Genomic DNA, 55,243 nt, shown 5'->3' with positions numbered 1-55,243 from the left:
ACGACATACTCCGTGCCCGTGCCGGCGGCGTTCTTGATCGGCCAGACTTCGATGTACAGCTTGAGGCCGCTCCAGGTGCCTTCGGAACGCTTGGCGAGGACGGGGCCGAAGTAACGGGAATCTTCCAGGTTGTCCGTGCCCCAGTCGTTGTTCAGCCAGTCGTTGAACTTGTCCGGCGCGTTGTTGACCATCAGGCTGCGGGCGTCGCCGATCGACGGCAGGTCCATGCCGCTGTAGCCGGATTTGCTGCCGCTCTTCGTGCGGGTGATGCTGAGCGTCTTCTTCTGGTAGCCCCACTCGACCTGCGCCTCGTAGTTGTCGTCGCCGCTGTCGAAGCCGTCGTTGTTCGCTTGCGTCAACGCGGCGTTGATGTCGTTGTTCGCGATCGTGTAGCGCTTCTTGTAGCTGAGCTCGAAATCGTCCTCGCCTTCCGTCTTGCGGATGCGCGGGCTCCAGCCGTTGTTGTAGATCTCCTTGCTGTCCGTGTCGAGGAACGCGACGTTCATCTTCGTGACCGTGGTCGGCATCGCGAACGTGCTGAGGACGGTGCTCGTCAGCTTGAAGTCCGAATCGAGCACGGCGCTCGGATTCAGCAGCAGCTTCACCTCGTAGTCCGGCACCATGTTGCTTGCCGCGTGCGCGGGCGTCGGGGCGACGCCGGCTTCCGTGACGAGCGATGCGCCCAGGGCGACGATGACGGCGGCCGTACCTAACATGCGTTTGAACATAAATTCATCTCCTCTATCGATTGTTGGCCCTTTCAAGGCCCGTTATGATCGTAGGGCAGTTTTGTTAACGGATTTTCTATGGAAGATATAGGAATTGTAAAGGTTTTCAGATGGTCGAAAAGGCGGCCGCGATGCGCGCGTCCCCCCGAATGCGGTATAATGCTGCTAAGGACAAGATAGGAAAGGCGGATTGAATGAGTTGAATTCCATCGTATCGTTAAAATGGCTGCTGGCCCGCATGTATGAAGCCGACATCGTGATCGTTGACTGCCGGTTCCAGCTCGGCAAGCCGGCCTCCGGCCGCGAGGCCTACGAAGAATCGCATATCCCGGGGGCCGTGTACCTGGACCTCGAGAAGGACCTGTCGGCGCCGATCGAGGCGCACGGCGGACGTCATCCGCTGCCGGACATCGCGCAGCTGACGGGCACGTTCAGCCGGGCCGGCATCGGCAACGACAAGCGCGTCGTCGCGTACGACGATCAGGGCGGCGCGATGGCATCGCGGCTCTGGTGGCTGCTCAAGTACCTCGGACACGAGGAGGTCTATGTGCTCGACGAGGGATTCACGGCGTGGAAGAATGCCGGATTCCCGGTCAACGCCGAGCAGCGGACGCTTATCCCTTCGCCGTTCTTCGCGACGGTGCAGCATAACCTGCTCGTGGAAATGGACGAGGTGCGGGAGAAGCTGGGCCATGCCGACGTGACGCTCATCGACTCGCGCGAAGCGCCGCGCTACCGCGGCGAGGTCGAGCCGCTCGACCGCAAGGCCGGCCATATCCCGGGCGCGCGCAACCGCTTCTGGGCCGAGGGCCGCGGCGCCGACGGCAAGTGGAAGGACGCCGAAGCGCAGGCGGCGCGGTTCGAAGGGCTGGACAAGGACCGCGAGACGATCGTGTACTGCGGCTCGGGCGTGACGGCGTGCCCGAACGTGCTGGCGCTGCGGGAAGCGGGCTTTACGAACGTGCGGTTGTACGCGGGGAGCTGGAGCGATTGGATTACGTATGAGGGGAATCCGGTTGCGACGGGTGAAGTGGATCCAAAAGACGAATAGCAGTACTTTTTAATGACGAATACACCGCCATTGTGCCCAAAGGCTCTGGCGGTGTATTTTTATGCCCCGAAGTCAACATGAGTCAACAATGCGGGCTTGAAGATGATTGCGCGGATTCTTGCCATAAGTGACGGCGAAAAACAGGTGGTATGTATTACAACACAACACTAAACATATAAGCGGTGCTGGGTTTATCGAATCCATCGAGGAACACTTCTGCAATCCAGTATTTGTCCGGGTATGGAATACCAACGCCTTGACCCAGTATGATATTGCGGGTGACATCGTACATTCTGCCGCCATCAGTGCCTTCATCATCGTGCATAGCATCGATATCGCCGGAGAAAGTGGCAAATGCGAATTTGGAAAGATACGGTGGACCGGGTTTATCCGCATATTCAGACGTAAAGTCAACATGCATAAAACCTTCCGGCACCGGGGTGTCAGCCTTCATAAACCGCCCCCAAAAACCATGCCAAGGCTCAACATCGACCCCTCGTCCGTAATGATGTCCAAGCAAAACATCATGGTCAAAGCCGGATTTATACGGAGTCAAAGCATGGAGTGTGCTTATTACATTCTTGAGGCTTGCTTTCTTCTTCTCGTGATATTCTTCGTCAGTATCGCTGTGAAATAGGCGATCATCCACGCCAATAAAGCGCATTGCCGGCATTTGCTTGTATTCGAAATTATCAACCTTGAAACCAGCTTGTTGACGTTTTACCATATCGGGCATGAACAAGCACCATTGTACTTGGGCATCACAGTTTTTCAGATGATTGATATACCCGTATACATCAACGCTATCCGTGCCAGTTTGCCCTGTCTTGCCGCCTGCTACTTGTTCCCGCACATTGCGTTCGCGCATTGTGGTAAAATCGGTGAACATTCTTGTAACCTCTTGGGAAAGCCGCGCATCCAAACGTACGCCGGATAATTCCCTGTCAAAATCGTCCAACGCCTTAAACACAGGCGCATTGACCACGCCGGATGGTTCAAGCTCCTTTAAATACAGGCGAAGTCGGGCATTTTGTTCTTGGAATCGCGCTAAGACGCCCTGCACTAAGATTTGCTCGTTTTCAGCCAGCTTTTCTTCCGTCCATTCCGAATCATCCATTAACCATCCTGTAAGCTCATCAAATACGCCCGGATTCTTCCCTCTTGCTTTTCCAGCCCAGCCAACAATCCGGTTATACTTATCGGCGGCAGTTAATTGTTCATCCTGTTGCTTGTCGATGTCGTTCCAATCCATCCAAATAAATTCGTCAACAAGCCGATATGGCATGCTAAATCCCCCCTTGTATGGTGAAATTAATAGACAGCGGATGAAAGTTACGCTAGACGTCTGCTCTTAAAAAGGTTTCTACCTATGAATTTGCATCAACAAGATAAGGAAGTCAATTCCTAAATATAAAATGAATGGAAAAAATTTTGCTATTGGAGCGCCCTTTTTGGATTTTTCGTTCAAAGCTAATATACTCCGCGGTCCCCGACATTTTATCCCGCCCCATCGGCGGTCAATCATGTTACTATGGAATAGGTTTCGAGAAGCGAGAAGGGGGTTACATTCTGAAAGCAAACCGGATGGAGGCCTTCAGCGACGGCGTGTTGGCCATCATTATCACGATTATGGTGCTGGAATTCAAAGTGCCGGAAGGCCATAATTGGCAGGCGCTCATCGCGTTAGGACCGAAAATCGTCAGCTATATTTTCAGTTTCGTCTACGTCGGCATCTACTGGAACAATCATCATCATCTGCTGCACATGGTTCGCAGAATGAACGGGCAATTAATGTGGCTGAATCTGCTGCTGCTCTTCTGGCTGTCCCTGGTGCCGTTCACGACCGCGTGGATGGGGGAAAGCCGGTTTGCCGCTACGCCTACGGCGCTCTACGGGATGATTCTGCTGTTCTCGGCCGTCTCGTACCGGTTTCTTCATCTGGCGATCTTGAAGCAGCATGACGCTTCGTTCGCCGCGGCGATCGGCAATGGCTGGAAGGTGAAATTATCCCCGCTGTTCTACTTGGCCTCGGTGGGGACGGCGTACATCAGTACGTGGATATCCGGCTTCTTGATTATCCTCGTGGCCGTCATGTGGCTTGTGCCGGATAAGCGAATTGAGCATGCTTTGGGAGACGGCAAATAAGCAAGGCCCTCCTTTCGGCTAGAAGTGCATCGCCCCTGCGGCGTTGTGCTTCTTTGCGTTGCATGCCCGGCGGCTTGGATGAATAACGAGAGCCAATCGGTATTCTAAAGCCTTGCTCGCGCGTTCCCGCGGCGACGGCGAAGAGGCCGGGAGGCCCGCCGTAATGGCGAGCCTCCCGGCCTTGTTGCGTGCGCGGACCGATTATCGCAGCAAACGCTTGCAATTAGAAGCTTCCGCGCGAATAGCGGCGCTGCGCCGAACGGCGTCCGGGACGCTTGCTTGGGCGGAACCGGAACTCGGCTCCGAGAGACCGACGCGGCGTAAAGGATCAAGCGGCTAAATGGTTAATGGCGCGAACCGCTGCAGGGGCAGTAAATTTCTGGGAGGCGAAACAGGATTCCAGCGCCTTCGCGTTGAATTATTTAAACTTTGATGCGCGCGACGACCGATTATCGTTGGAAACGAACTTATTTCGTGGGAGGCGGCGGCAAGCATGATTCAATTTCCGAAACCGGACGTGGAGCAGTTTTTCCAAACGTATGTCATTCGCGACTTTGCGGTGGCGAAGGACGAGAAACGGCTGATTTTCAGCAGCAATCTGAACGGCCAGCCCAATCTGTGGGCGATGGATCTGCCGGATGCGTACCCTTATCCGCTGACGTACAACAACCAGAACGCGAACGCGATCGAGATCGACCCGCGGGGGCGCTTCCTGCTTGCCGGCTTCGACCGGGACGGGGACGAAAACTACCATATCTACGCGCTGCCGGCGGAAGGCGGGAATCCGCTCGAGCTGATCGAGGGCACGCCGCAGGAGAAGTTTTATGCCGTGAAGCTTTCGAAGGACGGCGAACGTCTCTATTACGTCACCTCGAAGGACAACCCCAACTTCCTGAATGCGCGCGTGCGCCATCTGGCCGCCGGAGAAGACAAGCTGGTGTACGAAGGCCGCGAACAGCCGACGTTTCTGGAGGCGGTCAGTCCGGACGAGGACAAGTTCGTCGTGGCCAAAACGTTCGCCAACACGCATCAGCTCGGCATCGTCTTGGCCGGCGGCGAAGAGACGGTCGTATCCCCGAGCCCGGAGCGGGTGCAGGTCAGTCATGATTTCCTCTTCACGGATAACGACACGCTGGTGTACGTCACCGACGTGAACCGCGACTTTGCCTACGTGTTGGCCTATAATCTGGCCACCCGCGCGTATGAGACGGTGTGCGAATTCGACGGCGAAGCGGTATCCGGCATTAAGTGGCACCAGGCGTCCGGGATGCTGTACGTCTGGACGGAGCGGGGCACGGAGCATCGCATGTACGCGAAACCCTTGGCAGGCGGGGAAGCCGTGCCGATTCCGCTCCCGGTGGACGTCGTGGAGAAGGCCGTCGTCGCCGACTCCGGCGCGGTGTACATCCTGGGACGAGGCGCCGTGCAGCCGTTCAACCTCTACCGCTACGCGGACGGGGAGTGGACGCGGCTGACGCAGAACCGGGTCACCGGCCTCGCCGAGGAGAATCTGGTCTATCCCGACGTCGTGCGGTATCCGTCCTTCGACGGACTCGAGATCGAAGCGCTGCTCTTCAAGGCGAAGGCCGACGTCGCGAACGGGTATACCATCTTCTGGCCGCACGGCGGGCCGCAGGCATCGGAAGGGAAGTTCTTCCGGGCGATGTTCCAATTCATGCTGGCCTACGGCTACAACATCTTCGCGCCGAATTTCCGGGGCAGCACGGGCTACGGTTCCGCGTTCGTCAAGCTCGTCGAAGGCGATTGGGGCGAAGGGCCGCGGCTCGACTGCGTGGCGGGGATGGAGTGGCTGTTCGAGCAGGGCATCTCGAGCCGGGACAAGCTGTTCGTCGTGGGCGGCAGCTTCGGCGGGTACATGACGCTGCTGCTGGCCGGGCGGCATGCGGATTATTTCCGGGCGGCGGTCGATATCTTCGGGCCGAGCAACCTGTTCACCTTCATGGATTCCGTGCCGGAGGACTGGAAGCCGCTCATGGAACGCTGGCTCGGTCATCCGGAGCGGGATCGGGAGCGGCTGACGAAGGATTCGCCGATTACGTATTTGCGGCAGATGGTCAAGCCGATGCTGGTCATCCAAGGCGCGAACGACCCGCGGGTCGTGAAGGCCGAGTCGGACCAGATCGTCGCGGCCCTGCAGGCGCAGGGGACGGAGGTCGAGTACATGGTGCTGGACGACGAAGGGCACGGCTTCTCGAAGCGCGTCAACGAAATCGCCGTGTACCGGCGGATGCTGGCGTTCCTGAACAAGCATCGGGCTTGACTCGCTCGGCGAATCGGCCAGACGCCGCGCGCCATCCGCGCGTCCGCGCAAAAGAAGAGACCGGGATGCCCGCAGCGGCGGCGTCCCGGTCTTTTTTATCAATCGCTTCAGCCCGTTACGCCCGACGCGCGCTTAACGCCGCCAGCGCGTGCGGGTTGAAGCCTTTGGCGATCAGCCAGACGGCCAAGGCCATCTCGTTCGCCGCCACGGGCAGGCACAGCAGACCGCCCCACACGGAGAGCTGCGGGATGACGCCGAACATCTCGAGCAGGGCGGCGAGGAACACGAGCGCCGCGCCCGTCAGGCCCAACGCGGGAATGAAGCGGGGAACGAGCCGGGACCGCCAGAAAATATAACTGTACAGCATGGTGTTGAGGCCGAGCATGAAGTTGGGGCCGAGCAGGAAGGTCCAGTCGTGGACGGCTTTCAGCAGCGTGCCGGACGCTTGGTAGGAAGCGGCGTCCGCGGCGCCTCCGGCGACGTAGGCTTTGCTCAGCGTGAGCAGCGACAGGACGCTGACGACGCCGACCGTAATGAGCGCGGCCTCCATGAACCGGAAGCATACGTGGCCGAGCGCGAGGCTTTCGTTATACCGGCGCAGGTACGGAAACATGAATACCGCGGTGCCGACCGCCGAAGCGACGAGAATCAATTCCAGCAGCGCGCCCAGGATGACTTGGTTGGCGTGGGCGGCGCCGTTCGTCAAGTAATCCGATCCGTTCAGGATCGGGTCGTACAGAACAAGGCCGATAACCGAAGCGACGGCGGCGAGGATAAAACAGATCCCGACGATGCGGGCCGCGCGGACGGGCGATGGCATGATTCGTTCCCTCCATTTGATTAATCGCGTGTACCGTGTTCCCCGTAATAGAACACCTCTTCCAGCGGCAAGCCGAAGGCGAGGGCGATGCGAAAAGCAAGCTCGAGCGAAGGGGAGTAATTGCCCTTTTCCAGCGCCACGATCGTTTGCCGCGTGACGCCGACCTTGTCAGCCAATTGCTGCTGCGTCATTTCGCCGTGATCGAACCGTAATCTGCGGATGTGGTTGCCGACAAGATGTTTGCCCATCTTACACTCCTTTCCGGTAGTGATACAGCTTGGTCGCGGAGCCGGTCACGTCGGAGACGAACCCCGCCGCGATCAGAATGACGAACATCGTCTGAATCGGACGTTCGGCGGCCAGCGAGCCCATGGCGAGCAGGAAGCCGAGGATGAACACGACGAAGCCGTTCCGGTGCGCCTTCAGCTCGATCAGCTTATCCAGTTCGTCCGCGAACGCCGGTTCCTTCTCCCCGGTCGTGGCCCGGAAGACGATATTGAACGCGATGCCGATCACGATGTGCGCGACGATGGACACGACCATCAGGACGAGCACGAACATGCCCCAATACCGGTACGCCTCCGCCGGCCGAAACCCTTCGGCCGGATACCTCGCCGCCTTGTACGCGCAGTAAACCCCGAAAATAAGGATCGCGCTGATGATCGACACGATGCTCTTCTTCTCTTGATACGTCATCTTGCTTTGCACCTCCCTGCTGATCGAAGTCAAGTTCCTTGAACAAAATGTATAATAAACCAATCTCGGTGTCAAGTTTATTTTACATAATGGGCGGCGAAATGGGCGGCGGGCATCCGAGCGACCGGCTTGACGAAGACGCGGACGGCTTCGGCCAACCTCCGCCGGAAGGATTTCGGCTTCCCGCGCAGAACATATCCCTTATCTGACAGCTGCGAATGCGCATACGTGATCACGATTCTCGCGACGGGAGATGGCCACGATGACCGTAAGGGAGCAGTCGATTTTACAGGTAACCGGCAATACCCTCCGAACCGCGGGCCGCGCCATTCCGATCCTCGGCAAGATTAGCGAACCGCTGATCTTGATCTTGGAGCACGTCTTAAGCCACGCGGAGTGCGATGCCCTGATCGGCTTGGCCCGGGACCGCATGCGGCGGGCGAGGACCGGCCGGTCCCGCGCCCTCAGCGACGTCCGCACGGGCAGCGGCGCGTTCCTCGAGGAGAACGAAAACGAATGGGTGCGCGCGATCGAGCTCCGGCTCGCCGGCCTGATGGGCGTGCCCGCCGCGCATGCCGAGCCGCTGCAGATCCTGCATTACCGGCCCGGCGAGGAATACCGGCCGCACCTGGATTATTTTATGGCGGAGCAGGTCGCGAACAATCGGATCAGCACCTTGGTTATGTACCTAAACGATGTGGAGGAAGGCGGGGAGACGGTGTTTCCTTCGCTGCGCCTCGCGGTGACCCCGAAGAAGGGCAACGCCGTGTACTTTGAATATTTTTATGGGGATCCGCGGCTGAACGAGCTGACGCTGCACGGGGGCAGTCCCGTGGCGGCGGGCGAGAAGTGGATCGCCACCCAGTGGATGCGGCGGCAGCGGTACCGGGAGCTGTAGCGGCGGAACGAAGGTCCGGTCGGATAGCCGACGATCCCCTTATGCCGTCATAACGCCGCGGGTTTCTTTCGGAGAGACCGTGCGCGCCTTTCACCACGCCACAAGGAGCGTCGAGCATGAAGAAGATCCCGCATGACGGACTGCAGGTCACGGGGATTATCCTCAGCCTGCCCGGGCTCGGGACGGTCGTCAGGCCGCCGCTGATCGAAGCCGTCTTCGGCAAGCCGTTAACCTACCGCTTCCTCGGTCTGCTGCCCGAAGGCTGGCCTGCCTTCGCCGCTTGGGCGGCGATTCTGGCGGTCGGCCTCGCGCTGGTGTCCGTGACGAACCCGCTGAAGCCGGAGAAGGACAAACGGAAGGCCGAGCCTAAGAACGAACCTGAAGATGAGCCTAAAGACGAGCCTAAAGCCGGGAAGTAGCTCGGCAAGAACGTCAGGGGGGCGGCGAGGCCAATCCCATGGAAAAGCTTATCATGCCCTCCCGCGCCAAGAAAACCACTCCATGCATGGGGTGGTTTTCTTCATTGGATGTTTGGGGTACGCCCGGATGCCGTCCTACTCCGCGGCCGGCCCTTCTTCCTCGGCCAGCGTCAGCTCGACGACGGTGTTCCGTTCGTCGGGGAGCGGGTACGTGAAATGCTCCGGCCGGGCGAAGTTGAAGAATGCGTCCTGCTCGTACAGGGCGGCGTTCCACGGGCGCGCCACGAACACCTCCGAGCCGTCGGCGAGCAGCCGCGCCTGCTTGATCCGTCCCGCCAGGCCGGCGAGGTTGACGGGGCCGATGCTCTCCTCGAACAAATGCGCGTACAGCTTGTCGCCGTTTTGCGTATAGCGGCCCCATTCCGGCTTCGGCAGGTCGGCCGGGCCGCAGCCGTAGATGCTGTCCCCGTTCCGGCGCATCCAGCGGCCGACCTCTTCGAGCACGTCCAGCGACGGCTGCGGGATTTCGCCCTTCGCGTCGGGCCCGACGTTCAGCAGCAGGTTGCCGTTCTTGCTCACGCATTCCACGAGCTTGCGGATGACCGTCTTGGCGGACTTATAGACATGATCGGCCGCGCTGTAGCCCCAATTGTTGTTCAGCGTGATGCACGCCTCCCACGGAATGGAGCGGCCGGCTTGGTCCGTCACGCCGCGCGGCGGAATGATCTGCTCCGGCGAGGCGAAGTCGCCCGCGTACGGCGTCGGGTTGTCCGAATAGATCGAGCCGCCTTCCTCGCCGCTCGCGTCCAGCCGGTTGTCCACGATGAGATGCGGCTGCACGGCGCGGATCGTCTCCATCAGCTCGCTCGCGCGCCACGCCTCGCCCCGCAGCTCGCCGTAGGAGAAATCGAACCACATGATGTCGAGCTTGCCGTAGTTCGTCAGCAGCTCGCGGACTTGGCCGTGCATGTAATCGAGGTACCGGTCGAAGCCGCCCGGCTCGCGCTTGTACGCTTCGTTGTCGCGCATCGGGTGGATGCGGTCGCCGTAGGCCGGATAATCCGGGTGGTGCCAGTCCAGCAGCGAGTAGTAGAGCCCGACCTTCAGCCCCTCCGCGCGGAAGGCGTCCAGGAACTCGCGGACGAGGTCGCGCCCGGCCTTCGTGCGGGTCGACTTGTAGTCCGTCAGCGCGCTGTCGAACAGGCAGAAGCCGTCGTGGTGCTTGGCCGTCAGCACCGCGTACTTCATGCCGGCCGCCTTCGCCGTACGGGCCCATGCCTTGGGATCGTAGCGGTCGGGGTTGAAGCCGTCGAAATACGCCTGGTAATCCTCGTTGCTGATCCGCTCCGCGTTGCGCACCCATTCCCCGCGCGCCGGGATCGCGTACAGGCCCCAATGAATGAACATGCCGAAGCGGTCGTGCAGAAACCATCTCGTCCGTTCCGTTCGCTGCTCGATGTACGATTGCGTCGTCATTCGCCTCATGCCTCCTAGGATTCATGGTCTTGATACGTCCAGTCTACCAACGGCGGTCCCGGGGCGTACAGGCACGAAGCTAAGGTCTATGGGGATGAAACGAACGCGTTCGGCCCGCCTAGCCGTTCCCGGTTTCTTTCGACCGCGACCCGATCAGATAGCCGATGATCGTCGATTCCACGGGGATGACGATGAGCGTCCACATGTCCTTCAGGCCCAGGTCGGGCGAGCGGTACCGGTCGGGCGTAAGCGTGTAGACAAGGGCGATGAGCAGCACGCCGAGCGCGATCGTGCCCACGATGTACAGGCGGACGTTCTCTCCCGAGCCGAAGAACCGGCCGAGGAAGCCGAGCTCCGCTTTGCGCTTGTCGTTCTCCGCGTTGGCCGCGATGATCTTGCTCGCGACTTTGGGATCCTGAAGCTCGATCTTGTTCATGGGCCGTCGACCCCCTCGCCCGAATAGAACGTGAACGCCAGCGCCCACGACGTCGCGTCGTAGCCGATCGTCGCCTCGTAGCGCAGCGAGAGCTTGCGGTTGTTCAGCACGCCGAGATGGATCATGTCCGGGGCGCCGGTCGGCTTGCCTCGCGGAAAATTGACGCACGCGATGCGCACTTCGTTATACCGGACCAGCCGGATGTCCGTCATGAAGTCGTCGCGTTCCGGGTCCTGCTCGATGCAGAAGACGAAGGTCAGCGGATCGTTCTCCTCCGACAGCACGACCTCGATGGGGTTCATGCCGTACGCGAACACCCTGCCGTGGTAGGCGACCTCGAAGCCGCCGGACGTTATTTTCATCAGCGATCCCTCCGTAACGGTCAGTCGTACGAGCTTCCTGCTATCATTGTACGAGCGCAGAGCGGGGTTCATGTCAACGGAAGGGAAGCGCGGGCGAAAAACGGCCGCGGGCCGCGGCTTCGGGCACGGCGAAACTTTTTTTGCGCGGACGGCGGAAAATCGCCAACGGTTCGCGAATACCATCGTTATCCTGATTGTAAGCCATTAACCGAATGGAGGCGTTTGGGAATGAGCGAAGCTGTTCAAGGGTTGACGATCGAAAACTTGGGGGTGCTCGATTTGACCGGAAAGACGGCGGAGGGATTGGCGGGCATCTCGCTGATCCATAACGTGGGGCTCATCATCGTGCCGAGTTCGCTGGCCGATGCCGTGATGCGGATTCCGCAGAAGAACGTGGGCTCCACGCTGCAGCTCCCGGACGAGACGGGCAGCGGCAAGCTGAAGGTATTCACCGGGCAAATCTCGCTCAGCGGGGAATCGCTGGCGAACGCGGGCGGATCGCCCGACGATATCCTCGTCGTGGCGGGGCAGGCGCTCATCACGTCCCACGTCGACGCGGTCGGGTATCGCGAGCTGATCGTCATGGGCCAGCTGATGGCGCCCAAGTCGTCGGAATCGGCGCTGTCCGGCGCCCTGACGCGGATGATGGGCCAGGTGTTTTACTACAAAGGCGACGTGCCGCGCGTCATACTCGGCAGCGAGTCGTATTCCCGCGCGTTCCTGGAGCTGCTCGACAAGCCGATCTCGCTGGTCGTCCTCGGCGATTGCGAATTCGAAGCCGACGTGGACGTCGCGCTGATGAAAGCGAAGGTCGGCGAGCTGGTCGTCCTCGGCACGATCCGGGCGCCCAAGCGGCTGATTCCGCTGGTGCAGCTGCTGGCCGAGACGAAGCTCGGCGATATCGTCGCCACGGACGACCACGCCGGCGCGCAAGGAGCGTAGCCCGTGGACCGGGCGCTCTTCCGCGAGCTGTACGCCGCGCACGCCAAGCCGATCTTCGCGTTCCTGCTTGCCCGGACGAACGATCGGGAGCTGGCGGCCGACCTGCTGCAGGACGTGTTCCTGAAGACGTGGAACCGGATCGAGGCCGTCGCGGCGGTGCCGGCGGACGAACGGCTGTACTGGCTGTTCGCCGTCGCCGCGAACCGGCTGAAGGATCAATACCGGCGCAGCGCGAACCGGAAGCGGGCGGAGGAGCGGCTGGAGGCCGGGCCGGGCGCGGGGCCCGGCGACCTGTCCGGCGTGCTGGCGGGCCGGGAACGGATGCGCGAGCTGGAAGCGCAGATCGCCCGGCTCCCGGAGGAGCTGCGCGGCCTGCTGCTGATGAAGGTGCTCGGCGGGCTGAGCAGCGTGCAGATCGGCGCCGCGACGGGGCTGCCGGCGGGCACGGTGCGCTACAAAATTTCGCAGGCAAGGAAGCTGCTCGCCGAAGGGCTGCGGCTGACCGAGACGGCGCCGGCCGGCGCGGAGAGGGAGGTCAAGGAGCATGCATGACGACGAACGACGGCTGGACCCCGCCGCGGAGCTGGCCCTCGACGGGCTGCTGGGCGAATGGGCGGAGGGGCTCTGGGCCGAGCTCGGGCTGACGGAGCCCGCGCTGCCGGAGGAGCCGGTGGTCTTGTCCGGGGACTTGGATTACGCGTGGTGGCGCGCGTTCCACGAGCGCGTGCCGTATCATAACGGTACCGTGCCGCACCCGGCGTGGCCGAAGGCGGTGTAGCGGCCGCGGCCGGAGCGGCGGCGGGCTCGCCGGGCGAAACGGCGCCCGCGGCGCGAGGCAAGGCCGCGCCGGTAAAGGCGCCGAACGCGGCCGAAGCCGGCACGCCGGGGCAACGCAGGGCGGATCGCCGCTCTGCTTTTTATGCGTTCCCCGCCAAACTAATAGTTGCAATGCCATTCTATTTCGCATATACTGCAGATAGTTGCAATAACATCCTATCCCTCTACTCCCTAATTAGTTGCAATACCATTCTACTTGAAAGGCAGGCGAACCGAATGGACACGGATTGGCGAGCGGACGCCGGCCCGCTGGAGTCGCACGGCAAGTACATCTCGGCGATCTACCGCCACATGCAGATGCTGATCGCCGCGGAGCTGGCGCCATACCGGATCGGCAGCGGCCAGTACATCTTCCTGATGGCCATCGCCGGCGGGAAGAAGACGACGCAGAAGGCGCTGAGCGAGGAGCTGCTCATCGACAAGACGACGACCGCGAAGGCGATCGCGAAGCTCGAGGCCGAAGGCTACGTGCGCCGGGAGCCGGATCCCGCGGACAACCGCTACCACCTGCTCGAGCTGACGGACGCCGGCCGGGCGGTCGTGCCGAAGGTGCAGGAAGGGCTGAACCGCGTCCGGGACATTGCCCGGGAAGGCATCGCGGACGACGAGTACGCGCGCATGGTCGGATTGTTGAAGAAAGTGCTTCGCAACGTAAGCCGATAACAAGGAGGCGAAGGGGCATGGATTCGAACGGGACGTTAGCCGACGTGCTGCTGGCATGGGAAGGGGTCACGTCGCGGCCGCATCGGTTCGGCGGGATCGAATTTCGGGTCGCGGGGAAGGAAATCGGGCATCTGCACGGCGACCGGCTCTTCGACGCGCCGCTGCCGCGGGCGGAGCGGGACGCCTGGATCGCCGCCGGCAAGGCCGAGCCGCATCACATCTATCCGGATTCCGGCTGGGTATCGGTCTACCTGAGGACGAAGGAAGACGAGGCGCACGCCGCCGAAATCGCGCGCGCCAATTATGAACGCCTGCGGGCAAGGGGGATGGAAGCATGATCATGGAGGCGCATCCGTTTATCGCGGTGGACCATTGCAAAGAGGCAATCGAATTTTACCGGGACGTGCTCGGCGGGGAGATTACGATTCTGCGCCGAGCGGGGGCCGATGTCTTCAACGCGGACCTGCGCGTGGACGGCTGCACGCTCAAGTTCGCCGACACGAAGGCGGCCAGGCCGGCGCAGCGGGGCGATTACGTGCGGGTCTTCCTGAAGCTCGCGGGCGAAGACGACTTCCGCCGCGTATATGGCCGGTTCGAGGACGGCGGCCGCGTGCTGACGAAGCCGTACGAGGCGCCGTTCAACGGCCTGCTCGGCGTCGTCGCCGACCGGAACGGCGTGTGCTGGGTGCTGTCCTATTACCGCGAATAGCGGCGTGCGGGACCCCCGATATCCGAACAAGAGCCGGCAGGCCGCTCGTAATCGAGGGGCTTGCCGGCTCTTCGGCGTCGCGCGGGACGGATTAGCTTCTCGCGGGGAAGGGCAGCTCCGGCCGCTCGAGCGTACCATTGTCGAACGTCATGGCGCCGGGCTCTTCCCCGGCCCGGGCATGCACATGATGCAGTCCGCGCGAAACCAGCAGGGTGAGCGCGAGATAGATGACGTGCGTCGCGAACGAGACCAGACTGTAGGCGAACATCAACGCGCCGGGAACGTCCTCGGTGCCTGACATAGCCCGGTTCAGGGGGACGGTGACAAGCTCCAGCAGGATGAGCGGGACGGCGAGGCCGCTGATCCGCCCGCCGGCCTTCCGAAGCGCGGGCGTACGCTGATATCGGCTTCCAATATGCAGGAACGTCGAAGGAAGGCCGTAGAAGTTGAATATCGGAATGATTACACAAAGCAGCGCTACGATCGGTTTCCGCGCATACTGCAGGAACAGCCGGTTTAAATCCGCGTGCACGCGGTAGATCCAAATCAAGAAGACGATCAAGATGACGGCGAGCAGGATACCCGAGATCGACTCGACGAAGTCTGAAGCAGGATACAAATGATCGTTGAACAGGTCATAGTCGATCATGTAGATCGCCGAAAAGCATAAGTCGGCGGCGGACAACGCCACGAGCGCGGACAGCAGAATTTTGAGCACGAAGGAGAATAGGTCCGATTTTAAAGCAATCATGGTTGCGTCACGCTCCGGTATGGGTTAGGGGATGGTCTTCAGGCAGGCGAGGGCCTCCTGCAGCGTGGACACCGGCACGACGTGCAGGCGCAGGTGCAGCTCTTCGGCCGTTCGCCGGGCTTCTTCCTCGTTGCTGGGCCCGATATACGGGAAATTGGCCTCGTCCTTGGGCACGAAGAAGAAATCGGCGCCTTCGGCTTCCGCCGTCCGCAGCTTGTCGCGAATGGCGCCGACCGAGCCGACCGTCCGGTCCGCCTCGAGCGTGCCCGTGCCGGCGATCGTATATTGGCCGTCGCGGGAGAAGTCCAGGCCGTGCGACTCCTCGTACAGCCCGATGCCGAGCATCAGGCCGATGGAATCGCCGTAATACTGCGCGGTCTGCCCGATCAGCGACTGCAGCCGGCTTTCGCGCTGGTCCGGCGTGCTCGGCTTGGCGGACAGCTCCGCCGCCGAGTCCACCGCGTGCTTGATCGTGTCGTTCTTCATGTCCTGCTCGACGTCGAGCAGGTCGCCGTACGCGTCCTCGGCGGATGCGTCGACGCGCGTGAACTCCGCATCGGGAAAGGATCGCACGAGCGCGTATTTCTCGTAGCGGTTGCGGGCGATGCCCTCCCGGACGTAGACGAAGTGCACGCTGCCCTTCACGCCGATGTCCCGGACGGACACGATGTCCCCCGGCGCCGTGAAGCTGTAATAGCGGGGCAAATAGAAAAACAGGCCGACCGCCATGGGAAGGAGGAGCAGCGTCAGGGCCACGATCCAATGGCTGGCCGGGGTCCGTTTGCGCTTGAGCGGTCTGATAGGCAATGATTCCAGGGCGATCATCCGTTCCTTGATAAAATGAGAAGCGAGAGCAAGAGCGCGAAAAATGTCCGATTTTGGGATAACATTCGCCGGCCTAGGCTGAACCTCCTGCTTGAAGAGTTCGTAAACGCGCGGAAGGGCTTGCCATGCCTGCTATAATGGAGGTACTTTGACACGCGGGAGGATGGCCCATGTTCGGTAACAAGAAGGACGCTTCCTTTACCCAGCCGGAGCAGGCCCGGGTCGTGCCGGTCTATACGGTGCATACGCTGCCCCGGCCGTACGAGGTGCTGTGCACGGTCTATTCCGGCAAGGTGGGCAACGGCGCGCCGCTGAACGTCCTGCAGCAGCTCGGCCGCGCCGGGGGCGCGATCCCGGAGTGCGACGCGGTGATCGGCATCCTGGTCACGCCCGCCGCGACGCTCGCGGTCGTGCACGCCTACGGGACGGCGATCCGGTATACCGGCTGACGTCCGGGCGGGGAGAAGCGGCAGAAGGAAGCGGAGCGCGGCATCGGCCGTGCTCCCTTTTTTCTGCCGCTTTTTTCGTGCGCGGGAAGCCTTGGGCGGCAGCTGTCGAAATGACAGGTTTCGGCGCGCATTATTTTTCCGCGACGGCAATGGCGCCAGGGCGGCGGGACTGTCAAGGATCTCCTTTCCAGTTTCCGATTGGGATTTTTAATCGCGCGGACAAAAAATTTGAATTGGCATTTTCGATCCCGATTCTCTATCATTCCTTGATAATAAGTGCAAACAATATGACGATTAGTGCAAATCAGATCCATCAAGGAGGCCATTTATGTCAACCGCAGTTCGCCAAGACTCGCAAGCGGCACGCTACGTGCAGTCGATTTACGAGACGGTCGTCCGCCGCAACCCGAACGAGAGCGAGTTTCATCAAGCCGTGAAAGAAATTCTGGATTCCCTGATTCCGGTCGTCGAGAAGCGTCCGCAGCTCGCCGAGCAGGGCATCCTGGAGCGGATCGTCGAGCCGGAGCGCATGGTGACGTTCCGCGTGCCCTGGGTCGACGACCGGGGCAAGGTGCAGGTCAACCGCGGCTTCCGCGTGCAGTTCAACAGCGCCATCGGCCCGTACAAGGGCGGCCTGCGCTTCCATCCGTCCGTCAACGCCAGCATCGTCAAGTTTCTCGGCTTCGAGCAGATTTTCAAGAACGCGCTGACCGGTCAGGCCATCGGCGGCGGCAAGGGCGGCTCCGACTTCGACCCGAAGGGCAGGTCCGACGGCGAGATCATGCGCTTCGCCCAAAGCTTCATGACGGAGCTGTACAAGTACGTCGGCCAGGACACCGACGTGCCGGCCGGGGACATCGGCGTCGGCGCGCGGGAGATCGGCTACCTGTTCGGGCAGTACAAGCGGCTGCGCGGCGCCTACGAGGCGGGCGTCCTGACGGGCAAGGGCATCGGCTACGGCGGCAGCCTGGCGCGGAAGGAAGCGACCGGCTACGGCTGCGTCTACTTCGCCAACGAAATGCTGCAATCCAAGGGGCTGAGCTTCGAAGGGAAGAAAGTCGTCGTCTCCGGCTCCGGCAACGTCTCGATCTATGCCATGGAGAAAGCCGTGCAGTTCGGCGCGAAGGTCATCGCGTGCAGCGATTCGAACGGCTACGTCTACGATCCGCACGGCATCGACGTGAACACGGTGAAGCGCCTGAAGGAAGTCGAGCGCAGACGGATCCGCGATTACATCGAGGAACACCCGAACGCCGAGTACGTCGAGGACTGCTCCGGCATCTGGACGCTCAAGTGCGACATCGCGCTGCCGTGCGCGACCCAGAACGAGATCGACGAGGAAGCGGCGGAGCGGCTCGTCGCAAACGGCGTCGTCGCCGTCAGCGAAGGCGCCAACATGCCGTCGACGCTGGACGCCATCGACGTCTTCCACCGGCACGGCGTGCTGTTCGGGCCGGCCAAGGCGGCCAACGCGGGCGGCGTCGCCGTCTCCGCGCTGGAGATGGCGCAGAACGGCATGCGCACCTCCTGGAGCTTCGAAGAGGTCGACGGGAAGCTGCACGAGATCATGCGGAACATTTACAGGGCCAGCGTGCGCGCGGCCGAAGTGCACGGCCATCCCGGCAATCTCCTCGCGGGCGCCAACATCGCCGGCTTCCTGCGCGTGGCCGACGCCATGCTGGCCCAAGGCGTCGTCTGAAGCGGCTCCGCTCGCGAACCGGCGCGTAACGCAAAAAACCTTGCCATCCCCTCAGGGGGGGGGGCGGCAAGGTTTTTTCGCGTTTGGCCGGCGGGGCGAAGCTCGCGACGCCGCCGGCTTCAACGGCGAATGCCGCCGTCAAGGCCGGCGTCCATGCCGCCGCCGACGCCGGCGCGGCGGCAGGCTCGTCCTACAGCAGCTCGCGGCGGAGCTGCTCCGGCGATTTCGGGGACAGGTAGCCGAGCGGGAGATCGAATACCGTCTTGGCGCCGACGGCGCCTTCGCCGCGCAGGCGGACGGCCGCTCTGGCGCAGGCCACCAGCACGCTGGCGGTGAATTCCGGGTTGCTCTCGAGCTTCAGGCCGAATTCGACGATCTGCTTCGTGCCTTCTCCGGTGATGCCGCTGCGGATGACGAAGCCGCCGTGCGGCATGCCCTGATGCTCGCTTTGCAGCTGTTCTTCCGTGATGAACGTCACGGTCGTGTCGTAATCCGCGAAGTAGTTGGGCATGTTCGCGATCGTTTCGCGGATCGCGTCTTGGTCCGCGCCTTCCTCCGCCACGACGTAGCATTCGCGCAGATGCTTCTCGCGCGTGGACAGCGCCGGCGTCTCGCCCGCGCGGATGCGGTCGATGACGGCTTGCACGGGCACGGTGTACTGCACGCCGCCCTTCACGCCGGGCACGCGGCGGATGGCGTCGGAGTGGCCCTGGCTTACGCCTTTGCCCCAGAACGTATAGTCCGTGCCCTGCGGCAGAATCGCCTCGGCGAGCAGCCGGTTGAGCGAGAACAGGCCGGGATCCCAGCCGGTGGAGATGACGCTCAGCGTGTCCGCTTTGCGCGCGACGGCGTCGACCGCCTCGAAGAACTCGGGGATTTTGGCATGGGTGTCGAAGCTGTCGACCGTGTTGAACAGGCTCGCGAGCTGCGGCGTTTGTTCCGGCAGGTCCGTCGCGGAGCCGCCGCACAGAATCATGACGTCGATGATGCCCTTGTACCGCTCGGCCGCGGAGATGTGTTCGAACTTCACGCCCGCGTTGCCGCCCTCGAGCTCGGACGGCGTCCGGCGCGTGAAGACCGCGACCAGCTCCATGTCCGGATTTTGGCCGATGGCTTTGCGGACGCCCTTTCCTAAGTTCCCGTAACCGACGATGCCCAGCTTGATCGTGTGCTGCATGAATAGATCCTCCTCGATAAGTGCGAATCTGGCTTCTCATGGGGATGAAACCGCTATAAACCAGTATATAGATATCACATGAGATGTAAACTATGTAGTTGGCGCGGGGCCCTTCCGGAGAGCTGTAATTATCCCGAATTCCCCCGTTGTTCATCCTGTCCGCGCCTTTATCCGCCGATCCGCCGCGGCTTAAGCTTCGCCGCCTCGCCCCCCGGCCGCTTGCGCAGCGAGAGCCGGATCAGCATCGGTCCGGCCATGCTGCCGGCCATGGCCCAGAGGACCGAATGCAGCGGAAACTTGATGAGGTAATAGAGCGCGGTCCCGCCGACGATGTCGATGGCGACGATCTTCTTGATTTCCGACAGCGGCACGACCACGACTACGAATTCCTGCTTGCTTCCCACGTTAACCCCGCCTTTGCGTCCGTTTCTCTTGCAAGTGTATGGTCGAGCCGGTTCGTCCGATGCCAACCGTTCCTTAACGGCAAAAAAACCGGCAGGCTTCGGCCTCGGGGGCGCGGAAGCTGCCGGAGTCGGGCAGGACGGGACGGGTCAGACGCACGTGAACGAGTCGACGCGCGACAGATCGAAGCCGGAGAACATCCAGAAGAAGCCGTTCCAGCGGTAGCCGGAGACGGACGTGCGGCCCACGAACACCGGGTAGAACCAGAAGCCCGGGCCGCTGCGCGGCCAAATGTACGTGTAGCGGAACCGGCAGCGGGCGATGGCGCCGGGATCGACGGCCAAGAGACCTGCGGACATCGGCTTCGGGGGAACCGCCTGCGGCGGCGGCGCGGTCGGAGGCTGCGAGCCGGCTTGCGGACCGCCTGGACCGCCTGGGCCGCCTGGACCCCCCGGAGGGCCCGGAGGGCCTGGCGGCGGGCCGAATGGAGGCATGAATGCCATACGAATCACTCCTTGTCGGACGGATGGCGCGACGCGCGCTTAAAGCAGGGAAATCGTCAGCAGGTTGAACAGCACGAGCGGCAGCACGAACCGGTTGTAGTACGGGTACGGGAACGGGGCGCCCGGGAAGAAGGCGCGATGGGACCCCTCGTCGTTCAGGCAGATGTAGACGACGCCCTTGTGGCAGTGGACGATGTGGCCTTCGAAGACGTCGCCTTCCATCGTTTCCATCTTGACCAGCCGATGCGTATGGTCGCAGCAGAGCCGATGCAGATGGTCGTGGACCGCCTTCAGCGTTTGATGCACCTTGGAATCGCATTGATAGAGCGGCGACAGCTCCTGCGGTGCCGTTTTTTGCGAACTCATGGTTGGCAGACCTCCGTTATCAAGCATGGAATATTCTATGCAAGCGCCCAGTTCGGGGTTACAGCCCATGGCGGGGGCGGCGGGCAAAAAAAAGCCGCCCATCGGGAGACGGGCGGCTTTTGCCGCGAAACGGAGGTCCTGCCGCGAACGCGGCTGACCCTTACTTCGATTCGCCGTTCAGGTAGTTATAGAACGGGACGTCGGTCCAAAAGTTGTACGTCTCGACCTTCACGTTCGGATCGACCTGCTTGAACCCGTCGACGACGGCCTTGGACTGCTCCTTGAGCGAGAAGGATTGCGCGTAATAGCGGCCGAGCTGGATCTTGTTGTTCGTGATTTCGTTGTAATCCGCGAGCGGCGTCAACGAATAGTAGAGCGGCTGCCACCAAGAGCCGGCGATGAGGCCCGCCTGGTTCTCCTCGTTCTTCTTGGCGTACGCGCCGATGATGCCGTTGAAGCGATCCTTGTCGGCGGCGGTGGCGAATTCGAAGGCGATGTCGTACTCCTTGGCGTACTCGATGTAGTTGCCGTTCGCGATCTGCTTCACCTCGTACTGCTCCGAAACGCCGGGCTCGCCCCATTCCTTCAGGTAGACGAACGCGGACGTCTTCGGCTCGAATTGCACCTTCGCGTCGATGCCTTCGCCGCGCAGCAGGCCGATCAGCTGCAGGGCGTGATTCAAGTCGGAATGCCCGTAGACGAGCGTCAGCGATTCGACGAAGTTCGGCTCGAAGCGGCTGTCCTTCAGGTTGTAGCCCGTGACCAGCCCTTTCTCGAGCGCGGCGTCGACGATCTTCTGCAGCTCCTCGTCTTGGATAATCTTGGATTCCGCGTACGCGTCCGACAGCTGCGCGTAAATGTCCGAGTCGCTGACGTAGCCGATGTAGTGCTTGAACTGCCCTTTGAAGACGAGCACCTTGCCGATCAGCACGTTCGCGAGGTCCGCCGAGACGGCCGCGCCCGGCTTCAGCTGGCCGTAGTAAGCGGCCGGCAGCAGGCCGGTATCGATGGCGGCGGCGAGCTCCTGCACGGTTTTCGCGTCCAGCGAGGCGGCGCGGATCGGCAGCTTGGCGACGGCCGCCTCCGCCTTGGCCTTCGGATATGTATAGGCCAATTCCTTGAGCCCGGCGGCGCGGACCGCGGCTTGCACGGCGTTGACGGCGATGAGCGCGTTCGGGGCGTTCACGGTGTCCGTGGCCAGCACGCCGGTCTGATACAGCGCGCGGGCGGCGTCGTAATACGGGCTCGTCGCGGGCAGATCCTTGAACGCGACCGCGTCTTCGGCAGGCGCCAGCTGCGCCGCGCGGGCCAGGTCGAGGAAAAATTCGCCGCGGTTCATGCCGGCGGAGAGCGTAATGCCGAACTTGTCCTTCAGGAACGCCGCGTATTCCGAGGCGGCGATCTCTTTGGCCGCGGCCGTCGCCGGGGCGGCGATCGGAGCGGCGATCGGGACGGCGGCGGGCGCGTCCGCCGGCGCGGCGGCGAACGCCGCGGCCGGGCCGCCGGCGAGCAGCGTCGCGGCGAGCGCGGAAGCGAGCAGCGTTTTGGTGCGGGTCGAGTAGGTAACGGTCATGATTATTCCCCCTGCATCGAATAATGTGGATAAATCACAGTGATTTAGTAGGAATATACTACCATTCGCAATCGCGTGTCAATCGCGGATTTACAAGCTTTTCATAATGGGTGCCAGGGGGCCGGCGTACATGATGGGATACCCGGGGCCGCCGTTCACGCGTCGCTTGCCCCCGGCGTCAGTCGCTTCCGCGCCCGCTCGTCCGCGAGCAGCCGCAGCAGCTCCGCCCGGGCGGCGCGCGAGCGCGCGTCCGCGAAGGCGGGATGCGCGAGATTGCGCAGCTCCATCGGATCCTCCGCGACGTTGTACAGCTCGTATTCGTCCGGCACGGGCGCCCGCCCGCCGCCCGGCTCGGCGGGCGAGCTGTCGAAATAGCGGCTCAGCTTCCACAGCTGCTTCCGTCCGTCCGCGCCGACGGCCGCGATGACCGTCTCGACGCCGTTCGGCTGCACGACCGCGGGGTACGGGCGGCCGAACGGACTGACCTGATGCTGCCCCTTCGTCGGATCGTCCATCGTGAGGAAATAGACCGGGGCGTCCGGGATCGCGGGCGGGCGCCCGCCGCCGACGTACGGGGCGAGATTCCGCCCGGCGAGCGGCCGCGCCTCGCTGAACCGTCCCCGCAGCCGCTGCCGGACGGCTTCGGGGTCGGCGCCCGCAAGCCCGAGCAGCGTCGGCAGCAGGTCGACGTGGCTGGTGGGCGCATGGCTGTGCGCCGGCCGCGGGAACAGGCGCGGACTGTGGATGAGCAGCGGCACGCGGAGCGCCTCCTCGTAGGCGCAGTGCCACTTCTGATGCAGGCCGCCGTGGGATCCGAGCAGCTCGCCGTGGTCCGACGTGAAGACGACGATCGTATCCTCGTAGAACGGCGAGCGCTTCAGCGCGTCCAGCACGGCGGCCATCTGCCGGTCGACGTTCTCCTGCAGCCGATAATACAGCCGGCGGTAGAACGGCTCGTCGCCGATCGGCTGGAGCGCGAGCGGGTAGATGTCCCGGTAGCTCGCCTGGCAGCGCGGCTTCGTCCGGAGCGTCTCGTCCGCCGACGGAGCAGGGGGAATGTCCGGGACCGACGGTCCGGTCTCGAACCGGAACCGGTGGCGCATCCGCGCGGTGACGGCGCCGTACAGCACGATGTCGTGCGGATTGACGAAGGACGCGACGACGAGCCACGGCTCGGCATGCGCGCCGCCGCGCCGCGCCCGGCCGAGCGCTTCGAGCAGCCGGACGGTCTCGGCGGCGTAGACCGCGTCCCGGCCGGGAAGGCCGGCCGCCGCGGAGGAGCCGGAGTTGCGCGGATCCCGCCCGTGCGGCTCGGGGCCGATCCAGCCGGCGAAGCCGTAGCGGCCGAGGCGGTCGGCGCGGGCGTACAGGTCGTCTTTCGCGGGGACCGGCACGCCCGTGACGGGATCGTAGCTCGGCACGCTCCGGTGCGTGCCGGGGACGACGATATCCTCGAAGGAGACATGCCACTTGCCTTTATAATACGTCCGGTAGCCGGCCGCGCGGAAATAATCGCCCATCGTCGGCACCGTGTTGGCGTCCAGCCAGAACATGTCGGAGTCGAACGGCTCCTTCGCGATCCCGGTCGTCTGCGTGACGCCGTGCAGGGACGGATAGTGGCCGGTCAGCAGGGTGGCGCGGCTCGGCGAGCACGCGGAGCTGCCGATGTAGTGCCGGTGGAATTCAAGCGCGTGGCCGCGCAGCATCCGCCGGGCCGCCAGATGCCGCGAGCGCCATTCCCGGGCGGCCGGCGTCTCGTAGACGGGCGGGTAACGCTCCTCGTCGACGAGCAGCACGAGGATATTCGGCCTGGCACGATCCATGCGATCGCCTCCGTAAGCAACGTTCTTCCCTAAGCGTATGCGGCGGCGGCATGGAATACGCGGAATCGCCCCGGCGGTGGTATAATCGAGCGAGACCGGCGGAAGCGGGAAAGGGGAACGACATGAGCGTCATACGATTGGAGAACGTGACGAAGAAATACGGGGACGCGCTGATTTTTCGCGAGATCTATTTTCGCTTGAGCCAAGGGGAGCGCATCGCCCTCATCGGCCGCAACGGCGCGGGCAAATCGACGGTATTCAAGCTGATCCTGGGGCAGGAGGAGCCGACGTCCGGCAAAGTGGAGGTCGATCCCGGGGCGCGGATCGGCTACTTCTCGCAATTCTCGGAGCTGCACGGGCGTTTGTCCGCCCAGCAGGAGCTCGAGCTGTGCTTCGAGGAAGCCGCGCGGATCGAACGGGAGCTGCAGGAGCTCGCGGAGCGGCTCGGCACGGTGGCGGACGACGGCGAGATGGAGACGCTGCTCGCGCGGCAGGCGGAGCTGTTCGAGCACATGGAGCATATCGACGGCTGGAACGTGCCGGTGGAGATCGACACGGTGCTGACGAAGCTCGGCTTCGACGAACGGTCGCGGCATCAGCCCGTCGACGAGCTGTCCGGCGGCTGGCGCAACCGCGCGGCGCTGGCCAAGATGCTCGTCCAGCGGCCCGACGTCGTGCTGCTCGACGAGCCGACGAACTACCTCGACATCGAAGGCATCGCGTGGCTCGAGCAGTGGCTGCACCGGTTCGGCGGGGCGATGATCCTGATCTCCCACGACCGCGATTTCATCGACAAGGCCGCGACGCAAATCGTCGAGATCGAGAATTACCATTTTCATCTGTACGAGGGGAACTACACCGACTACATCCGCAAGAAGAAGCTGCGGCGGAAGGAGCTCGTCCGCCAGTTCGAATGGGAGGAAGAGCTGCTGCTCATGGAAGCGGAGGGCATCGAGGACCGCGCGAGCCGCAAATCCGCGAAGGACCGGCTGTACCGCAAGCTGGCCGACAGCAAGAAGCGCGTCGAGCCGCATCCGGTCAACGTGCTCATCACCGACATTTACGAGCGGCTGCGCTTCCCGGACAAGCTGTGCGAGGTCAAGGCCATCGGGCAGCGCTACGAGGGCCGGGAGATTTTCAAGGGCGTGAGCTTCGACATTCAGAAGGAGGACCGGCTCGTCGTCGCGGGGCCGAACGGAAGCGGGAAGTCCACGCTGATCAAGGCGCTGACGGGCGAGGAGAAGCCGGAGACCGGCGAGGTGGTCTGGGAGCGGGGCGTCGAATTCGCGTCCTTCAACCGGATGTGGGCGGAACTCGACCCGAAGGACACCGTGAGCCACGCGGTCAACACGTACGGCCTCGGGCTGGACGCGCCGCGCAAGAAGGTGAACAAATTCCTGTCCATGCTGCAATTCTCGGAGGCGGATTTGAGCAAGCCCATCGGCAGTCTCTCCGGCGGGCAGAAGACCCGGGTCGCGCTCGCGAAATGCCTGCTCTCCGGCGCCGCGGTCGTCATCCTGGACGAGCCGACCAACCACCTCGATCTGACGAGCATCCAGGTCATGGAGCAGGCGTTGATCCATTTTCCCGGCGCGGTCGTGACGGTCAGCCATGACCGGTTTTTCATCGACAAGATCGGCACGAAAATGCTCGCGTTCGATCCGGAGACGGGCGTCAGCGAACGCCGTTTATAAGGAGTCGTCGTCAAAAAAGCGAGGCGCGCTTTCGGCCTGCGCTTTTTTTGATTAATCTTTCGTAAAGGCGGAATGTCAGACAGGAATATGCATGAAATGCAGCGAATTTTAGCAATTATAGTTAAATTTTGATGCATTTGGGGGAACGACATGCCGGCTTTGTTAAAGAAATGGGTAATAAGCACGTTATTATTGCCGCTTGCGATGGCGATCGCGGGTCCCGGAATTTGGCGGGGGACGTCCGCTTACGCCGACGCCGCGCCTTCGGCGCTTCAGCCGTCGGCGACGCTTGTATCCGACGTCACGGATTGGATTTACGACGCGAACACCGATCTGATTTACGCGATTTCGAGCGAGTCGAACACGCTGTTGTTCATCAACGCGGAGGACCTCAGCATCGAAAAGGAGCTGCAGGTGGGATCCGCGCCGAAGGACATCGAACAAAACGGCGATCGGCTGTACGTCGCGCTGTCGGGCGCGACATTCATTCAGGCCGTGGACATCCCGTCGCGATCGCTCGGAGAACTCCTTCCGACGACGGGGCAGCCGATTGCGCTGACGGTCACGTCCGACGCGATTTTCTACGCTTCGGAGGGAATCGGTTCGGCGAATTTGTTCCGGTTGGAGCTCGCTTCGGGAGCAAGCGTCAAAATCAATGCGCGCTATATTAGCGATCCCGTGCTGAAGGCGGATGAAAGCAATCATTTACTGTTTATCGGCGAAACCGGGTCCACGGGCTCCGACTTTTTCGCATACGACTACTTGACCGGTCAGATCGGCAGCGACAGCACCTATGACGGCAATTACGGGTTCGGTTTTCCATACGGCAAAATCATGGTGGACGGCACGGACGCGTTCTTTGGCGGCTCCCGAATGAACGAGCATAATCTGGCCGAGATTCGCGGCGCGTATCCTCGTTTAGGGGACTACTCCTACCTGGACGGAGCCCTGCTGGATCTGAGCGGAAGCTACGTCGCGACCGACCAAGGCTTGTTCGACAAAGACCGGTATGTCCAAATCGCGCCGTTCCCGTACGAAGTCAAGAACGCGCTCATCGGCAGGAACGGCCGCGTTTTTCTTCAAAAAGACGAGTATAACAACAAGACCATCGAAGCGTACGATTTGGATGTGACCGCGCCGCTGCCTACGCTCGGCTTTGCGCCGGGCATGGGGGATTCGGTCGTCAGCAGCTACAAGATCGACAGCTGGACGACCGAAGAAGGGTCTCCTTATATCTACTTGGTCTCGTCCGATACGAACGAGCTGGCCGTGCTTCGCAAAGACGACCTGTCGCTCGTCTCCAAGCGGTTCGTCGGCTCCAGGCCGGTTCACGTTGCCTTGCGGGCCGGCAAGCTGTACATTGCGCTGCGTGGCGAAACCTATATCGGGGTCCTGGACGCGAACGATATCGATTCGAGTCTTCAGCGGATCTTGATTCCGTCCAATCCGGATCGGGTCATGCCGTCCGGCAAAAATATCTTCTACTGGGGCCAGGATACGTTCTATAACCTGCACGCCGTCGACGGGTCGACCGACCGGCGCGTAGTGAACGCCGACGGCCAAGGCTTTGGCGCGGCGGATTACGATGCGTCGACTAATACGCTCTTTGCCGGTTCGAACGGCGTCATCTATAAGTTCAATGCCGATACGCTGGCCCAGATTTCGAAGGAGACCGCTTCGGACTTCTGGACGACGGGGAACGTGCGAATCGATGGCGACAGCCTGTACTACGGCTTGAAAAGGATGAATAAAAACGCCGTGACCTCTATATTGGGCACGTATCCGTCGCAGGTCCTTCGGGCCTACGGCAAGCTTGTATTCGGAGAAACCGCGATTTACGACCGGGACTCCTATTCGAAAGCGGCGGATCTTCCCTTTGCCGTTACGGACGCGTACGTCTCGGCCGACCAGGCCATTTATGTCTCGACTGCGAATCAACTTTACAAATTCGCGGACATGGACGCCATACGCGGCGTATTCGAAGGCAGAACGACGCCCAAGAACGTGGTTTTGGTGGATACGGGCTTAATGCCGGATCAGCTCTCGGGCTATCTCGTCTTCGAGCCGGCGGAGGATCAGAATCGGGTCAACAACTACGCGTTCGAGTTTCTGGATGCGGCCGGCAAAAAATTGGGGCCTGTCAATGCGACGTGGGATAAACGGCTGGAGGACGGACGCTGGATGTTCGACGTTCCGCAAACGGCCGTTCCGTCGGGCGCGCAATACGTGAACGTCACGGCGACCTCGACCGAAGGAAGCTTGGGCTCGGCAAAAACGCTGATTTGGGACGTACCGGCCTACTTTGCGGATCGCTATGCATTCTCCGACCAGAATGCAGACGCCGGTTTTATCCAAGGCCGGGCAAGCTGGACCGCGGGGAACGAATACGCGGATGTGGCGTACAACTTGTTCTTCTTGGGCGAAGACGGCATCATCGGAGAGCCGCTTGCGCGCGTTGAGGGCGGGAAGACATCGTACGCGTACGATATCCCCAAAACCGAAATACCGGAAGGCGCGTTCGGGCTGGCATTGGTTCAGGAACGGGAGCAATCCCTGGCATCCGTGTACCAGTATTACGTGTTTGCGGAATTCATCACGCCCGACGTGGCTTCGGGGGACATCGTCGTGGTCAAGAACCGCTATACCGACGATGCGGTCACGGTCGGCCGGGTGGAGCCCGGCGACGTCGTCAAGGTGTATTCGAACCGCGGCTTGATCGGCTCCGCCACGGTGGGCGCCGGGAAGACGACGGTCACCCTTACAATCGAAAACGTCGGCAATTCCGGCGAGCAATTGTTGATTACCCGCACTATGCCGGGGCGGATGGAAAGCGACGGCACGCTTGTGACGATTCCGTCCGTTGACGGCGGCATAGGCGGAGGCGGAGGCGGCCCAATCGGACCGATTGGGCCGGGAGCTCCCGGTCAAACGGTGCCGCCTTCCAATGGCGACGATGCCTCCGAGCCCGGCGGGGATTTGAAAGCGACGGTCGAGAAGGACGGCGGCGGCAAATCCTACGCGAAGGTCGAAGTCCCGAGCGATTACGTTCAGGCTGCGTTAAGCGGCGAGAACTTCCGTAAGACCGGAACGGTCACGCTTTCCAGCGCCAGCGATGAAGCGAAAATCGTATTTCGCGTGCTGGTCTCGGATATCCGAAGCATCGCGAAGGAAGCGGGCGGAGGGATGATCGAAGTGTCCGTACCGGAGGGCTCCATGACGGTTAGCGCGCAATCGCTCCTGGACGCGATCGGCGGCGGCTCCGAAGGCCGGACTGTCGAGATGACGCTCGAACAAGCCGACGATGCCCTCACGGGCAGTCTGAAGCAGCGCCTGGCGAAGGGAAGCCAGCTTCTCGGAAAGCCGATGAATTTCGAGCTTGCGGTTACGAGCGGCGGGGTCGTCTGGAAGATCGAGAGCTTCTCCCGATACGTCAACCATACGATATTGATCGATACCGCGAATGTGCCGCTGAACGAACTGGCGGGGCTGATGTATGATTCCGCTTCGGGCGTCTTCGTGCCCGTTCCGGTGAAATTCTCCTATCGCGACGGCAAATTGACGGCTTCGTTATACCGGAAGGGCAACTCGGTCTACGCCGTCGTCAGAAACAACGCGAACTTCAAGGACATGCCGGCTGTTCCCGCCTATGCGGAGGGCATTCAAGCGCTCGCGAACCGAACGGTCGTCAACGGGTTTCCGGACGGCACGTTCAAGCCGGGCAATAGCGTTACCAGGGCCGAATTCGCGGCCATGCTGGTCAAGGCGCTCGGCATCGCGGCGCCGGCAGTCAGCGGAACGCCCGCTTTCAAGGACGTGCCGGCCAATGCGTGGTACGCCGCGTCCGTGAAGGCGGCCGTCGGAGCCGGGATCATCGCCGGCTACGAAGACGGCAGCTATAGGCCGAGCCAGACGATCAGCCATCAAGAGGCCATCGCCATGCTGGTGAAAGCTTTGCGCTACGCCGGTTACGCAGCTTCGGCATCGGGCTCGCAAAGTCCCGGATCGGCGGGCGTGCCGGCTTGGGCGAAGCCGTATTACGACGAGGCGATGCAGGCGGGGTTGATCGGGCGCGCGAACGATCCGTTCCAGTTCAAGACGAACGCGGCGGCGACGAGGAAGGACTGCGCGCTGCTCTTGTACCGCGTCGTTAACGACTTGCTGTTCCAATAAACGGATGGATACGCGGTGCCCGACCGCCGCGATCATCGCCAAGACAAACGAAGTGCCTCCGAGGTTGCGGCCTGGGAGGCACTTCGTTTTTTTCGCGTCGAACGGCCTGATTCGTACGACTGAGGCTAAGGCGCGCTACGCCGCTTACGTCAACGCGAACGCCGCGTGCGCCCACGAATAGTCCGGGTCCGGCTGCCGGCCGTCCTTGTACGTGGAGATGAGCGCCCAGCGGTCGGCGCCGGAGACGTTCGGGTACGACGCGTGCAGCAGCAGGTCGTGGAACACGAGCGCGTCCCCTTTGGCCGCGGGAAAGTCGACGATCCGCGACGCGTCGATGCTCGCCTCGTCGAGCCGGTAGACGAAGCCCTTGTCGTCGGGCGCTTCGCCGTCGTGGGTAACGGTCTCGTTGTGCGAGCCGGGAACGAGCCGCAGGCAGCCGTTCTCCGGCGTCGCGTCGTCGAGGGCGATCCAGACGGACAGCTTGTGGCTGCCGTGCCAATACGAGTAATCCTGATGCCACGGCGAACCGAAATCGGTGCTCGCGTTCTTGAACACGATCTTGTCGCTCAGGAACACGACGTCGTCGCCGAGTATCGCCTTCAGCGCCCGGGACAGGCGGGGCGCGGCGGCGGCTTCCTTGAACAGCGGGCTGGCGGCGGTCAGGCCGAGGTAGACGCCGCTCCCGTCGACGGCATTCCGCGACAGGATGTCCTTGGCTTCCGTTTTCAGCCGGTCGATCTCTTCCTCCGAAAACAACCGCTTGACGATGACGTACCCTTGCGTGTCGAACATGTCCTTGATCGAGTCGGTCATGGGTATTCCTCCTTGTCGGAATCGGGTCGGGCTTACGAAAGATATTCGCCGGCCAGCGGCGGAATCATTCTTTTCCGGCGCGGCGGCGGGCCGATTTTTTGCCTGGACAGGATTGAGCCTCGACTTTATATTGATAATTCCGGCCGTGCGGAACGGGCGCGTCACCGTCATGTACAGCCGCTGGAATTTCGACGACCCCGTGACGCGGGAGCGGCTGCAGGACGAGGGTCATGGCGGAGAAGGCGGAGTAGCCGGCGAGGGGGGCTAGCGGTCGGTGTTGGAACGGATCCCGCTTTCAAGGGTATACTGATGAGCGGCAAGGACTAGCAACCCCCGAGAGGGAAAGGAGCCGCGAACCATGTCCGATACGTTGATCGCCGTCGCCCTGTATCGCCCGCATCCCGGCAAGGAAAGCGAGCTGCGCGGCATCGTGCTGGAACACGAGCCGGCGCTCCGCGCGGAAGGGCTCATCACGGAGCATCCGCTGCTTCGGATGGAGGCGGAGGACGGCACCGTCATGGAGATTTTCGAGTGGAAGTCGGAGGAAGCGAAGGACCAGGCGCATCGCTCGCCCGTCGTCTGGCCGCTCTGGGAACGGATGATGGCCGCGGCCGAGATGACGAATCTCGCTTCGCTGAAAGAAGCGCAGAAGCCGTTTCCGGCGTTCAAGCGGCTGTAAGCCGCGCAGGCGGCAGAACCGGAAGAGATGTGCCCGCAACGGCTGTAGGCGTGCGGCAACGCAAGAGTAGCAAGAACGCAAGAACGCATGAACGCATGAACGCATGAACGCATGAACGCAAGAAGAGCCATGCTCCCCCGAGGAGCATGGCTCTTCTTCATGATGGGCGACCTGCCCGCACAAGGCGCGTACGGATGCATGCGGGCGGCCGATTCTATCGGCACCCTCGCTCCGCTCCCCGCATGCGGCGCGGCGGCGCGTGAAGACTGTCAACTTCACGCGCCCCGATCGGCCAGCCGCCTCGCGTCGCCTTCGGCGCCGGCTTAGCCGCCGTTCAGCTGCTTGAAGATCTCGTCGCGCTCCGCGCGCGAGGCCCTTCATCGCTTCGTCCGCGAACAGCGCGAGCGGGATCCCGTCGCCGTTGGATCCCGGGATGTCGAGATCGGTGTCCGTGTGCGGCGGGCAGATCTCGAGCACCTCGATGCCTTGCGGCTCCAGCTGCTTGCGCAGCGTCAGCGTGAACGCATGCAGCGCCGCCTTCGTCGCGCTGTAGACGGGTGCCGCCGCGAGCGGGACGTGGGCGAGCCCGGACGTGACGTTCATCACCGCCGCGTTCGGCTTGCCCGCCAGATGCGGGGCGAACAGCATCGCCAGGTGAATCGGCGCGGCGAGGTTCGCGGCGAGCTCGCCTTCCGCTTCCCGCCATGCCTCCGGGCCGTCCAGCCTCAAATAGCGCATCACGCCGGCGTTGTTCAGCAGGACGTTGACGTCCGGATGCGCCGCCGTGACGCGTTCGTACAGCGCGACGCGGCTCTCTTCTTTCGAGACGTCGGCTTCATAGGCATGCAAACCCGGCAGGGCCGCTTGCGCCTCGGCCAGCTTGTCCGCCCGCCGTCCGCAGACGATGACGGTATTGCCCGCCGCGATCAGCCGCTCGGCCAGCGCAAGGCCGATGCCGGTCGCGCCGCCGGTGATGAGAATCGTGTTTCCGTTCATATTCATACGCAGGTTGCTCCTTCTCGCGTAAATTGATTTCTTGGGCCGCTTCCCATAAGCTAGTGTATAGCGGAATAAAAGCGGCAAGAAGGCGGCTGGTTATACGGGTATAATCACTCCCCCCCCCCTTGCGCGCGAGAGGAGCGGCGAGACGATGGACAAAACGGCGGACGCCGGGCCTTCGCCGGGGCGAAGTCGCCCAGCTGGCGGGGGTCAGCCTGGAATGGTACACCTTCCTCGAGCAGGGGCGGCCGATTCAGGCGTCCGCGGAGGTGCTCGAGAGTCTGGCGGTCGCGCTGCGGATGGATGCCGCGGAAAGGCGGCATATGTTTCTGCTCGCGCACAAGCAGCCGCCGCCGAAGAAGCCGGCGCCGCAAAGCGAGGTCGGTTCCGCCGTGCGGCTGCTGTTGGACGAGCTGGAGACGAGTCCCGCCTGCGCGATGGACGCCCGAATGAACATCGTGGCCTGGAACGCCGCCATGCGGGTGCTGCACGGCGATCTCGACCGGACGACCGGGCGGGAGCGCAACCTGCTTTGGTACACGTTCCTGTCCGCCGACTTTCGGCGCTTGAAGGGCGACGAATGGGAGGAGCACGCGAGGCGGACGGTCGCCCAGTTCCGCGCGGAGATGGCCCGCCATCCCGGCGACCCGTGGTGGAACGGGCACGTCGCGGCCGTGTCCGGAGCCAGCGCCGAGTTCCGGGACCTCTGGGAACGGCACGACGTGCTGGACTACTCGAACGCCCGCAAAATCATGCATCATCCCGTCGCCGGACCGCTCGCGTTCGAATACGTGGCTTTCCGGCCGCTCGACGCGCCCGATCTGCAAGTCGGCATCCATGTTCCGCTGGACGAAGAGACGAAACGCAAGATTCGCAAGCTGCTCGCGCTTTAACCATCTTCGATTGGCCAAGGAGGAATGCCCCATGACAACGATGCTTTGCCTGTACCCGCTCGCCCCGGAGCAGGAAGCGGCCGTGCGCGCCGCCGCGCCGGGCGTATCGATCACGTTCGGACGCCCGGGCGGACAGGACGACGAGGCGTACCGCGAGGCGGAAATCATTTTCGGTTGGGACGCGAAGGTGAAGGAGGTCGCCCTGCAAGAGGGGACCAAGCTGCGCTGGATCCAGAGCTGGTCCTCGGGCATCGACAGCCTGCCGCTCGACCGGCTGGAGGCGCGCGGCGTGCGGCTCACCGACGCGAGCGGCGTGCACGCCCGCTCGGTGTCGGAGACGGCCGTCGCCATGATGCTCGGCCTGTCGCGCGGCATCGCGGCCGCCGTCCGCAACCAGCGGACCGGCGCCTGGGAGAGCCCGGAGACGCTGGCCGAGATGAACGGCGGCACCGTCGCGATCGTCGGCGCCGGCGAGATCGGCCGCGAGGTGGCCCGGATCGCGCGCGCGTTCGACATGCGCGTGCTGGCCGTCCGCCGCTCGGGCGGCGCCGTGCCGGAGGCGGACGCGGCGTACGCGGCCGATCGTCTGGACGAAGCGCTGCGGGAAGCCGACTACGTCGTGAACATTTTGCCGCTGACGAACGAGACGGCGCATCTGTTCCAGGCGGAACGGTTCGCCGCGATGAAGCGCGGCGCGTACTTCATCAACGTCGGGCGCGGCGGGACGGTGCGGACGGAGGACCTCGTCGCGGCGCTCGAGCAGGGCGTCATCGCGGGCGCGGGACTCGACGTGTTCGAGCAGGAGCCGCTGCCCGCGGACCATCCGCTCTGGGCGCTGCCGAACGTCATTCTCACGCCGCATAACGCCGGCGGCTTGACCGCGCGCAACGTGGAGCGGCTCGTCCGGCTGTTCGCCGCCAACCTGGGCATCTACTTGTCCGGCGAGCCGGGGAAGCTGCGCAATCTCGTGGATTACGGCAAGAAATATTGAGCGGTTGCACTTATACGTTGATTGCGGAGGCGTCCGGGCCAAGCTCGGGCGCCTTTGCCGCGTTCGGGACTTGAAGCGGCGCGTCCGAAGAAAGAGTTTGACACCTCCTAATTGATAATGATAAACCTTATCAATAACAGACGATTCCAGAAATTCCGCTCGTTCGGCAGTTGTCTGCGGCGCCGGCGGCACGGATCGCGCTGCATTTGATCGTCCTACCTGGCGGGAGGGTTACCGCGTTCAAGAGAAACCGATTGACCGGCATCGTTCCGATGCTGCTGCTCGTCCTGCTGCTGGCGGCATGCGGCAACGCGAACAACGCGCCGGAGAACGCCGCGGCGCAAGCCGGAGAAGAAACGTCCGCACAGGCGAATGAAGCTTCCGCATCCGAAGGCGGCGGCGCGTCCGGGGGATGCCGAGACGCGCGTCTTCAAGCACGCGCTGGGCGAAACCGTCATTCCCGCTCGTCCGGAGCGGGTCGTGACGCTGCAATACGTCAGCCAGATGCTGTCCGTCGGCGTGAAGCCGATCGGGGCGCTCGATTATTTGCTCGACGGCAAGGATCCGGCCTTCCAGGGCATCGAAGAGGTCGGCAGCTCCGAATCGGTCGACTACGAGAAGATTTTGTCGCTGAAGCCGCCTTGACGGCGTGCGGCCCGCATCACGCGAACAAGGACAACCCGGCATCCGGGTTGTCCTTGTTTTGATTTGGCCGTCCGCAGGCTTACGCCAGCGCGGCGGCTTGGCCGCGGATCGTCAGCACCTTGTCCGGGTCCCAGCCGACGTTCGCCGCGAACGTCAGCTCGAGCGCGTCGCCGTCCAGCCGGCAGGCGAGCGCGTACGTGAACGGCGTCTCCACGAGCATCAGCCGGATGTCGAGCGTATCGTCGTTCCGCCACGCGAAGCTCCCTTCGACGCGCTGCTCGGCGCCCTGCTTCACGTCTCCGAAGCGCAGGCGGCTCGCTTCCCACGCGCCGCGTCCGAGCTTCGCCGTCTGCTCGCCGAGCTCGTCGTTGCCGATCGCGAGCTCCGCGCCGTGCTCCGAGAAGCGCACCGCGAGCGAATCGAGGCGCAGCTCGTTCGGCTCGAGGCGGAAGACCCTCCCGTCCAGCCGCGCTTCGGCCGGCGAGGACGCTTCGGCCTGCGGCGGGTCGAGCCGCAGCGCCGCGAGCCGTTCCTCCAGCGCCGCTTGCGCCGCGGCGTCCGGCACGGGAGCGGCGTCCGCCGACAGCGCCGGCAGCAGCTCGGCCCAGACGGCGTCCAGCACGGCCTGCATGTCGGCGACGCCGGACGTGATCGCGAGCACCGCCTCCTGCTCCGGCAGGACGACGCAGAATTGGCCGAACGCGCCGTCGCCGCGGTACGCGCCGTGGCGGCAGCGCCAGAATTGGTAGCCGTAGCCCTGCGTCCAGTCGTTGGCCCGGCCGTCGTCGTTGTCGATCTGGAAGCTCGTCGCCTCGTCGATCCACGCCGCCGGCAGGATTTGCTCGCCTTCCCAGACGCCGCGCTGCAGGTACAGCTGGCCGAACTTGGCGATGTCCTCGGTCGTGACGTTCAGGCCCCAGCCGCCGACCGCGATGCCGCGCGGACACGTCTCCCACGTGCCCTCGGTCAGCCCGAGCGGCGCGAACAGGCGCGGCTTCAGGTACGCGAGCAGCGATTGGCCCGTGACCTTGCGCAGGATGGCGGACAGCATGTACGTCGCCGCGCTGTTGTACGCGAAATGCGTGCCCGGTTCGTGATCGACCGGTTCCGCCAGGAACCCGCGGACCCAGTTCTCGTCCTTGCGCAGGCTTCCGGTCACGTCCGCGGCATGGCCCGTGCCCATCATGAGCAGATGCCGGATCTGCATCGCGGCGAGGTTGTCCGATACCGTTTCCGGCGCCTCGTCCGGAAAGAAGCCGACGACCGGGTCGTTCACCGTCAACAGCCCCTCCGCGGCCGCGAAGCCGATCGCCGTCGACGTGAAGCTTTTGCTCAGCGAGAACAGCATATGCGGGTATTCCGGCTTGTACGGCGCCCACCAGCCTTCGGCGGCGACTTGTCCGCGGCGAAGCAGCATGAAGCTATGCAGCTCCAGCTTCCGGTCCCGAATGGCGTCCAGGAAGCCGAGGATCGCTTGCGGCGCGATGCCCGCCGCCTCCGGCGTCGATCTTGGCAGACGTGTTTGGTGTTCCATGGTCCGATTCCTCCCAAAACGAATAGTGTCGAGCGGGTCAAACGGCATGAATGCGGTTGCATAAAGCAGGTGCGACGGTCGGCAGTACGCGCGAGAACGGTGAGGGGACGGTTCGTTTGCGGTTTCTAGCAAGAATGTTATCGTAATAGGGTAAACGTGTAAAGCGGACTTCGGGAGGGATTTGGGGATATGCGATTGTATCGGGTGACGGCCGGGCAAGAGGGAAGCCGCGGGCTGCCGGATTTTCTGAATAGCCATTACGTCAGCTGCGGCCTGCCCGGCTTAGGCGATCTGGGGCTGGTCGGCCGGTCGGAGCTGCAGGCGAAGCTGCGGCAGGCGCACGGCTTGGACGGGCGCGAGCTGGAGCGCCGGCTGGAGGAGCACTGGAATTTCGCGCATGCGCTCGAGGACGGGGATTACGTCGTGGCCGGCGACGGGGAACGGCTGTATCTCGGCGACCTCGGCGACTACTATTACCTTGAGGAATTCGATAATGCCGAGGAGCGGAGCGGGCACCGGCGCGGCGTGACGTGGCTGCGCCGGCTGGAGCGCGGCCAGCTGCATCCGGAGCTGGCGGCATTCCTCGGCGAGGACGGGGAGACCGGGCTCTTCGGGCGTTCCGTCGCCCGCGAGGAGCTGGAGCGGCTGCTGTCGCCTCCGTCCGCGGCGGAGGGCTCGCCGCTCGTCGACGAAGCGACGCTGCGCGAAGCGCTGGACGTGCTGAAGGCGGCGCTGCGCAGCGACGATCCGGAGCGGCGGGAACGGGCGGCGGCGGCGATCGTGCGGGCGGCGACGCTGCGGGTATAGCGGCGGGACCGGCGCTTCCCGGTCCGCGGTCCGGCGGCTTTGCCCGCGCCCGCGTGCTATAATGGGAGAAAAACCAAGCGGAACGGAGCTGACGCATGAACTGGAAATTCGCCGGTTACATTGTCGTGGCGCTGATCGTCATTCATCTGCCGTTCGTCGGCCTTTTCTTCAAAATCGCCAACACGCTCGTGCACGAGTCGGCCCATGCCCTGACGTCGCTGGCGATGAAAGGACAGGTCGGCCAGATCCAGCTGTACGCCAATACCGAAGGCGTCACGTACACGGCGCTGCCGAGCAAGCTGGCCTCCGTGGTGACGAGTCTCGCGGGCTACGTCGGCTCGTCCTTGTTCGCCCTGCTGCTCGCCGTGCTTTGCGCGAGGCGCAAGCATGCCGTCATCCTGTGGCTCTTCCTCGTCCTCGCGGTCGTCAACGCGCTGCTCTGGGTGCGCAATCCGTTCGGCATCGGCTGGCTGCTCGTCTTCACCGTCCTGCTGGCCTTCGCGCTCTGGCGGAGAGGCAGCTGGACTACCGCTTTGGCGATCGGTCTGTTCGTGTTCGTGCTGGCCGAATCCGTGTCGAGCAGCTTCGCGATTTTGTGGCTCAGCCTGTACGCGCCGGCGGGCGCCGGAGACGCGGCGAACCTGGGCAGGGACACGGTGCTGCCGACCGCGTTTTGGGGCTTCTTCTTCCTGGTCCAGGCCTGCGCGTTCGGCTTCGTCAGCGCCCGGACGGTGCTCTGGCGCGGCAGAGGCAAAGGCGGGGGCGCCGCGTTCCCGCGGCAGCTGTCCTCCTAGCCTGGCCCGGTATTTTCGCTTTCTCCCACATCGACTTAAAGGAGCGTGAACATTCATGAAGATGAACGAAATCGGCCGTTCCGGGCTGCTCGTCGGCGAGATCGGCCTCGGCTGCATGTCGCTCGGCACGGAGGAGCGGACGGCGGCCGCCATCCTTCACGAGGCGCTCGAGCGGGGCGTCAACCTGCTCGACACCGCCGATCTCTACGACGGCGGGCGCAACGAGGAGCTCGTCGGCAAGGCGATCCGCGGCCGCCGCGACCGGGTCGTGCTGGCGACGAAGGTCGGCAACCGGCGCGTGCCGGGTCAGGACGGCTGGGCATGGGACCCGTCGAAGGCGTATATTTTGGCGGCGGCGAAGGACAGCCTGCGCCGGCTCGGCACGGACTACATCGATCTGTACCAGCTGCACGGGGGCACGATCGACGATCCGATCGACGAGACGATCGAAGCGTTCGAGCAGCTGAAGGCGGAAGGCGTCATCCGGGCGTACGGCATCTCGTCGATCCGTCCGAACGTCATTCGCGAATATGCCGCGCGGTCCGGCATCGCCAGCGTGATGAACCCGTACAGCATCGTCGACCGGCGGGGCGAAGAGACGGTCTTCCCGCTGCTGGCGGAGAAGGGCATCGGCGTCATCGCGCGCGGACCGCTCGCGAGCGGCGCGCTGGCGGCCGGCCGGCAGCCGTCCAAGGGCGTGCCCGACTACGAGCCGGCGGAGCTGGAAGCGCTCCGCGCCGGGCTCGGGACGCTGGAGGCGGAGGGCCGCGGTCTGACGCAGCTGGCGATCCGCTTCACGCTTGGCCAGCCGGTCGTGGCGGCCGCCGTGCCGGGCGCCAGCTCGCGCGAGCAGCTGCTGCAGAACCTGGCCGCGGCGGACGCGCCTCCGCTGACGGAAGCGGAAGCGGAGGCGATCCGCGGCATGAGCAAGGCGAACCGGTACCGCCTGCACCGCTAGGGCGGGGCTGCGGGGGTTCGCGTTTCGCCGGGACGGAAGGTCCGGGCGGCTGCGGCGCAAGGAGAACGGGCGCGGGCTAGGCGGAACGAATACGCGGGCAGGGGGCTGATACAGCGAGGGCATGCGGGCTGTGCGGCCCCTTTTATGCGCGGCAGGGAAACAGGAGGGAGAGGAGCGGGACGATGAATTTCAAGCTGGAGGAAGCGGTCGAGGTGCTGGAGCGCACCCCGCGCACGCTGGAGGCGTGGCTGTCCGGGCTGTCGGAGGGCTGGCTGAGGAGCAACGAGGGCGAGGGCACGTGGAGCCCCGCGGAGGTGGTCGACCATCTCATCGAGGGCGAGCGCACGAATTGGCTGCCGCGGCTGGCGTTTCTGCTGGAGGAGGGAGAAAGCAAGCCGTTTCCGCCCTTCGACCGGTTCGCCCATCTGGGCCGGGGCGAGCAGTCGCTGGCGCGGAAGCTGGCGGAATTTCAGGCGGCGCGCGCGGAGAACCTCGCCAAGCTGAGGACGCTGCTCGACCCCGAACGCGACTTGGAGCGGACGGGGCGGCATCCGTCGTTCGGCGCGGTGAAGGCGCGGGAGCTGCTGTCGGCGTGGGTCGTGCACGATCTGACGCATATCGCCCAAATCGTCCGGGTCATGGCCGAGCGGTACCGCGCGGACGTCGGGCCGTGGACGGCGTTTCTGGGGATTTTGAAGAAATAAAGGACGCTCCCGTCCGCGACCCGTCACGATCGGGCAAGGAATGTCGGATGGCCGCGGACGAAGCCTGTTAATCTGGGAAGGAAGGAGGCGGCAGGGTGGAGCAGCCGATGAACATGAACGGCGCGCTGCGCTACATCGAGGAGCGCCTGGCGGACGAGATCGACGTGAAGGAAGCGGCGCGGCGGGCGTACTGCTCGGAGTACCAGTTTCTGCGGATGTTCTCGTTCCTGGCGGGCCTTCCGCTGTCGGAATACATTCGCCGGAGACGCTTGACGCTGGCGGCGTTCGAGCTGCGGGGCGGCGGCGTGAAGGTCATCGACGTGGCGCTCAAGTACGGGTACGGCTCGCCGGACGCGTTCGCGCGGGCGTTCCAGCAGTTGCACGGCGTCACGCCGTCGGAGGCGCGGGGCGGCGCCGGCACGGTGAAGGCTTACTCGCCGATTTCCTTCCAGTTAACGGTGCGGGGAGGCAGCGAAATGAATTATCGGATCGTGGAAAAGGACGCATTCCGCATCGTGGGCATCATGAAGCGGGTGGCGGTCGTGTTCGAAGGGGTCAATCCGGACATCGCGGCGATGTGGCAAAGCTTGGACATGGCGACGATCTCGGCGCTGAAGGCCGTGTCGAACGTCGAGCCGCGGGGGTTGATCAGCGCGTCGGCGAATTTTTCGGAGGACCGGATGGAGGAGCGCGGCGGCCTGGATCACTATATCGGCGCCGCGACCACGGAGCCGGCGCCGGACGGCATGGCGCGGCTGGAGGTGGCCGCTTCGGACTGGGCGGTATTCGAGGCCGTCGGGAAGTTTCCGGAGACGCTTCAGGAGGTCTGGGGGCGCATCTATTCGGAATGGCTGCCGTCGGCGGCGTACGAGCTGGTGCCGGGACCGGAGATGCTGTGGAACGAAGGGAAGGACACGACGTCGCCGGCGTACCGGAGCGAAATATGGATTCCGGTGCGGAAGAAGCAGGCGCCGCAAGCATGAAACAAGGAAGAGCATCCAGGGGCGGCCGACGCTTCGGATGCTCTTCTTTTGCGCGTATGGCGATTCGGCCCGACATCCATGGACGTCAGTCCTCTCTGGGCAGCCGCGCGGCGTGGGTGGCGCGGTTCCGCCCGGCGCTCTTGGACGCGTAGAGCGCGACGTCGGCTTTCCGGACGAGGGTGCGGTCCGTGTCCTCCGGCAAGCCGGTCGCCGCGCCGACGCTGACCGTGATCCGGTAGCCGTCCATTGTTGCCGCGGCCGCCGCGGCGCGGTACGCCTCCGCGGCCAGGACGGCCTGCGCTTCGCCGGCGCCCGGCAGCAGCGCGACGAATTCCTCGCCGCCGAACCGGGCGATGACGTCGCCTTCCCGCGAGAGCGACCGCAGCAGCTCGGCCAGCTTCGTCAGGATCAAGTCCCCGACGGGATGCCCGTGCGTATCGTTCACGCGCTTGAAGCGGTCGATGTCGAGGAGCAGCAGCGAGAACGTTCGGCCGCTGTCCCGGCAGGCGTCCAGCTCCGCCTGCAGGCGGTCTTGGAAGAACCGCCGGTTCTTCAGTCCCGTCAGCGGATCGGTCGACGCCATCGCCTCCAGCCGCTCGTTGACCTGCAGCAGCTCCCGCTGCTTGCGTTCGTATTCCGCCTGCAGCCGCTCGAGCTCCCGGTTCGCCTCGTACGTTGCCCGGTACAGCTCCTCGAGCCGGGTTTTCGTCCGCAGCATGTCCCGCTCGTATTCGATCCGCTTGCGCATCGGGACGAGGACGCAGTCGATGAACGCCTCCCCGCCGCGCTCCTGGCGCGCGCCGTTCAGCAGCACGGGGATGTCCTCGCCGCCGCTCGCGCGAAGCGATAGGTACATCTCGTCGACCTGTCCGTACAGCCGGATGTACGGGTAGAAATACGTATGAAAGAACAGCTTGTTCGTGACCGACATCGCGGTTTCGATATGGCGGCCGGCCAAGTCGCCGCGCTCGAGGCTAAGCATGTCCAGCAGGGTTTGATTGATCGATTGAATGATGCCCTTGTCGGAGAGCGAGACGTATCCGCAAGGGGCGCGGTCCAGTTGGCGATCCATGGCGCTCGTGACTTCCTCCCGTTCTCTAGGCGCTGGCCAGGTAGGCTTTGATCAGGCGGGTCGTTTCCTCGGGATGGCTGAGATGCGGGTAGTGCCCCCGCGCGGCCATGTGCGTGAGCCGGCTGTTCTTCAGGCGCGCGTGCAAATAATCGCCGACCTCGGCCGGCGCGATGCTGTCGTCGGCGCACTGCAGGTTGAGCGTTCGGCAAATTTCGCCATGATTTGGCATGCCGCTTATCTCGTATTTTAGCGGAAAATCCGCGTTTGGCGAGCGAATCCATCGTTCGCCGCGAGAGTCGCCTTCGCCAGCAAGCGAGACGGCCCGGCATGCCGCGCCGATCTCCTTCGCACGCCGGAATCGTCCGTTTTGCGCGGCCGCCCGTCCGTTGCCGATAGCGGGAGCCTTTGCTACGATGGGAAAAACGGAAGAGCGGGGGAACCGAAATGATCGATATTCATTGTCATATACTGCCCGGCGTGGACGACGGCGCGAAGGATCTGGCGGAGGCGGTCGCGATGGCCCGCATCGCGTACGAGGACGGCATCCGGGACATCGTCGTCACCCCGCATTTCAACAGCGTCTACATGACGACGGCGGACACGATGCGGCGGAAGCTGGACGAGCTGCAGGCGGAGCTGGACCGGCAGCGCGTCGCGATCCGTCTGCATCCGGGGAACGAGCTGCGGATCGAGAGCAAGGCGTTCGTCGAGCGGCACGCCGCCCGGGGCAGCTTCGCTTATTTGGGCGGGCCGGCGAAATTCCTGCTCATGGAGGAGCGCTGGACGGATTACGATCCGGACACGCCGGCGATTATCGCGCGGCTGCTGGACGCGGGCGTGACGCCGGTGCTCGCGCACCCGGAGCGGCATTTCTTCTTCCGCGAGAATCCGGAGCTGCTGCCGGCGCTGATCGAGCAGGGCATCTGGACGCAGGTGTCCGCGGACAGCCTGGTCGGCAACTTCGGCGCGGAGGCGCGGGAGTACGGCCGCAAGCTGATCCTGGACGGCCGCGCGCACACGCTCGCGACCGACGCCCATAACGTGACCCGGAAGCCGAACTTGAGCGCGGGCATGGCGGTGTTCGAGGAGCTGGCCGGCGCGGGGGCGCGGGCCGAGCTGGAGGCGCGGATGCGGAGCATTCTCGAAGCGTAAGCGCGGGAGCGCGAAGAAAGGCCGAGAGCGAGGAACGAAAGAAAGGCCGGGAGAACGGCGCGCATGCGCGCCGTTCTCCCGGCCTTTCCCGCTTTTACGGCGCCGGCGCGGAGCCGCCGGCCGCTTCCGCCTCCGGCCGTTCCGGCGCGGAAGCTTCGGCCCCCGCCGCGCGCCCGGCCGCGGTCCGGCGGCGCGGAATCATCATGCGCCCGCCCTTGATCCGCAGCGAGACGAGCGGCTCCGGCACGGCGTCGCCCTGTCCCGGCGCGGAGGCGAATTCGAAGCGTTCCGCCAGCGCGGCGAGAATCAGCACCGCCTCCATCAGCGCGAACTGCGAGCCGATGCAGCCGCGCGAGCCGCCCCCGAACGGGAAGTAGGCGAAGCGCGCCCAGCTCGACGCACCTCCGTCCGCGAACCGGTCCGGCCGGAACGCCGCGGCGTCGCCGAACACCGCGTCGTTGCGGTGAATCGCGTACGGGCTGATCAGGAAGCTGCTTCGGGTCGGGAACCGGTCGCCCAGCATCTCGAGCCCGCGATCCGCTTCGCGCAGGATCGCCCACGCCGGCGGATACAGCCGGAGCGTCTCCTGGATGACGTGCCGCGCATTCGGCAGCTCCCGGTACAGCTCGCCCGCCGGCAGAGCCGCGCCGCGCTCGCGCTCGCGGAGGCGCACCGCGTCCAGCTCGCGGCGCAGCGCGGCGGCGGCCTCGGGCGCGCGCTCCAGCGCGTACCAAGCCCAGACGAGCGCGTTGGCCGTCGTCTCGTGGCCGGCGAGCAGCATCGTCATCATTTGGTCGCGGATCTCCTCGTCCGCGATCGGTTCGCCGTCCTCGTCCTTCGTATCGAGCAGCAGGCCGAGCAGGCTGTCCGCGTACGCGTCCGGCGAGCGCCGGGCGGCGGCGATGGCGCCGTAGATCATCGTTTCGAGCGTGCGGATCGCGCGGCGATGGGCCAGGTTGCCCGGCGTCGGCCAGCCGAACGGGAGAATGACCGGCGAGAAGATCGTGGCGGCCGTGCGCCGGATCGTCACGTCGACGGCGTCCGCGAGCGCGGCTTTGTCCGCCTCCACTTCGGTGCGGAACATCGTCTTCGCGATGACTTCGAGCGTCAGCTGCATCATGACGTCGTGCATCGGCACCGGCACGCCTTCGCGCAGCGACTCCGCGGCCTTCCGAGTCTCGGCGAGGACGGTCTCGGCGTAGGCGTTGATCCGCTCCTTGTAGAACACCGGCGTCAAATACCGCTTCTGCCGGCGGTGCGCGGTCCGGTCCGCGGTCAGGAGGCCGTCGCCGATCGTGCGCCGCAGCACGCCGGCGCTCCGGCCCTTGCGCAGCTTGTCCTCCTGGTGCACGAGGAGCTCCTGGACGAATGCCGGCGCATTGACGATGAACGTCGGCTGGAACGAGCTGGTCCGCAGCGACACGACGTCGCCGAGCGGCAGGGCGTCGACCAGGAAGCCGAGCGGGTCCCGCTGGAACCGGAAAAAATTCGATACGCGGGACGAGGGAATATCGACGACGCGCGTCATATGGGGTAACGCCTCCTTCGGGCGGCCGCTTCTCTCGAACGGCGGTTCTTGTCCCCTGAGTCTAGCACGTTTGGCGAAGCGGCTTCAAACGGCGGCCGCCGTTTGCCGCTAAAGAGGCGCATAATCGGGAAGAATGGAAGCATAGGCTACATTAAACGCTTGTCCGGGAAAGAGTGATCCGATACATGACGGCCATTACGTTCAAAGCCTACGCGGTCGCGAACGAGATCGACTTGAACAAAATCGCCATCCACTGCGGCATCCCGAAGAAATACACCTGGGAGCAGCCGCTCGTGCTGAAAGGGGAGACCCTGCAGCAGATCGTGCGGAAGAAGACGGACGACGCGCAGCAGGTGCTCGTGTTCTCCTTCGGGAGCGTCGTCTTCGTCAATCGGGCGCACCCGGGCGACATCGCGCGGTTCCTCGCGTACGTGCGCACCTTCGAGCCCGAGATCGACATCGAGCAGCGGGACCGGTATGCCGACGATTACAGCCTGCATACCGGCGAAGCCGACCATTTCGAGCTGACGGACGAATACGTCGTCGTGCCGGAATACGAGGCGTTCCACCCGGAGCTGATCGCCACCGTGCTCGCCAAGTCGGTCGCCCTCGAGAAGATCGAGGAGCAGCTCGGCAAGATCCACGACCGGCTCGAAACCATGATCGACCGGCTGGAGAAGGGCCGGCTGCGGATCGGCAACAAGGAGCTGGCCCGCACGACCGCCAACATCATCCGCCACGAGTACAACACGCTCGCGTACATCATGATTTTGGATAAGCCCGACATTACGTGGGCAAGCAGCAGCGCCGGGGAATTCTACGACCGGATGCTGGAGTTCTTCGAGCTGAACGACCGGTACAAGATCATGAAAAGCAAGACGGAGGTGCTCTATCACCTCATGGAGGGCTTCTCGACGATCAGCCATTCGATCCGGGGCCTCTTCGTGGAGTGGATCGTGGTCGCGCTGATCGTGATCGAGGTCATCCTCTCGGTCCTGCAGATCGTGGGCGTGCTGCCGTAGGCTCGGCCGGGCGTTCAGCCGATAGGCTTCGGCCGGACGGGCCCTGCCGGCATGACGAAGAAGCCCGGAATGCCGCAAGCGGCGCTCCGGGCTTTCTCCGTTTCTTCCCCGCGGACGGAATTAGTCCTGCGGCCGCGGCCCCGCGTCCAGTCCCGTCGATTCGACGGTCTTGATCAGCTTGACCGTCAAGTCGCCGTGCACGCGGATTTGGCAGGACAGGCGGATCGCCGGATCCGTGATGCCCTTGTTGCCGCGAACCGTCGCTTCCGCTTCGCCGATCTCGCCGGCGCTGCCGTCGACGACCTCGACCGCGCACGTCGTGCAGCGAGCATTGCCGCCGCAGCGGTGCAGCACGTCGACGCCGCCGTCCTCCAGCGCCAGGACGAGCTTTTGGCCGTCCGCGGCCGTTACGGCCTCGCGGCCTTCGATTTGTACCGTTGGCATGAGTGATTCCTCCTCGATTTGGCTTGTTCTCATTGTCACTATTCACCGGATTGCTTGTCCATTAAACCATGCCCGCGCATAGTTCCTCAAGAGGCGGAACACACTAGTGGCGATATTGGCACGACATGCCAACAAACGGACAAGCGGAGGGAGCAGGCGGTATGGCGGAAAGATCGGTATTCGCGTATTTCAACACGCCCGATCAGGCGAAGGAAGCGGTGGAGCGGCTGAAGCCGCTGAAGCTGGTCGATTACGCGATCGAGCGGATCGACGGCTACGCGGGCCCGGGCTACCAGAGCCTGGACCGGCTCGGCGGGACGATAACCGGCGATTTCAAGGGGCTCGGCAATTTGACGCTCGGCGGCGACTTCGACAGCCTCGACGCGGGCATTCTCGCGGCGGCCAGCGTCAGCGCGAGCGGCTACGGCTCGGGCGGGCCGGACAACCGGGTCACCGGCCGGGACATCATGCTCGTGGCGATCGTGGAGGAAGCGGACTACGAAGAGGCGGACCGCATCGTGCGGGAGTCGGGGGCGATGTAAGGCGGCCGCGCCAGGCTCGTTACGGCCGGATGGCTTGAGCCCGGCGCGGAAGCCGGATACGACGGGGCGATGCGAGGCGACGGGCGATTTGAGTATACGGAAGAAACGGAACGCCGGGCGGCCCCAAGCCGCCGAACGAAGCGGGCCGCGGCCGAATGGCCGCGGTCTCTTTTGCCATGCGCCGCGGCTAATTTCCAGCCGAACAACAACTTTTTCAATTCCTGGGCGTCTAAGATGGGGAATTTAGAGAATCGGGAGTTGAAGCAAGTGCCTAGCAAGCAAGCGAGCATCAAGCAAGCGAACATCAAGCAATCGAGCATCAAGCAAGCGGCGACCGGCATGGCCGCGGGGATTCTGGGCGCAGTCTTCCTGTGGGCGGGGAGCGCCGGCGCGGAGGAGCGGTTCTCCGATCTGCGGCATGCGCAGTGGGCGGCGGACAGCATCGCCTACTTGGCGGACCGGGGGACGGTGGCCGGCTACGGCGGCGGGCAATTCAAGCCGGACGGGGCGGTGACCCGCGCGCAGGCGGTGGCGTTCATGGCGCGGGAGCTCTATTCGGACGAAGTGCCGGAGAAGGATCCGGCCTACGCGGACGTACCGCCGACGCACCCGTTCTACCGCGAAATCGCCGTCGCCTCGGCCAAGGGGCTGGCCGGCGGATTCCCGGACGGCTCCTTCCGCCCCGACGCGCCGGTCAGCCGCGCGGAGACCGCGGCCTTCCTTGCCCGGGCCTATGCGCTTCAGCCGGGCGAGGGCACGGCCGAGCCATCGGATACCGGGTCGCACTGGGCGGCGGCGCCGATTCGCGCCTTAAGCTCCAATGGCCTCATCGGCGGCTATGCGGACGGCACGTACCGCCCCGACCGGCCGGTGACGCGCGCGGAATACGCGGTCTTCCTGACCCGGGTGATCCGGTTCGAGCGGGAGGCGGCGATCCGGGCGAAGGATTGGGACAAGCTGATTTCCTACATGACCGTCAGGGAGCAGGCCGGCCAGATGCTGATGCCGGATATCCGGATGCGGAACGGCCAACCGACCACGACCGTGCACGACGGTCTGAAGGCGATCGTTCGCGAGCAGTCGCCGGGCGGATTCATTCTGTTCGATAAAAACATCGTCAATGCGGAGCAGGTCGCGACCTTCGCGCATCAGCTGCAGGCGGAGGCGGGGGACATTCCGCTGTTCCTCGGCGCGGACCAGGAAGGCGGCGTGATCAAGCGGATTCCCGGCGGCACGAATCTCCCCGGGCAGATGGCTCTGGGCGCGACGGGCGACGCGGCGCTGGCGGAGGCGGCGGGCAAGCTGACGGGCGAGGAGCTGAGGGCGCTCGGGCTGCAGCTGAACTTCGCCCCGGACCTGGACGTGAACCGCAACCCGGATAATCCGATCATCGGCATGCGGTCGTTCGGGTCGGACCCGGACCTGGTGGCGCGCCTCGGTCTCGCGTCGATCAAAGGGCTGCGGGAAGCGGGGGTCGTCGCGGCGGTGAAGCATTTTCCGGGGCATGGCGACACGGCGGTCGATTCCCACCTGAGCTTGCCGGTGCTGCCGTACGGCCGCGACCGGCTGGAAGCGGTCGAGCTTAAGCCGTTCCGGGCCGCGATCGAGGGCGGCGTAGAGATGATCATGACCGCGCACATCGCGTTCCCGGCCATCGACGACGAGCGGGTCGTCTCCGCGAAGGACGGAACCGAGGTTCCCGTACCGGCGACGCTATCGAAGAAAGTGCTGACCGGGCTGCTGCGGGAGGAGCTCGGCTTCAAGGGCGTCGTGATCTCCGACGCCTTCACGATGCAGGGAATCGCGGAGCATTTCGGCGAGGCGAACGCGGTCAAGCGCGCGGTCGCGGCGGGCGTGGACATCATCCTAATGCCGCAGGACCCGGCCGCCGCCCGGCAAACGCTGGTCGACGCGGTCAAGGACGGCTCCGTTCCGCGTAAGACGATCCATGCGGCGGTCAAGCGGATCCTGGCGCTGAAGGACCGGTACGGGCTGTTCGAGCGCGGCGGCGAGAGCCTGTCCGCGAAGCTGGCGGCCGTGCGAACCGTCGTCGGCTCCGCGCCGCACCGCGAAGCCGAACGGGAAATCGCGGAGCGCGCGGTCACGCTCTTGGCTGGCCGCGACGGGAAGCGGCCCGACGCCGTTCGTCCGGGGGACCGGGTGCTGATCGCCGCGGCCGACGAAGAACTGGCCGGGCAGTTGAAGCGTCAACTGGCGGCAGCGAATCCGGAGCTGTCTCTGCGAATCGAGACCGCGGTGAGGGGAGCGGGCGGCGCGGCCGGCCTTCGGGCGGCGATCGACGGCGCGGATTACGTCATCGCGGCTTCCTATCAGTTCCGCAATAACGCCAGCCAGTTCGGCTGGGCCGATTACCAGGCCCTCATCGACGAATTGAACGCGCGCGGGAAGCGGTACGCGCTGTTGTCGCTGGGCAATCCGTACGAGCTGTTGCATCTGAAGAACGTAAAATCCGGCCTGGCGCTGTACGGGAAGCAGGAGCCCAATACGGCGGCGGGCGTCAAAGCGCTGCTCGGGCTGCTGGAGCCGGCGGGCACGCTGCCCGTGGCGGCGACTTGACCGGCAAGCGGCACGAGGGCGTCCGCCTTCAAGCCCCGGCCGATACGACGTTAACGATTAAGGCGCTAAACGAAATCGGCGGAAGCCGCACCGTTCCGGGTGCGCTTCGGCCTGTTCGGGCTGGGGGCTGCGGCTACGGCGTTTGTTCATTCGGCCGTGTAGTTATTGTAAAAACGGTCCGCGGGGCGGGCGGCGCTTTGCGCGAGGGCGGTGGGAGAGGTAAACTATTCCTATACGGCAACCGGACAAGGCAAAACCCAAACCGAAGGAGGATGCGGCGGCATGGAAAAGCGTACGCTTGGCAAGGAAGGATTGACGGTATCGGCACTGGGGCTGGGCTGCATGGGGATGTCGGACTTTTACGGCGGACGGGACGACGACGAATCGCTCCGCACGATTCACCGGGCATTGGAGCTCGGCGTCACGTTCCTCGACACGGCGGACATGTACGGCGTCGGACGGAACGAGGAGCTTGTCGGCCGGGCGATCCGGGGACGCCGCGGCGAGGTGACGCTCGCGACGAAGTTCGGCAACGTGCGCGACGCGAGCGGCAGGAGCCTCGGCATCAGCGGCAAGCCGGACTATGTCCGGTCCGCTTGCGAAGCGAGCCTGCGGCGGCTCGGAGTCGATCATATCGACCTCTATTACCAGCACCGGGTCGATCCCGACACGCCGATCGAAGAGACGGTCGGCGCGATGGCCGAGCTGGTCCGCGAAGGCAAGGTACGGTATCTCGGCTTGTCCGAGGCGGCGCCGGCGACGATCCGCCGGGCCCATGCCGTTCATCCGATCGCGGCGCTGCAGACGGAATATTCGCTGTGGAGCCGCGACGTGGAGGACGAGATTCTGCCGCTCTGCCGCGAGCTCGGCATCGGCTTCGTGCCGTACAGCCCGCTCGGGCGCGGCTTCCTGACCGGCCAGATCCGGTCGTTCGAGGATTTGGCGGAGGACGACTACCGCCGCTTGTCCCCGCGCTTCCAAGGCGAGAACTTCGCGAAGAACCTGGCGCTCGTCGACCGGATCAAGGAGATCGCCGCCGAGAAGGCTTGCGAGCCGTCGCAGCTGGCGCTGGCCTGGCTGCTCGCGCAGGGCGGCGATATCACGCCGATTCCGGGCACGAAGCGCGTGAAGTACCTGGAGGAGAACGCCGGCGCGCTCGCGGTGCGGCTGACGGACGCGGACCTCGCGCGCATCGAGGAGACGGCGCCGAAGGGCGCCGCGGCCGGCACGCGGTACCCGGAAGCGGGCATGCGGACCGTCAACCGGTAGGCTGGCGGGGCGCGGGCATGCAAGCCGGCGGCGCGTCGCCGTGACGGCAACCGGCCGAGTGCCGGATGATGCAAGCAACATAGGCGGGCGACGGCAGCGGCGAACGGCAACGGCGAGCGGTAAACAGCAACGGCAAACAGCAACCGGTAAATAGCAATGACAACCAGCAACCGGTAAACGGCAATAGCAAGCAGCAGCGAAAAAACTAGCGCCAACGCAAAAAGACCCTCCTGCGCGGAGGGTCTTTTCGTTGCCTGCCTAAACGTTCAGCGCCGTTAAATATTCAGCGCGTCCAGCAGCGTGTAAACGATCTTCGCGGCCTCCGCGCGCGTCAACGTGCCGTCCGGCCGGAAGGCGCCGTCCGGATAGCCGTCGACGATGCCCGCGGACGCGGCTTGGCCGATCGCTTCCGCGGCCCAGGCCGGGATGCCCGCCGCGTCGGCGAACGTCTTGCCCGCGCCGCCCGGGGCGACGCCGGCGGCCTTCAGGACGCGCGCGGCCATGACGGCGATTTCCGCGCGCGTGATGCGCTGCGAAGCCTGGAAGACGGAGCCGCCGCTTGCGGCGAAGCCGGTCACGTAGCCGGCGTCGGCGAAGCCGGTCGTTCCCGCCGCGGCCGGAAGGCTGAGCGCGTCCGCGAGCAGCTTCACCCACTCGGCGCGGGTGACCGCGCGCTCGGGACGGAACGTGCCGTCCTCGTAGCCGGAGACGGCGCCGAGGCCGATCAGCCGGTCGGCGTACGGCTTGGCCCGCGAGGCGCCCAGATCCGCGAACGTTTGGGGCGCGTAGCCGAACACCCCGAAGGCCGCGGCATGCTTCGCGGCGGCCGTGATGGTCGCGCCGCCGGCTTTGCCGCCGAGGAAGATCCATTTCTTGAGCGTGTCGTTGTAATAGTAGACGGCCGGCTGAAGAGCCGAATCCTTCGCGTAGTTAAACGTCAGCTCCACCGGCTTGCCGAACGCGGCGCCCGCGGTGCTCGTCAGCTCGACGATCGGGCCGAGCGCATGCAGGTTGCCGAGCGGCGGCTGCTCGGCGGCGGCCATGACGCGCGCGCCGACCTTGCCGCCGGACGCGACGGCGCCTGCCGGTACCTTGAAGGCGACGACGTCCTTCAGGCTGCCTTCGGCGCCCTTGGCGGGATCGACGTCGACGGTCACGGACGTTGCCGGCGTCTCGGGCTCGTCCGGCGTTGCCGGCGGCGGGCTGCTCGGGGTGGACGGCAGCGCCTTGACCGTGACGGCGAAGGTCTTGGTCTCCGACGCCGTTCCGCGCGATACCGACGCCTTCAGCGTCACGGTCGCGTCGGACTGCCCCGCGCCCGGACGGGTCACCTTGGCGACGCCGTTCTCGATCGCGACGGCGTTCGCGCTGTCGGCCGTCTCTTCCCAGGCGATCGACGCGCCGTGCTCGCCCTCGGCGGGCAGCGTAAGATCGGCCGTCACCGCGCCGACGTCGCCGAGCGTCAGCGTGCCGAGCGTATCCGCGACGGCCTGCTCGTCGCTGTAGGCGGCGCTATCGACGAAGATCGGGTTGGAATAGAACCACAGGTCTTTGTAATTGCGATCGTTAATCTCGTTAAAGCGGGCCGCCGGGTCCTCCGTCGTCGTTTTCGGATCGATCAGCGGATTGCCGTCCTGCGTCTCGCCCGGCACGTTCGCGCCGAGGTTCGTGCCCCGCAGGCGGAAGTACTGATCCTTGCTCGCGCGCGGCAGCTCGTACGTGATGACGTTGTAGCCGTTCGCGTCCGTCGTCCAATCCTCGCTCGTGAACGTGGCGACGACGCGGGTCGAGTCGTTCGTATCCTTGTCGTAGGCCGCCGTTCCCTTCTCGGCCGGTCCCGTCACGTCCCCCGCGATCAAGTCGACGTGGTCGCCGGCCGGCTTTGCGCCGGCGGATTGCCCGCTGTCGATCGGGGATTCGTAATGATTCGTCTCGGGGCTCTTGAACTTGATCGTGAGCGTCAGCTTGTCCCCTTCGGTTGCCTGCAGGTTCCCGCCCATCCCGGCATTCGCGTCGCCGTCCGCGATGCGGAAGTCCAGGGCGTCGATCAGATCGCCGAAGACGGAGAACGATTGGCCCGAACGCATGCCGTCCAGGATATCCTGCGCGGAGCGGCTAGCGCATAGCGAATGGCGCATAACGAATAGCGCATAATGAATAGCGCATAATGAATAGGCAAAACGCGCCCCGCTTGACGCATCGCATCAAGCAGGGCGCGTTTTTTTGGCGTTCTCGCCGCCGCGTCAGTCCGCGTTGTCCGCGAACAACCCGGCCCGGCTGACCGGCAGCCCGGCGCGGTACAGATGCCCGACGTCGCCGACGCCGTAGCAGCGCGGCGCGGCCCAGCCGTGCCCGCGCTCTTCCATGACGACGGTCGTCACCGAGCTCGGGGCAATCCAGAAGCCGGACCAGACCATGGAGAGCGGCAGCTCGAGCAGGTGGGACAGCCAGGCCAGGCCGAAGCCGAGGTGACAGAAGACGGCGACCGCTTCCCGGTTTTGTTCGACGATCCGGTACCGGCCGTCTACGCGCGCATAGCCGAACCCGCGCATGAAAGCATCGGAGTCCGCCTGCAGCCGCTCGTAGTTCGCCTTGAAGGCGGGATCGTCGAACGGCGGCCGCTCGTGCCAATCGCTGCTCGACGGATACGGCCGCTGCTCCCGCACCCAGGTATGATCGGCGTTCCAGGCGACGACCGACCGCCCGGACGGCTCGGTGACCTGCCATCCGTCCAGCTCGGCCGTCCATGGCAGAACGACGGGAAGGAGCCCGATCGCGTCCGCGGTATACTGCATCGTGTCCCGCGCGCGGCCGAGCGGGGAGCAGAACAGGCGGTCGATGCGCGTGCCGGACAGCCGTTCGGCCAATGCCTTCGCTTCCAAGCGGCCGGGCGGCGTAATCGTATGGTTGGGGTAGTCCGGTTCCGCGTGGCGAATGATATACAATTTCATGGTTCGTTCAGCCTCCGCAAATCGTAGTGGCAGCGCTTCCGGCGGGCATGATGGCACGCATCGCTCGGGAACGCCGCGCGGGAATAGCGGCGCGTTGGCGCGAAAAGGTCAGCCGTTGCCGGCGATTACCGCTCCCCACGCTTCCGGGGCTACGTCCCGCACATGCTTGGCGAACATCCACGGATGCCCCTCGGGATCCTCCGCGACATACTGCCGCTCGCCGTATTCCGTATCGTTCGGCGGCTCCGCGATGCGCGCGCCGGCCGCTTCGGCGCGCGCGAAGTGCGCGTCGATCTCCTCGACGAACAACATGACGTTCTGCGTATAGCCGCCGATGCGGGCGGGGCTTGTCGCGCCACGGGTCAAGCTCTTCAGCATCACGTGCGCCTCGCCCAGGCGGACGAGCGCGCCGTGCACCGTTCCGTCGGGCAGGCTGAAGCGGTACTGCTCTTCGAAGCCGAACGCATCCCGCAGCCAGGTCAGCGCCGCGGCGACGTCTTCGTAATACACGTGGGGCAGGATTGCGTTTACGGGTACGGATCGATTGGAAATCACGGGAAGCACCTCCGTAGAATTTTCGGTATCCTCCTCCTCAGGATAGCATAGCGGGGACGGGCATAGACGGATCCGCGTCAATTTCCTTCGCGGGCATGCAAAAAGCCGCCCCTGGGCGGAGCGGCTTTCCGATGGATGAGCGTTTGCCTGAGGCGGGCGCCGGTTCAGTTCGGGAAATTGCCCAGATCGGAACCTTGCAGGCAGGCGAGCACGATCGCCAGAATCGCCAGCACGAGGGCGGGCGCCATTTGGCCGAACGCGTCCCTCGCGCGGATGTGGGCGATCACGCCGCACACCATGATGAACGCGAGCCCGATGGCCGCCCAAGGTGACCAGCTCGCGTACCAGAAGCCGACGACGAGGCCGGCGACCGCAACCAGCTGCAGCAGTCCCGTCACGACGCGGAACCATTGCGGCAGGCCGAGCTTGTTGAAGCTTTCGACTTGCATTTTGGCGCCGGCGGCCTTGCTGAGGCCCGATCCGAGGAACGCGAGCGCGAGTAAAATTTCGATGACGATAGCCATGATGGCAATCCCCTCTCTATAAATAAGTAAGCAACAACTGTTGCGTAAGTTATGATAAAATAAAGCAGTCTTCCGAACAACCATCAATCCGGCGGTTTAGTCGCTTAGGCAACAACATCGCGATAGTGTAGAATAAGTCGGCCCCGAAGGGCCAAGAAGGGGGAACCACATGCAGCCGCAAGAGGAGAAGCCGGACCCGCGGGTGCTGCGTACGCGGCAGCTCATCCTGGACGCGTTCCGGTCGCTCATCCAGACGAAGGATCTCAAGGACATTACGGTCGGCGACATCACGGAACGGGCGACGATCAACCGCGCGACGTTCTACGCGCATTACGCGGATAAGTACGAGCTGATGGACGCGACGCTGACGACGATGTTCTGGGAAGGCATTCAAGGGAAGCTGCAGTGCCACGCCGAATTCAGCCGTTCGTCGCTGGCAAGCATCGTCGTGACGGTGTGCGAGTTCCACCGCGACCTCAGCACGCATTGCCTCAAGAACTACGAGGCGACGGGCCCGCTGCTGGAGAAGAAAGTCAAAGCGCTGCTGCAGGAAGTGCTGTTCCAGCTGATGCGGCAATGGGACGCGCGCCGGCCGGCCGGCTTCGACGAGGCGACGGCGTGCGCGGTGTCGACGATGCTCGCCTGGAGCATCTACGGCCTCGCGTACGCGTGGAACGCGGACGGACGCCGCGTGCCGCCGGCCGAGCTGGCGGAAACGTCGCTGACCGCCCTCGCGCACGTGTTCGCGGACATCGGCATGGCGGCACCCCGCGGTGTAGAGGCGGTCGGCGGGAGCGATTAGCCGGCTGCTTGTGCGGTGAACGGTGCAAGAGCGGTGGTGGTACCGTACATGAGCGGACAAACGGCCATATTGCCGTAAGAGCGGTACGTAGTACCGTACATGAGCGGACA

The 55,243-nt window shown here is 64.2% G+C and carries 57 protein-coding genes and 1 pseudogene (1 of these 58 only partly in view); 30 read left to right on the top strand and 28 right to left on the bottom strand.

Annotated features, from left to right (window positions below; genetic code table 11):
- On the bottom strand, positions 1-728 hold the 5' portion of the coding sequence (locus tag BMZ79_RS28920) for a hypothetical protein (RefSeq protein WP_090647398.1). Its footprint begins 136 nt before the window's first position; only the first 728 of its 864 coding nucleotides appear in the window; the start codon lies at positions 726-728; the stop codon falls past the left edge of the window.
- A gap of 199 nt (positions 729-927) precedes the next feature.
- Between BMZ79_RS28920 and BMZ79_RS28915 the strand changes: the two genes are divergently transcribed.
- Positions 928-1,779: a sulfurtransferase gene (locus BMZ79_RS28915; protein ID WP_090647396.1), complete on the top strand. Its 852-nt coding sequence runs from the start codon at positions 928-930 to the stop codon at positions 1,777-1,779.
- A gap of 154 nt (positions 1,780-1,933) precedes the next feature.
- Here the strand turns inward: BMZ79_RS28915 and BMZ79_RS28910 are convergent, their stop codons facing one another.
- A complete protein-coding gene (locus tag BMZ79_RS28910; RefSeq protein ID WP_090647394.1) occupies positions 1,934-3,064 on the bottom strand; it encodes a hypothetical protein in 1,131 nt (376 codons plus the stop codon).
- Positions 3,065-3,348: 284 nt separating this feature from the next.
- Here BMZ79_RS28910 and BMZ79_RS28905 point away from each other — a divergent pair, with 284 nt between their 5' ends.
- Both BMZ79_RS28905 and BMZ79_RS28900 read left to right on the top strand, forming a co-directional pair.
- On the top strand, positions 3,349-3,924 hold the full coding sequence (locus BMZ79_RS28905; protein ID WP_090647493.1) for a TMEM175 family protein: 576 nt from the start codon (positions 3,349-3,351) through the stop codon (positions 3,922-3,924).
- Positions 3,925-4,417: 493 nt separating this feature from the next.
- On the top strand, positions 4,418-6,205 hold the full coding sequence (locus BMZ79_RS28900) for a S9 family peptidase (protein ID WP_090647391.1): 1,788 nt from the start codon (positions 4,418-4,420) through the stop codon (positions 6,203-6,205).
- Between the two features lie 115 nt (positions 6,206-6,320).
- On the opposite strand, the gene BMZ79_RS28895 is transcribed toward BMZ79_RS28900, so the two are convergent.
- Genes BMZ79_RS28895 through BMZ79_RS28885 form a run of 3 tightly spaced genes read right to left on the bottom strand, consistent with a single transcriptional unit; the run spans position 6,321 to position 7,721 of the window.
- Complete coding sequence (locus BMZ79_RS28895; RefSeq protein ID WP_090647389.1) at positions 6,321-7,025, bottom strand: DUF4386 domain-containing protein; 705 nt, start codon at positions 7,023-7,025, stop codon at positions 6,321-6,323.
- 20 nt (positions 7,026-7,045) lie between these two features.
- Positions 7,046-7,273 carry a helix-turn-helix transcriptional regulator gene (locus tag BMZ79_RS28890; protein ID WP_090647386.1) on the bottom strand — a complete coding sequence of 76 codons (228 nt, stop codon included), beginning with the start codon at positions 7,271-7,273 and terminating at the stop codon, positions 7,046-7,048.
- A gap of 1 nt (position 7,274) precedes the next feature.
- A complete protein-coding gene (locus BMZ79_RS28885; protein ID WP_090647490.1) occupies positions 7,275-7,721 on the bottom strand; it encodes a hypothetical protein in 447 nt (148 codons plus the stop codon).
- 253 nt (positions 7,722-7,974) lie between these two features.
- Here BMZ79_RS28885 and BMZ79_RS28880 point away from each other — a divergent pair, with 253 nt between their 5' ends.
- A complete protein-coding gene (locus BMZ79_RS28880; RefSeq protein WP_256253207.1) occupies positions 7,975-8,619 on the top strand; it encodes a 2OG-Fe(II) oxygenase in 645 nt (214 codons plus the stop codon).
- A gap of 116 nt (positions 8,620-8,735) precedes the next feature.
- A complete protein-coding gene (locus BMZ79_RS28875; RefSeq protein WP_090647381.1) occupies positions 8,736-9,038 on the top strand; it encodes a hypothetical protein in 303 nt (100 codons plus the stop codon).
- A gap of 135 nt (positions 9,039-9,173) precedes the next feature.
- Here the strand turns inward: BMZ79_RS28875 and BMZ79_RS28870 are convergent, their stop codons facing one another.
- The 4 genes from BMZ79_RS28870 to BMZ79_RS35390 all read right to left on the bottom strand — a co-directional run bounded on the left by BMZ79_RS28870 (position 9,174) and on the right by BMZ79_RS35390 (position 11,517).
- Positions 9,174-10,523, bottom strand: coding sequence for an alpha-L-fucosidase (locus BMZ79_RS28870; protein WP_371263817.1), 1,350 nt, complete (start codon positions 10,521-10,523; stop codon positions 9,174-9,176).
- A 109-nt stretch (positions 10,524-10,632) separates the two neighbouring features.
- Entirely contained in the window at positions 10,633-10,950 is a 318-nt protein-coding gene (locus tag BMZ79_RS28865) for a hypothetical protein (RefSeq protein ID WP_090647375.1), read from the bottom strand.
- Positions 10,947-11,312, bottom strand: a complete 366-nt coding sequence (locus BMZ79_RS28860) for a DUF6864 domain-containing function (protein WP_090647373.1) — start codon at positions 11,310-11,312, stop codon at positions 10,947-10,949. Before BMZ79_RS28860 ends, BMZ79_RS28865 begins: the two co-directional genes overlap by 4 nt.
- 73 nt (positions 11,313-11,385) lie before the next feature.
- Positions 11,386-11,517 (bottom strand): hypothetical protein, encoded by a 132-nt coding sequence (locus tag BMZ79_RS35390; RefSeq protein WP_256253206.1) that lies wholly within the window; start codon positions 11,515-11,517, stop codon positions 11,386-11,388.
- 23 nt (positions 11,518-11,540) lie between these two features.
- Here BMZ79_RS35390 and BMZ79_RS28855 point away from each other — a divergent pair, with 23 nt between their 5' ends.
- The 6 genes from BMZ79_RS28855 to BMZ79_RS28830 all read left to right on the top strand — a co-directional run bounded on the left by BMZ79_RS28855 (position 11,541) and on the right by BMZ79_RS28830 (position 14,463).
- A complete protein-coding gene (locus BMZ79_RS28855) occupies positions 11,541-12,254 on the top strand; it encodes a hypothetical protein (protein ID WP_090647370.1) in 714 nt (237 codons plus the stop codon).
- A gap of 3 nt (positions 12,255-12,257) precedes the next feature.
- Positions 12,258-12,806 (top strand): RNA polymerase sigma factor, encoded by a 549-nt coding sequence (locus BMZ79_RS28850; RefSeq protein WP_090647368.1) that lies wholly within the window; start codon positions 12,258-12,260, stop codon positions 12,804-12,806.
- Positions 12,799-13,032, top strand: a complete 234-nt coding sequence (locus BMZ79_RS28845) for a hypothetical protein (protein WP_090647365.1) — start codon at positions 12,799-12,801, stop codon at positions 13,030-13,032. The genes BMZ79_RS28850 and BMZ79_RS28845 overlap by 8 nt, the downstream gene beginning before the upstream one ends.
- 275 nt (positions 13,033-13,307) lie before the next feature.
- Positions 13,308-13,754, top strand: a complete 447-nt coding sequence (locus BMZ79_RS28840; protein ID WP_090647362.1) for a MarR family winged helix-turn-helix transcriptional regulator — start codon at positions 13,308-13,310, stop codon at positions 13,752-13,754.
- A gap of 17 nt (positions 13,755-13,771) precedes the next feature.
- Positions 13,772-14,092: a luciferase domain-containing protein gene (locus tag BMZ79_RS28835; protein ID WP_090647360.1), complete on the top strand. Its 321-nt coding sequence runs from the start codon at positions 13,772-13,774 to the stop codon at positions 14,090-14,092.
- Positions 14,089-14,463: a VOC family protein gene (locus BMZ79_RS28830; RefSeq protein WP_256253205.1), complete on the top strand. Its 375-nt coding sequence runs from the start codon at positions 14,089-14,091 to the stop codon at positions 14,461-14,463. The genes BMZ79_RS28835 and BMZ79_RS28830 overlap by 4 nt, the downstream gene beginning before the upstream one ends.
- A 91-nt stretch (positions 14,464-14,554) precedes the next feature.
- Here BMZ79_RS28830 and BMZ79_RS28825 read toward each other — a convergent pair whose 3' ends face one another.
- Positions 14,555-15,181, bottom strand: coding sequence for a hypothetical protein (locus tag BMZ79_RS28825; RefSeq protein ID WP_256253204.1), 627 nt, complete (start codon positions 15,179-15,181; stop codon positions 14,555-14,557).
- Positions 15,182-15,238: 57 nt separating this feature from the next.
- Positions 15,239-16,021: a hypothetical protein gene (locus BMZ79_RS28820; RefSeq protein ID WP_143089143.1), complete on the bottom strand. Its 783-nt coding sequence runs from the start codon at positions 16,019-16,021 to the stop codon at positions 15,239-15,241.
- A 188-nt stretch (positions 16,022-16,209) separates the two neighbouring features.
- Here BMZ79_RS28820 and BMZ79_RS28815 point away from each other — a divergent pair, with 188 nt between their 5' ends.
- Both BMZ79_RS28815 and gdhA read left to right on the top strand, forming a co-directional pair.
- On the top strand, positions 16,210-16,488 hold the full coding sequence (locus BMZ79_RS28815) for a hypothetical protein (RefSeq protein WP_090647353.1): 279 nt from the start codon (positions 16,210-16,212) through the stop codon (positions 16,486-16,488).
- Positions 16,489-16,816: 328 nt separating this feature from the next.
- Entirely contained in the window at positions 16,817-18,187 is a 1,371-nt protein-coding gene (gene gdhA / locus BMZ79_RS28810) for an NADP-specific glutamate dehydrogenase (RefSeq protein WP_090647350.1), read from the top strand.
- Between the two features lie 190 nt (positions 18,188-18,377).
- Here the strand turns inward: gdhA and BMZ79_RS28805 are convergent, their stop codons facing one another.
- The 6 genes from BMZ79_RS28805 to BMZ79_RS28780 form a co-directional block, all read right to left on the bottom strand.
- Complete coding sequence (locus BMZ79_RS28805; RefSeq protein ID WP_090647349.1) at positions 18,378-19,364, bottom strand: diaminopimelate dehydrogenase; 987 nt, start codon at positions 19,362-19,364, stop codon at positions 18,378-18,380.
- 167 nt (positions 19,365-19,531) lie between these two features.
- Positions 19,532-19,768 (bottom strand): hypothetical protein, encoded by a 237-nt coding sequence (locus BMZ79_RS28800; protein WP_090647346.1) that lies wholly within the window; start codon positions 19,766-19,768, stop codon positions 19,532-19,534.
- A 147-nt stretch (positions 19,769-19,915) separates the two neighbouring features.
- Entirely contained in the window at positions 19,916-20,125 is a 210-nt protein-coding gene (locus BMZ79_RS35385) for a hypothetical protein (protein ID WP_256253203.1), read from the bottom strand.
- A gap of 183 nt (positions 20,126-20,308) precedes the next feature.
- Positions 20,309-20,635 carry a hypothetical protein gene (locus BMZ79_RS28790; protein WP_090647341.1) on the bottom strand — a complete coding sequence of 109 codons (327 nt, stop codon included), beginning with the start codon at positions 20,633-20,635 and terminating at the stop codon, positions 20,309-20,311.
- A 160-nt stretch (positions 20,636-20,795) separates the two neighbouring features.
- Positions 20,796-22,208, bottom strand: a complete 1,413-nt coding sequence (locus BMZ79_RS28785; RefSeq protein ID WP_090647339.1) for a hypothetical protein — start codon at positions 22,206-22,208, stop codon at positions 20,796-20,798.
- 155 nt (positions 22,209-22,363) lie between these two features.
- Positions 22,364-24,031 carry a sulfatase family protein gene (locus BMZ79_RS28780; protein ID WP_090647336.1) on the bottom strand — a complete coding sequence of 556 codons (1,668 nt, stop codon included), beginning with the start codon at positions 24,029-24,031 and terminating at the stop codon, positions 22,364-22,366.
- 122 nt (positions 24,032-24,153) lie between these two features.
- On the opposite strand from BMZ79_RS28780, the gene BMZ79_RS28775 reads away from it, so the two are divergent.
- On the top strand, positions 24,154-25,725 hold the full coding sequence (locus BMZ79_RS28775; RefSeq protein WP_090647335.1) for an ABC-F family ATP-binding cassette domain-containing protein: 1,572 nt from the start codon (positions 24,154-24,156) through the stop codon (positions 25,723-25,725).
- 204 nt (positions 25,726-25,929) lie between these two features.
- Positions 25,930-29,895 (top strand): S-layer homology domain-containing protein, encoded by a 3,966-nt coding sequence (locus BMZ79_RS28770; protein WP_218154819.1) that lies wholly within the window; start codon positions 25,930-25,932, stop codon positions 29,893-29,895.
- Positions 29,896-30,039: 144 nt separating this feature from the next.
- Here the strand turns inward: BMZ79_RS28770 and BMZ79_RS28765 are convergent, their stop codons facing one another.
- Complete coding sequence (locus BMZ79_RS28765) at positions 30,040-30,708, bottom strand: phytanoyl-CoA dioxygenase family protein (protein WP_177222398.1); 669 nt, start codon at positions 30,706-30,708, stop codon at positions 30,040-30,042.
- 145 nt (positions 30,709-30,853) lie between these two features.
- Here BMZ79_RS28765 and BMZ79_RS35380 point away from each other — a divergent pair, with 145 nt between their 5' ends.
- Entirely contained in the window at positions 30,854-30,976 is a 123-nt protein-coding gene (locus BMZ79_RS35380; RefSeq protein ID WP_256253202.1) for a hypothetical protein, read from the top strand.
- A 27-nt stretch (positions 30,977-31,003) separates the two neighbouring features.
- Here the strand turns inward: BMZ79_RS35380 and BMZ79_RS35720 are convergent, their stop codons facing one another.
- The gene (locus BMZ79_RS35720) at positions 31,004-32,389 is read right to left on the bottom strand and encodes an SDR family oxidoreductase (RefSeq protein WP_371263815.1); all 1,386 of its coding nucleotides are present in this window, start codon (positions 32,387-32,389) and stop codon (positions 31,004-31,006) included.
- Positions 32,390-32,511: 122 nt separating this feature from the next.
- Between BMZ79_RS35720 and BMZ79_RS28750 the strand changes: the two genes are divergently transcribed.
- The 3 genes from BMZ79_RS28750 to BMZ79_RS28740 all read left to right on the top strand — a co-directional run bounded on the left by BMZ79_RS28750 (position 32,512) and on the right by BMZ79_RS28740 (position 34,915).
- On the top strand, positions 32,512-33,279 hold the full coding sequence (locus BMZ79_RS28750) for a helix-turn-helix transcriptional regulator (RefSeq protein ID WP_090647324.1): 768 nt from the start codon (positions 32,512-32,514) through the stop codon (positions 33,277-33,279).
- Between the two features lie 31 nt (positions 33,280-33,310).
- Positions 33,311-34,270, top strand: coding sequence for a D-2-hydroxyacid dehydrogenase (locus tag BMZ79_RS28745; protein WP_090647323.1), 960 nt, complete (start codon positions 33,311-33,313; stop codon positions 34,268-34,270).
- Between the two features lie 372 nt (positions 34,271-34,642).
- Positions 34,643-34,915 carry an ABC transporter substrate-binding protein gene (locus BMZ79_RS28740; RefSeq protein WP_177222397.1) on the top strand — a complete coding sequence of 91 codons (273 nt, stop codon included), beginning with the start codon at positions 34,643-34,645 and terminating at the stop codon, positions 34,913-34,915.
- A 79-nt stretch (positions 34,916-34,994) separates the two neighbouring features.
- Here the strand turns inward: BMZ79_RS28740 and BMZ79_RS28735 are convergent, their stop codons facing one another.
- Positions 34,995-36,449 (bottom strand): serine hydrolase domain-containing protein, encoded by a 1,455-nt coding sequence (locus BMZ79_RS28735; RefSeq protein ID WP_090647320.1) that lies wholly within the window; start codon positions 36,447-36,449, stop codon positions 34,995-34,997.
- Between the two features lie 189 nt (positions 36,450-36,638).
- Here BMZ79_RS28735 and BMZ79_RS28730 point away from each other — a divergent pair, with 189 nt between their 5' ends.
- The 5 genes from BMZ79_RS28730 (at position 36,639) to BMZ79_RS28710 (ending at position 40,695) form a co-directional block, all read left to right on the top strand.
- Positions 36,639-37,256 (top strand): hypothetical protein, encoded by a 618-nt coding sequence (locus tag BMZ79_RS28730; RefSeq protein WP_090647318.1) that lies wholly within the window; start codon positions 36,639-36,641, stop codon positions 37,254-37,256.
- A gap of 95 nt (positions 37,257-37,351) precedes the next feature.
- Positions 37,352-38,050 carry a M50 family metallopeptidase gene (locus tag BMZ79_RS28725; RefSeq protein WP_090647315.1) on the top strand — a complete coding sequence of 233 codons (699 nt, stop codon included), beginning with the start codon at positions 37,352-37,354 and terminating at the stop codon, positions 38,048-38,050.
- A gap of 55 nt (positions 38,051-38,105) precedes the next feature.
- Positions 38,106-39,008, top strand: a complete 903-nt coding sequence (locus BMZ79_RS28720; protein ID WP_090647313.1) for an aldo/keto reductase — start codon at positions 38,106-38,108, stop codon at positions 39,006-39,008.
- A 182-nt stretch (positions 39,009-39,190) separates the two neighbouring features.
- Positions 39,191-39,712 (top strand): DinB family protein, encoded by a 522-nt coding sequence (locus tag BMZ79_RS28715; RefSeq protein ID WP_090647310.1) that lies wholly within the window; start codon positions 39,191-39,193, stop codon positions 39,710-39,712.
- Positions 39,713-39,819: 107 nt separating this feature from the next.
- Positions 39,820-40,695, top strand: a complete 876-nt coding sequence (locus tag BMZ79_RS28710; protein ID WP_090647485.1) for an AraC family transcriptional regulator — start codon at positions 39,820-39,822, stop codon at positions 40,693-40,695.
- Positions 40,696-40,780: 85 nt separating this feature from the next.
- Here BMZ79_RS28710 and BMZ79_RS28705 read toward each other — a convergent pair whose 3' ends face one another.
- Both BMZ79_RS28705 and BMZ79_RS28700 read right to left on the bottom strand, forming a co-directional pair.
- On the bottom strand, positions 40,781-41,767 hold the full coding sequence (locus BMZ79_RS28705) for a sensor domain-containing diguanylate cyclase (protein ID WP_090647307.1): 987 nt from the start codon (positions 41,765-41,767) through the stop codon (positions 40,781-40,783).
- A 25-nt stretch (positions 41,768-41,792) separates the two neighbouring features.
- Positions 41,793-41,969, bottom strand: a pseudogene (locus tag BMZ79_RS28700) (alpha/beta fold hydrolase); the annotation flags it as partial.
- A gap of 242 nt (positions 41,970-42,211) precedes the next feature.
- Here BMZ79_RS28700 and BMZ79_RS28695 point away from each other — a divergent pair.
- Positions 42,212-42,919 (top strand): tyrosine-protein phosphatase, encoded by a 708-nt coding sequence (locus BMZ79_RS28695; protein WP_090647304.1) that lies wholly within the window; start codon positions 42,212-42,214, stop codon positions 42,917-42,919.
- 94 nt (positions 42,920-43,013) lie between these two features.
- Here the strand turns inward: BMZ79_RS28695 and BMZ79_RS28690 are convergent, their stop codons facing one another.
- On the bottom strand, positions 43,014-44,447 hold the full coding sequence (locus tag BMZ79_RS28690; protein ID WP_090647302.1) for a cytochrome P450: 1,434 nt from the start codon (positions 44,445-44,447) through the stop codon (positions 43,014-43,016).
- Positions 44,448-44,632: 185 nt separating this feature from the next.
- Between BMZ79_RS28690 and BMZ79_RS28685 the strand changes: the two genes are divergently transcribed.
- Positions 44,633-45,469 (top strand): RMD1 family protein, encoded by an 837-nt coding sequence (locus tag BMZ79_RS28685; RefSeq protein WP_090647299.1) that lies wholly within the window; start codon positions 44,633-44,635, stop codon positions 45,467-45,469.
- Between the two features lie 120 nt (positions 45,470-45,589).
- On the opposite strand, the gene BMZ79_RS28680 is transcribed toward BMZ79_RS28685, so the two are convergent.
- Positions 45,590-45,913, bottom strand: a complete 324-nt coding sequence (locus BMZ79_RS28680) for a 2Fe-2S iron-sulfur cluster-binding protein (protein WP_090647297.1) — start codon at positions 45,911-45,913, stop codon at positions 45,590-45,592.
- A gap of 161 nt (positions 45,914-46,074) precedes the next feature.
- Here BMZ79_RS28680 and BMZ79_RS28675 point away from each other — a divergent pair, with 161 nt between their 5' ends.
- From BMZ79_RS28675 to BMZ79_RS28665, 3 genes are all read left to right on the top strand, one after another.
- Positions 46,075-46,455 carry a hypothetical protein gene (locus BMZ79_RS28675; RefSeq protein ID WP_090647294.1) on the top strand — a complete coding sequence of 127 codons (381 nt, stop codon included), beginning with the start codon at positions 46,075-46,077 and terminating at the stop codon, positions 46,453-46,455.
- Positions 46,456-46,722: 267 nt separating this feature from the next.
- Positions 46,723-49,032, top strand: coding sequence for a glycoside hydrolase family 3 N-terminal domain-containing protein (locus BMZ79_RS28670; protein WP_177222396.1), 2,310 nt, complete (start codon positions 46,723-46,725; stop codon positions 49,030-49,032).
- 282 nt (positions 49,033-49,314) lie between these two features.
- On the top strand, positions 49,315-50,301 hold the full coding sequence (locus BMZ79_RS28665; RefSeq protein WP_090647289.1) for an aldo/keto reductase: 987 nt from the start codon (positions 49,315-49,317) through the stop codon (positions 50,299-50,301).
- Positions 50,302-50,576: 275 nt separating this feature from the next.
- On the opposite strand, the gene BMZ79_RS28660 is transcribed toward BMZ79_RS28665, so the two are convergent.
- The 4 genes from BMZ79_RS28660 to BMZ79_RS28645 all read right to left on the bottom strand — a co-directional run bounded on the left by BMZ79_RS28660 (position 50,577) and on the right by BMZ79_RS28645 (position 54,331).
- Positions 50,577-52,388 carry an S-layer homology domain-containing protein gene (locus BMZ79_RS28660; RefSeq protein WP_090647286.1) on the bottom strand — a complete coding sequence of 604 codons (1,812 nt, stop codon included), beginning with the start codon at positions 52,386-52,388 and terminating at the stop codon, positions 50,577-50,579.
- A 156-nt stretch (positions 52,389-52,544) separates the two neighbouring features.
- On the bottom strand, positions 52,545-53,252 hold the full coding sequence (locus BMZ79_RS28655; protein ID WP_090647283.1) for a histidine phosphatase family protein: 708 nt from the start codon (positions 53,250-53,252) through the stop codon (positions 52,545-52,547).
- Between the two features lie 108 nt (positions 53,253-53,360).
- On the bottom strand, positions 53,361-53,807 hold the full coding sequence (locus tag BMZ79_RS34555; protein ID WP_177222395.1) for a VOC family protein: 447 nt from the start codon (positions 53,805-53,807) through the stop codon (positions 53,361-53,363).
- A gap of 164 nt (positions 53,808-53,971) precedes the next feature.
- The gene (locus BMZ79_RS28645; RefSeq protein WP_256253200.1) at positions 53,972-54,331 is read right to left on the bottom strand and encodes a DoxX family protein; all 360 of its coding nucleotides are present in this window, start codon (positions 54,329-54,331) and stop codon (positions 53,972-53,974) included.
- A gap of 169 nt (positions 54,332-54,500) precedes the next feature.
- Here BMZ79_RS28645 and BMZ79_RS28640 point away from each other — a divergent pair, with 169 nt between their 5' ends.
- Complete coding sequence (locus BMZ79_RS28640) at positions 54,501-55,133, top strand: TetR/AcrR family transcriptional regulator (protein ID WP_090647281.1); 633 nt, start codon at positions 54,501-54,503, stop codon at positions 55,131-55,133.
- Positions 55,134-55,243: the final 110 nt, after the last annotated feature.

The organism is Paenibacillus sp. UNC496MF (assembly GCF_900113915.1).
Classification (GTDB): Bacteria; Bacillota; Bacilli; order Paenibacillales; family Paenibacillaceae; genus Paenibacillus_Z; species Paenibacillus_Z artemisiicola.
This window is presented reverse-complemented; position numbering and strand designations above follow the sequence as displayed.

Bases quoted from the DNA above. Each gene is read 5' to 3' on its own strand.
- BMZ79_RS28910 (WP_090647394.1), bottom strand. From the start codon at position 3,064: ATGCCATATCGGCTTGTTGACGAATTTATTTGGATGGATTGGAACGAC.
- BMZ79_RS28900 (WP_090647391.1), top strand. From the start codon at position 4,418: ATGATTCAATTTCCGAAACCGGACGTGGAGCAGTTTTTCCAAACGTAT.
- BMZ79_RS28895 (WP_090647389.1), bottom strand. From the start codon at position 7,025: ATGCCATCGCCCGTCCGCGCGGCCCGCATCGTCGGGATCTGTTTTATC.
- BMZ79_RS28890 (WP_090647386.1), bottom strand. From the start codon at position 7,273: ATGGGCAAACATCTTGTCGGCAACCACATCCGCAGATTACGGTTCGAT.
- BMZ79_RS28885 (WP_090647490.1), bottom strand. From the start codon at position 7,721: ATGACGTATCAAGAGAAGAAGAGCATCGTGTCGATCATCAGCGCGATC.
- BMZ79_RS28880 (WP_256253207.1), top strand. From the start codon at position 7,975: ATGGCCACGATGACCGTAAGGGAGCAGTCGATTTTACAGGTAACCGGC.
- BMZ79_RS28875 (WP_090647381.1), top strand. From the start codon at position 8,736: ATGAAGAAGATCCCGCATGACGGACTGCAGGTCACGGGGATTATCCTC.
- BMZ79_RS28870 (WP_371263817.1), bottom strand. From the start codon at position 10,523: ATGAGGCGAATGACGACGCAATCGTACATCGAGCAGCGAACGGAACGG.
- BMZ79_RS28865 (WP_090647375.1), bottom strand. From the start codon at position 10,950: ATGAACAAGATCGAGCTTCAGGATCCCAAAGTCGCGAGCAAGATCATC.
- BMZ79_RS28860 (WP_090647373.1), bottom strand. From the start codon at position 11,312: ATGAAAATAACGTCCGGCGGCTTCGAGGTCGCCTACCACGGCAGGGTG.
- BMZ79_RS35390 (WP_256253206.1), bottom strand. From the start codon at position 11,517: ATGGCTTACAATCAGGATAACGATGGTATTCGCGAACCGTTGGCGATT.
- BMZ79_RS28855 (WP_090647370.1), top strand. From the start codon at position 11,541: ATGAGCGAAGCTGTTCAAGGGTTGACGATCGAAAACTTGGGGGTGCTC.
- BMZ79_RS28845 (WP_090647365.1), top strand. From the start codon at position 12,799: ATGCATGACGACGAACGACGGCTGGACCCCGCCGCGGAGCTGGCCCTC.
- BMZ79_RS28840 (WP_090647362.1), top strand. From the start codon at position 13,308: ATGGACACGGATTGGCGAGCGGACGCCGGCCCGCTGGAGTCGCACGGC.
- BMZ79_RS28835 (WP_090647360.1), top strand. From the start codon at position 13,772: ATGGATTCGAACGGGACGTTAGCCGACGTGCTGCTGGCATGGGAAGGG.
- BMZ79_RS28830 (WP_256253205.1), top strand. From the start codon at position 14,089: ATGATCATGGAGGCGCATCCGTTTATCGCGGTGGACCATTGCAAAGAG.
- BMZ79_RS28815 (WP_090647353.1), top strand. From the start codon at position 16,210: ATGTTCGGTAACAAGAAGGACGCTTCCTTTACCCAGCCGGAGCAGGCC.
- gdhA (WP_090647350.1), top strand. From the start codon at position 16,817: ATGTCAACCGCAGTTCGCCAAGACTCGCAAGCGGCACGCTACGTGCAG.
- BMZ79_RS28805 (WP_090647349.1), bottom strand. From the start codon at position 19,364: ATGCAGCACACGATCAAGCTGGGCATCGTCGGTTACGGGAACTTAGGA.
- BMZ79_RS35385 (WP_256253203.1), bottom strand. From the start codon at position 20,125: ATGTCCGCAGGTCTCTTGGCCGTCGATCCCGGCGCCATCGCCCGCTGC.
- BMZ79_RS28790 (WP_090647341.1), bottom strand. From the start codon at position 20,635: ATGAGTTCGCAAAAAACGGCACCGCAGGAGCTGTCGCCGCTCTATCAA.
- BMZ79_RS28785 (WP_090647339.1), bottom strand. From the start codon at position 22,208: ATGACCGTTACCTACTCGACCCGCACCAAAACGCTGCTCGCTTCCGCG.
- BMZ79_RS28780 (WP_090647336.1), bottom strand. From the start codon at position 24,031: ATGGATCGTGCCAGGCCGAATATCCTCGTGCTGCTCGTCGACGAGGAG.
- BMZ79_RS28775 (WP_090647335.1), top strand. From the start codon at position 24,154: ATGAGCGTCATACGATTGGAGAACGTGACGAAGAAATACGGGGACGCG.
- BMZ79_RS28770 (WP_218154819.1), top strand. From the start codon at position 25,930: ATGGCGATCGCGGGTCCCGGAATTTGGCGGGGGACGTCCGCTTACGCC.
- BMZ79_RS28765 (WP_177222398.1), bottom strand. From the start codon at position 30,708: ATGACCGACTCGATCAAGGACATGTTCGACACGCAAGGGTACGTCATC.
- BMZ79_RS35720 (WP_371263815.1), bottom strand. From the start codon at position 32,389: ATGAATATGAACGGAAACACGATTCTCATCACCGGCGGCGCGACCGGC.
- BMZ79_RS28745 (WP_090647323.1), top strand. From the start codon at position 33,311: ATGACAACGATGCTTTGCCTGTACCCGCTCGCCCCGGAGCAGGAAGCG.
- BMZ79_RS28740 (WP_177222397.1), top strand. From the start codon at position 34,643: ATGAAGCTTCCGCATCCGAAGGCGGCGGCGCGTCCGGGGGATGCCGAG.
- BMZ79_RS28735 (WP_090647320.1), bottom strand. From the start codon at position 36,449: ATGGAACACCAAACACGTCTGCCAAGATCGACGCCGGAGGCGGCGGGC.
- BMZ79_RS28730 (WP_090647318.1), top strand. From the start codon at position 36,639: ATGCGATTGTATCGGGTGACGGCCGGGCAAGAGGGAAGCCGCGGGCTG.
- BMZ79_RS28725 (WP_090647315.1), top strand. From the start codon at position 37,352: ATGAACTGGAAATTCGCCGGTTACATTGTCGTGGCGCTGATCGTCATT.
- BMZ79_RS28720 (WP_090647313.1), top strand. From the start codon at position 38,106: ATGAAGATGAACGAAATCGGCCGTTCCGGGCTGCTCGTCGGCGAGATC.
- BMZ79_RS28715 (WP_090647310.1), top strand. From the start codon at position 39,191: ATGAATTTCAAGCTGGAGGAAGCGGTCGAGGTGCTGGAGCGCACCCCG.
- BMZ79_RS28710 (WP_090647485.1), top strand. From the start codon at position 39,820: ATGAACATGAACGGCGCGCTGCGCTACATCGAGGAGCGCCTGGCGGAC.
- BMZ79_RS28705 (WP_090647307.1), bottom strand. From the start codon at position 41,767: ATGGATCGCCAACTGGACCGCGCCCCTTGCGGATACGTCTCGCTCTCC.
- BMZ79_RS28695 (WP_090647304.1), top strand. From the start codon at position 42,212: ATGATCGATATTCATTGTCATATACTGCCCGGCGTGGACGACGGCGCG.
- BMZ79_RS28690 (WP_090647302.1), bottom strand. From the start codon at position 44,447: ATGACGCGCGTCGTCGATATTCCCTCGTCCCGCGTATCGAATTTTTTC.
- BMZ79_RS28685 (WP_090647299.1), top strand. From the start codon at position 44,633: ATGACGGCCATTACGTTCAAAGCCTACGCGGTCGCGAACGAGATCGAC.
- BMZ79_RS28680 (WP_090647297.1), bottom strand. From the start codon at position 45,913: ATGCCAACGGTACAAATCGAAGGCCGCGAGGCCGTAACGGCCGCGGAC.
- BMZ79_RS28675 (WP_090647294.1), top strand. From the start codon at position 46,075: ATGGCGGAAAGATCGGTATTCGCGTATTTCAACACGCCCGATCAGGCG.
- BMZ79_RS28665 (WP_090647289.1), top strand. From the start codon at position 49,315: ATGGAAAAGCGTACGCTTGGCAAGGAAGGATTGACGGTATCGGCACTG.
- BMZ79_RS28660 (WP_090647286.1), bottom strand. From the start codon at position 52,388: ATGCGTTCGGGCCAATCGTTCTCCGTCTTCGGCGATCTGATCGACGCC.
- BMZ79_RS28655 (WP_090647283.1), bottom strand. From the start codon at position 53,252: ATGAAATTGTATATCATTCGCCACGCGGAACCGGACTACCCCAACCAT.
- BMZ79_RS28645 (WP_256253200.1), bottom strand. From the start codon at position 54,331: ATGGCTATCGTCATCGAAATTTTACTCGCGCTCGCGTTCCTCGGATCG.
- BMZ79_RS28640 (WP_090647281.1), top strand. From the start codon at position 54,501: ATGCAGCCGCAAGAGGAGAAGCCGGACCCGCGGGTGCTGCGTACGCGG.